The organism is Nocardia sp. NPDC051787 (assembly GCF_040681325.1).
In the GTDB taxonomy this organism is placed as follows: domain Bacteria; phylum Actinomycetota; class Actinomycetes; order Mycobacteriales; family Mycobacteriaceae; genus Nocardia.
In genome coordinates this window covers 1-44,340 of the sequence record NZ_JBFAYO010000046.1, presented here as the reverse complement: position 1 = coordinate 44,340, position 44,340 = coordinate 1, and the positions used below count along the sequence as shown (strand labels likewise).

Here is a 44,340-nt window from a genome sequence, read left to right as displayed (position 1 = left end):
GACGCGTCAACGTCCTGCACGCCATACTCCGCAACCGCCAGCCCTACCACGCCACCGGCTCCACCACCGCTGCTTGACAAACGCATTAGAGAGCCACCTCCTCGGCGAATCGGCGGACCGCGGCCTGGTACTGCTGCTCGGACCCGGCCAGATAGGTGTCGACGAACTGCCGCCACGCTTCCGGCGTCTTGGCGGACTCGACGTAGTGCTTCTGGAACTTCTCGTCCCGGCCGTAGCTGTCCGCGGCGAGGGTGAAATGCGCGCCGCCCGGAGCCTCCACCACGCCGTCGACCATCATGCGATTGAGCAGCAGCGCCTGTGGCGGAACGGTTTTCACCAGTTCGTCGGTCTCCACCACCCGTTCCACCGAGACGTAGCGCCGCTGCGCGGCCAGGCAGAAGAGGTCGTCGAAATACGGGTCGACGCCGGTGTAGGCGGCGTTGCCGTGCGGGTCGCCGAGGTTCAGGTGCACCAGCGCCGCGTCGAGGCGCAGCGCCGGCATGGCGATCAGCGTCTCCGGCCCGCCGTCCACGGGGTAAGGCGATTCGACCGTCTTCAGCTCGCCTTCCCAGAAGTTCGGGACGTCCGATCCGAGACCGGCTCGGATCGGCAGGAACGGCAGCCGCGCCGCGGCCGCCTCCAGGCCGCACTTGAGCATGCCCTCGTCCATCTCGCGGGCGACCAGCGCGCCGGAGGTCCGCGCCGCGGCGAACCACGGGTCGTAGAACGGCGGCGAATCCAGCGACACGAAGCCGTAGTACGCCTTGCGTACCTTGCCCGCCGAGCACAGCAGCCCGAGGTCGGGGCCGCCGTAGCTGACCACGGTCAGATCCGTCAGCTCCGACCGCAGGATGGCTCGCACCAGCGCCATCGGCTTGCGCCGGGAACCCCAGCCGCCGATGCCGATGGTCATCCCGCTGCGCAGTTCGCCGACGACCTCGTCGAGCGACATCCGCTTGTCTCGCATTGCTTTTCGCTCCCTATCCGATGGGCGGCCCGCCACCCGCACCGCTGTGTTACTGTCCGGCCTTGCGCGCCGCGAGATCGTCGTCGAACCGGGCGCGGATCTCGTCGGCGACGCCGGCGAGGTTGAGTTCGAAGGTGAAGCCCTGCTCGTACCGGTAGCTTCGGTGTACGTCCTGCACGTCGATGCCGTTCAAGGCCCGCTTCGCCGCCCGGATCACCCGGCCGTCCTTGGCCGCGATGTTCTTGGCCAATTCCAAGGCCGCCGCGTCGAGTTCGGCGCGCGGTACCACCTGGTAAACCGAGCCGTGGTGGTGCAACTGCTGCGCGGTGACGGTGCTCGCGGTGTAGAACAGCGCGCGCATCAGGTGCTGGGGCACCAGGCGCGCCAAGTGGGTCGCCGCGCCGAGCGCGCCGCGGTCCACTTCCGGCAGGCCGAACGTGGCGTCGTCGGAGGCGATCACGATGTCCGCGTTGCCCACCAATCCGACGCCCCCGCCCAGGCAGAAGCCCTGCACCACCGCGATGACCGGCACCTGGCACTCGTAGACCGCGGCGAAGGCCTCGAAGCAGCCGTGGTTGGCGTCGATCAGCGCCTGGTGTCCGGCCTTGCTCTGGATCTGCTTGATGTCCACGCCCGCGTTGAAACCGCGGTTCTCCGCTCGCAGGACCACCACCCTGGTATCCGGATCGCGGCCCGCCGCGCGCACTTCGTCGGCGATGGCGAACCAGCCCTCGGTCGGGATGGCGTTGACCGGCGGGTAGTCGACCGTGACCACGGTGATGCCGGCGGATTCGGAGTGGCGGTTGATCCCCATCGCAAGTCCCATCGTGTGTGAACGCATTGGCAAAGCAAGCAGTTGCTTGGTAGGTTAGCACGGTGGCACTCGAAATCGATCTCGCCGGACGCGTCGTTCTGGTGACGGGCGGTGTTCGCGGCGTCGGCGCGGGCGTGAGCAAGGCGTTCCTGGCCGCGGGCGCGACCGTTGTCGCGTGTGCGCGGCGGCCCGCCGACGTTCCCGTCGAGGTCGTCGGACGCGCGATCGACTACCTGCCGTGTGATGTCCGGGACGCGGACGCCGTTGGTGCGCTGATCGAGACGATCACCGAGCGCCACGGTCGCCTCGACCATCTGGTCAACAACGCGGGCGGCGCGCCCTTCGCGCTGGCGGCCGAGGCGGGCAAGAACTTCCACGCCAAGATCGTCGAACTGAACCTGCTCGCGCCGCTGGTGGTGGCGCAGGCCGCCAACGCGGTGATGCAGCGCCAGCCCGAGGGCGGCTCGATCGTGAACGTCTCCAGCGTGAGCGGGCACCGTCCGTCGCCGGGTACCGCGGCCTACGGCGCGGCCAAGGCGGGCATGGACAGCCTCACCGCCTCGCTCGCCGTCGAATGGGCGCCGAAGGTGCGGGTCAACTCGCTGGTGGTCGGGCCGGTCCACACCGAATTGAGCCACCTGCACTACGGCGACCAGGACGGCGTAGACGCGGTCGGCCGGACCATCCCCTTGGGTCGCCTGGCCCGCCCCGAAGACATCGGCCGCTGTGCGGTCTTCCTCGCCTCGCCGCTGGCCGGTTACGTCAGCGGCGCGACCCTGCTGGTGCACGGCGGAGGCGAGCGACCCGCCTTCCTCGCCGCCTCCACCGCGGAGCAACAGTCCTGAACATCCGGACCCGAACCCCGACCCCCACGAAGAGGACACCCATGGACACCGACCAGATCTGCGCCGGACGCGTCGTCATCGTCACCGGAGCGGGCCGGGGCATCGGCCGGGCGCACGCCCTCGCCTTCGCCGCGGCGGGCGCCCGCGTGGTGGTCAACGACCTCGGTTCCGCGCTGGACGGCGCGGCCACCGCGGAGACGCCGGCGCAGCAGGTGGTCGCGGAGATCGAGGCGCTCGGCGGTGCGGCCGTGGCCAACGGTGACGACGTCGCGGACTGGGCAGGCGCCCGCAGGCTCGTTCGCCAGGCTGTCGACACCTTCGGCAAGCTGGACGTGCTGGTCAACAACGCCGGTTTCGTGCGCGACCGGATGCTGGTCAACCTCAGCGAGGAAGAGTGGGACGCGGTGATCCGCGTGCATCTCAAGGGCCACTTCGCCACCATGCGGCAGGCGATCGAGTACTGGCGGGCGGAGACGAAAGCGGGCCGTCCGGTCGATGGCCGCATCATCAACACCAGCTCCGGCGCGGGTCTGCAAGGCAGTGTGGGGCAAGGCAACTATGGCGCGGCCAAGGCCGCTATCGCGGGCCTGACGCTGACCGCCGCCGCCGAGTTCGCCCGCTACGGCGTCACGGTGAACGCGATCGCCCCGGCCGCACGCACCCGGATGACCGAGACGGTGTTCGCGGAGACGATGGCCAAGCCGGACAACGGCTTCGACGCCATGGCCCCAGAGAATGTGTCTCCGCTGGTCGTGTGGTTGGGCAGCACGCAGTCGGCGGCCGTGACCGGGCGGATGTTCGAGGTCGAGGGCGGGAAGGTGGCGCTGGCCGATGGGTGGCGGCACGGCGTCGCCGTCGACCGCGGCGCCCGATGGAATCCGGCCGAACTCGGACCCGTCGTGGCCGATCTGATCGCCAAGGCGGCGCCGCCGGAGCCGGTCTACGGCGCCTGACCGGCACAGCCCCTTCCGGGGGCGCAGTTGCGGCTGGGTTTACTATGGGCACCCATCCGTTGGAAAGTCCCGTGTGAGAGTGGCGACCGGGGCAGAGAACTGCGCTTCCACTGATGAGGGAAGGTTCGGCGCGCATGGCCGTAGGTCGCACATTCCGTGTGCTGGCGGTAGCCGGAGCCATCTTGGGCTCAGCGCTGCTCAGCGGCCCGGTGGACGCCCACGCCCAGCCTTCCTGCCCGTCTTGCGTCGCTGACCCCGCTCCGCCGTCCCACGGCGAGGGTGATACCTGGTATCCGCTGACGGTGCCAGGGGAACGATCCGAGATCAGCGCGGTGCCCATGAATCCGGCGGTCGGCTCCGGTTCCGCCGCCGGGTCTGCCGGGCTGGGAGTGGCGCTCGGGACCGGTTCGGCTGGTGTCGGTGTTGTGCTCGGTTCCGGGTCAGCGGGTCTTGCGCTTGCTCGCGGTTCCGGTTCGGCTGGTCTCGGTGTCGCGCTGGGTACCGGCTCCGCGGCCCTCGGCTCGGCCGTCTTGGGCACCGGCTCGGCCGCGCTCGGCTCGGCGAGCCCGCTATTGCTGTTGTTGATTCCACTCCCGCAGACTCCTGCCGCGCCCGCACCTGGGCTTCCCCTGGTGACGATTCCTCCGATGTCCTCTCCTGCGCCGCCGGGGATTTCGCCGATCCCCGGCGCCGAGCCGGGGCTTGCGCACCTGGCCGCACCTGCGCCCGAGCCGCAGCCCGCCCAGGTCCCGCCGCCACTGGTACAGCCGCCGATGTCCACTTCTGATATCCGCCCGACCGGCTCCGTGGACGCGCTGCCGGCGCCCGAGCTGCTGTTGGTGATCGGTGCGCTGATCGCGCTCGGCCTCGCGGGCGTGGGGTCCGGCGTCGCCGCGGTCGCGCTGGACCATCTCGCTCCCGGTGGCGTGCACGCGGGCTGGCTGTCCGACGGTGTGGTCACCGCGGGCTGGATCGCGTTCGCGGCGGCCACGTCGGTGGTGGCGTCGGCGGCCTGGCCGGTGGTATCGCGACGGAACCTGCGCCAGTTCGCGACGGTGATCTACGGTGCCGGCGTGGTCGCGGTCGCCGTCACGCTGGTCTGGTCGTTCACCTTCGGCTGGATGGTCGTCGCCGCGGGCTGCGTGTTCGTCGTCGTCACCGGTTTGCGCAGTCTGGACTGGACCGCGCTCGGTCGCGGCATCGCGATCTACACCGGGGCGACCGCACCAGCGACTCGAGCGACGTGGTCAGCTCGGCGATCGCGTCGGCTGGCAACACCGCGATCGCGCCCGTCCACGTTGGTCGCGGTGCTGGCGGCGGGACAGATCCAGCGCGCGGTGCGCCACACGCCTCGGGTGCCGCCCGGCAATGCGACCTGGGCGTGGCCCGCGTGGGAGGTCGCGAGTCTGCTGGTCGCGCTCGGCGCGGTGTGGCTCGTGGTGGAACTGTGGGTGCGGGCGCGCGTCCGCGAGACCCGCGTGCTGCACCGGACCCTGGTCGGGCGTTTCCCCGAGGTGGTCGCGCACGAACCACCCGGGATTTCCACGCAGCTCGAGGCTTCCGATCGGGTAGCGCAGATCATGGACGCGCTGTATCTGCAGTCCGGTGGCGGCGTCGTGCTCGCGGAACTCGCGTCCCCGCCGGCCTCGGTGGCGGAGCGGGCCGACCGGGTGGCGCGGTGGACGCGCAATCCGGCGGGGGAAATCGTGGTGGACGCCCGGTGGATAGCTCCGCCGGACGGCATTAGTCCGCGCGGATGGGTCCAGGCCATCGCCAGGGCCTATACGGCGGTGGCTTCCGCGCCCGCTCGAAATTGAGCGCACTCGCGCGCAGGCGATCGGTCCGATGCAATAGTGCGCGACCGGTCGGCTATTCGAACGAACCGGCACGGAGGGGAATCCGGTTCGGCGCGAACGAGGAACGTCGTACGGCATCGAAAACCGTTATCCACACCGCTGATCCGGACGACATCGCATACCGGAGCGCGGTCGTGCCCTTATTTCTTCGGGCACGACCGCGGCGCCGATTGTGTGCTGCACGTGCGCTTGCACGTGCATAACGCGACACAGTGCGACCCGGTGGGCCGCACTGTGTTGCCGTGCATGAGAACCTATTCGGTGCCGTCTGGAGGAATTTCGGGCAAGCCTTCGCTGGCCCGCAACTTCTCCGCCATGGACGTGAGCAGGTTCTGTGATTCTTCGGACAAGTCGAACGCCCTACTCGACAGCCGTCGCAGTCCGTAGCCCTGCAGCTGGGACAGCAGCTCCAGATCGTGATCGATCTTGGCGGCATAGATGTCGTTGAAGAAGTAGTCCGGCTTGACCTTGAAGAACTTCGCCAGGGCGGCCACCGTCTCATCGGACGGGTTCGTCCGTTGTCCCGACCGCAACTGCGACAGGTACGGTTTCGAGATCGGATGTCCGGAGGCCGTCAGCGCCGCCGCAACCTCCGCGTTGGTGTGCGGCTTACGCCCCGGGGGATGCACGGTTTCGAACAGCTTGTTCAGCCGCGCCGCGAAATCAGCCATTGTGAGCCGCCCAATTCCCTTCGCTGTACTAACAGTCGTTATCTCGGATACGTATCATTGATATTAGCGGCTCAGTAACTGAAAACCTACGCCTGATTCCGGATTTCCTTGAAGCTTCTAGGTCGGATCGCGGCGAAGGCACTGGGACGGTTGCGTTTGCGGGTCACCCCAACGGCTCTCGAGAACCCGGGGTACGACCCGGTTCTGGCCCGTCGTTGCGGTCTCGCGACAGGGGGTCTTGATAGCCGCAAGATAGCTGACGTCTCATCGACCGGGCGGTATGGGGGTTTGTGTGGCGTACGACACGTTTCGGCCCCTAGGGGATGAACGTTCAACCTAGGGGCCGAAATAGTTGAAACTTCACAAACGTTCGATGATAGTGCCTGTCGCGAGTGCGCCACCGGCGCACATGAGAACCATCGCCGTGCTGCGGTCGCTGCGCTCCAGTTCGTGCAAAGCCGTTGTGAGAAGACGTGATCCGGTGGAGCCGACGGGATGTCCGAGCGCGATGGCGCCGCCGTTGACATTAACCCAATCCATGTCCGGCTGATGGACCGACGCCCACGAAAGTGCGACCGACGCGAATGCCTCGTTGATCTCGAAAAGGTCGATGTCGCCGATATTCATGCCGGACCGTTCCAGTAACCGGCTGCACGCCTGTACCGGGCCGTCGAGGTGGAATTCGGGCTCGGCCCCGACCACCGCCTGCGTGATGATCCGCGCGCGCGGCCGCAAACCGGCTCGCCGTGCGGCCTTTTCGTCCATCAGCAGTACCGCGGCGGCGCCGTCGGAGATCTGCGAGGACGATCCAGCGGTGTGCACGCCGCCCTCCAGTACGGGCTTCAACTTGGCCAGGCCCTCGACGGTGGTCTCGCGCAGGCCCTGATCCCGTGTCACATCAAGCTTTTCGCCGGTCAGGTTGCCTTCCTTGTCGACCGCGGGAGCGGTGACGGTGAGCACCTCGCGCTCGAATCGCCCTTCGGCCCATGCCTGCGCCGCCAGGCGCTGTGAGCGCGCCCCGAACTGGTCCACGTCGGCGCGAGAGATGCCGCGTCGCTTGGCGATTCGCTCCGCCGCATCGAACTGATTGGGCAGGTCGATGCTCCACGACGCGGGCCTGCGCGGTCCGGCGTGCTCGCCGACGTTGGCGCCCAATGGAACCCGGCTCATCGCCTCCACGCCACAGGCCATGCCGACCTCGATCGCGTCGGCGGCGATCAACCCCGCGATCAGGTGGTTGGCCTGCTGAGCCGATCCGCACTGCGTGTCGATGGTGGTGGCGCCGACCTGCCACGGCAGGCCGGCGTGCAGCCAGGCGACCCTGGTGACGTTGTTGGACTGCTCGCCCGCCTGGGTGACACATCCGCCGATGACCTGCTCGACCTGCGCGGGGTCCAGATGGGCTCGCTCGAGCAGTCCGCGTTGGGTCAGGCCGAGCAGTTCGGCCGCGTGCAGGCCCGACAGCCAGCCGCCGCGCTTGCCGATCGGGGTGCGTGCGGCCTCGACGATCACGGGTGTGCCCATGTCCAACCTTTCCTTTGGGACAGAAAACTGAAACGCGTTCATAGCACTTGCCAGGGGCGGATCTGTCCGGTTTCTTTCCTAGTTCTCGCGCCTGTGCTTCAATGATTATAGAACGTGTTTCAGTTTGTCGAAGGAGACATCTGGTGGTAGACACTCGGAATGCCCGGCCGAAGCTCCCGGACGGGTTCGACGTCACGGACCCGGACATCTACGCCGAGCGTGTTCCGGTCGAAGAGTTCGCCGAACTGCGCCGGACCGCGCCGATCTGGTGGAATCCCCAGTCGCCCGACGTCAGCGGCTTCCACGACGACGGCTTCTGGGTGGTCAGCAAGCACGCCGACGTCAAGGAAGTCTCGCGGCGCAGCGATGTGTTCTCCAGTTACGAGAACACCGCCATCCCGCGGTTCAACGACGACATCGCCCGCGAGCAGATCGAGCTGCAACGCATCGTCCTGCTGAACATGGACGCGCCCGAGCACACCAAACTGCGCAAGATCATCGCGCGTGGGTTCACGCCGCGCGCCATCAACGGTCTGCGCGCCGAGCTGTCGGCCCGCGCCGAGTCGATCGTGAAGGCGGCAGCCGAGGCGGGCTCCGGCGATTTCGTCACCCAGGTCGCGTGCGAACTGCCGCTGCAGGCCATCGCCGAGCTGATCGGCGTTCCGCAGGAGGACCGGATGAAGGTCTTCACCTGGTCCAACGACATGACCGGCTACGACGACCCGGAGAGCACCGCCGACCCGGTCGCGGCCTCCGCCGAGATCCTGGGTTACGCCTACCAGATGGCGGCCTCCCGCAAGCAGTGCCCGGCCGACGACATCGTGACCACGCTGATCGAGGCCGACATCGACGGTGACAAGCTCACCGAGGAGGAGTTCGGCTTCTTCGTGATCATGCTCGCGGTGGCGGGCAACGAGACCACCCGCAACGCCATCTCGCACGGCATGATGGCGTTCCTGGAGAACCCGGACCAGTGGGAGCTGTTCAAGAAGGAACGGCCCGCCACGGCCGCCGACGAGATCATCCGCTGGGCAACCCCGGTCACCTCGTTCCAGCGGACCGCGCTGGAGGACACCGAACTGGGCGGCGTGCGGATCAAGAAGGGCCAGCGCGTGGTCATGCTGTACCGCTCGGCCAACTTCGACGAGGACGTCTTCGATCGCCCGGAGAAGTTCGACATCATGCGCAAGGACAACCCGCACCTGGCCTTCGGCGGCACCGGCGCGCACTTCTGCATCGGGGCGAACCTGGCCCGGCTGGAGATCGACCTGATCTTCAACGCCATCGCCGATCACCTGCCCGACATCACCAAGGTCGCCGGCGCGAAGCGGCTGCGCTCGGGCTGGCTCAATGGGATCAAGGAACTCCCGGTCGACTACAAGACTTGCCCGGTCGCGCACTGAGATCGACAAGGGGCCCTCGCGCCGGGTGGTGCGAGGGCCCCTATCGTCTGGAACGCGTTCAGTCGACCGGTCGCGCGGTCGCCATGGCGCGGTCGACCTCCCAGAACGCGCGCAGGGCCGCGATCTTCCCGTCGTCGTTCACCCGGTAGGTGAAGACGCCGTCGGCATCGATCCGGTGACCGCCGATCGTGCTGCGGATGGTGCCGGTGAAGGCGGCTTCATTGCCGCAAGCGAACGAGTCGCCGAACAGGAACTCGATCAGGTCGGTCTTGGCGATCGCCTTGTCCCAGAATGCGGCGATGGCCTCCTTGCCGCGGTGTCCCTTGCCGTCGGGGTCGAACCCGGACGGGCCGATCGGGTCTTCCACGATGCCGTCCTCGGCGAACAGGGCGACCCATGCCTGCTTGTCCCGCGCTCGAACCGCGGCCTGCGAGGCGAGGCCCGCAGCCCTCGCTGGGTGCTCGTCGGTCATGGCGTGTCCTTTCCTCGCTGCGCGGCCACGATGGGTTCGGCGATGTTCTGCTGTGCGAACTTGCGCAGTGAATCCTGCTTGGCGGCGAGTTCGCCGTCGAAGCCGATGCCGTCGGCCAGCCAGGGCACCACGATCGCGTCGGTGACGCCCGCGTCGGCGAGGTCCTGATATCCGGACCGGCCGAAGCGGTCGACGCACACCGCTTGGATCTCGAACGGTTCGCCGGTCCTGCCGAACTCGGCGCGCAGCACGCCGAGCCTTCCGATCGTGCGCCGCAGCTCGTCGTAGGTCATCATGGCCGAGGTCCAGCCGTCGCCCACCCGTGCGGCGCGCCGCAGCGCCGCGTCGGTGTGCCCGCCGATATAGAAGGGCACCGGCTCGCTCGGCGCGGGGCTCATCTGCAACGGATCGAAGTCGAAGAACTCGCCGTGGTACTCGACCATCCCTCCGCCCAGTACCAGCTTGATGACTTCGATCATCTCGTCCACCCGGGCGCCGCGGCGCGCGAACGGCACCCCGCACCACTCGAATTCCTCCGGCGCCCAACCGATCCCGACGCCGAAGCCGAAGCGGTTGCCGGACAGGTTGGCCACCGAGCCGACCTGCCTGGCCAGCAGCAGCGGGTTGCGTGAACCCAGCTTCAGCACGTTCGTGTAGAAGCGGATGCGGCTGGTGACGGCCGCAATGGCCGTCGCGCCGATGAGCGGGTCGACCCACGGTGTGTCCGGTCCCCAGAATCTGCTGCCATCGGGCGTGTACGGGTATTTCGCCGCCGCCGACTTCATGTAGAACAGCGAGTCCGGCAGCGCGATCGACGAGAAGCCGCATTCCTCAGCTGTTTTCGCAAGGCCGGGCAGCTGGTCCAGTGGACTCAGCGCGATGCCGAGGGTGAACTTCATGGCAGTCACCGGGGCTCCGATCCGACCACCCACATCGAGAAGTACTGCGACCCGCCGCCGTACGCATGGCCGAGCGCCTTGCGCGCACCCTCGACCTGATAGTCCCCGGCCCGCCCCATGACCTGCTTGGCCGCCTCGGCGAACCGGATGAGGCCGGACGCACCGATCGGGTTGGAGGACAGCACGCCGCCGGACGGGTTGACCGGCAGGGTACCGCCGATTTCGGTCTCACCTTTGTCGGTGAGCTTCCAGCCGTCGCCCGGGGGCACGAAGCCGAGGTTTTCCAGCCACATCGGCTCGAACCAGGAGAACGGCACGTAGATCTCGGCCACGTCGATCTCCTCGAGCGGGTTGGTGATCCCTGCCGCCTCCCACAGCGCCGCGGCCGCGTCCCGTCCGGCCTGGGGATTGACCTGGTCTCGTCCGGCATAGGTGGTCGGCTCGGTGCGCATCGCGGTGGCATGTACCCAGCCGACCTTCCGGCCGGTGGCCTCGACGGCGGCGGCAGCGTCGGCATCGCCGAGCACGATCGCGCACGCGCCGTCGGAGGAGGGGCAGGTCTCGTCGAAGCGGATCGGGTCCCAGAGCATCTGCGAGGCGAGCACCGATTCCAGCGTGATGTCTGGCTGCTTCAGATGGGCGAGCGGGTTCTTGGCGCCGTTGCGGCGATCTTTCACCGCGACCATCGCGCCGACGTGGCCCGGCGCGTTGGAGCGCCGGATGTAGGAGCGCACGTGCGGTGCGAAGTACCCGCCCGCGCCCGCGCCCACGGGCATGGTGAACGGCACCGGAATCGACAACGCCCACATGGCATTCGACTCCGACTGCTTCTCCCATGCCACCGCGAGCACGCGCTTGTGCACGCCCGCCTGCACCAGGTTGGCCGCGACGATGCCGGTGGACCCGCCGACCGACCCGGCGGTGTGCACGCGCAGCAGCGGTTTCCCGGTGGCGCCCAAGGCGTCGGCCATATACAGCTCGGGCATCATGACGCCCTCGAACAGGTCTGGTGCCTTGCCGACCACGACCGCGTCGATATCGGCGATGGTCAGCCCGGCGTCGGTGAGGGCGCGGTCGATGGCCTCGCGGCACATGCCCGCCATCGACACATCGGTGCGTTTCGTCACGTGATGTGTTTGTCCGGTGCCGAGCACCGCGGCGGGAAATGTCATCGGGTCGCCTCCCGTTCCAAGACGGTCACAAGATTCTGCTGAAGGGCGGGCCCGCTGGTGGCGTGGGCAAGGGCGCGATTCGCCGAGCCCGCCATGATCGCCTCGGCCGCGAAGCCGATGCGCTCGAGGCCCGCGGCGAACATCGGGTTGGCCGCGAGCGCGCCGCCGGACGGGTTGATCACGGTGCCGTTCCGCAGGCCGATGGCCTCGGTGAGGATCAACTGCTGATGACTGAACGGCGCGTGCAGTTCCGCGATGTCGAAACCGCTGGTGTCGCCGCAGGTGACGGCCTGGGCGGCGGCCGACGTCGACGGGGAGACGGCGAGGTCGCGTGCACCGAGGACCGGGGTGTCCACCCGGTGCGCCATGCCGGTGATCCAGGCGGGACGCTCGCACAGTTCGCGGGCGCGATCACCGACCGCGAGCACGATCGCGGCGGCCCCGTCGGTGATCGGCGCGACATCGTGTGCGCGCAGCGGATCGGCGACGTACGGGTTGTCCAGCAGGCTGTCGACGTCACCGGATTCGCCCGCGGCCACAGCCGCCATGTCGCGCTCGGTCCAGCGGCCGGCATCGAGCCCGGCGCGCGCCTGCAACCCGGCGATGGACAGCGCGTCCGGCCACAGTGGCGCGACCAGGTACGGGTCCAGCTGCATGGTGAGCACCTGGCGCAGCGTGCCCGCGGAGGACTTGCCGAAGCCGTACACCAGCGCGGTGTTCGCCTGCCCCGAGCGCAGTTTCACCCACGCCTCGTACAGCGCCCAGGCGGCGTCCATCTCCACGTGCGATTCGTTGATCGGCGGCACCGCGCCGATCGCGTCGACCGCCGAGATGAACGAAAACGCGCGGCCGGCAAGGTAATCGGAGGAGCCAGAGCACCAGAAATCGATATCGGACTTGGTGATGCCGAGTCGGTCGTAGAGCTGCTGGAAGCAGGGCACCAGCATTTCGACGCCGTTGGTGGTGCCGAAGGTCTCCGGCACGTGCGGTGCGTGGGCGAAACCCACGACCGCGATGTCGGTGGCGTTGTCAGTCAACGTGCGCCTCTCTCAGAGGTGATGGGAGTAGGTCTCGTAGTCGGCGTCCGGCTCGCCGGTGGGACGGAAGTGATCCACGTTCTCCAGGCCGTAGCCCCACTCCTCGCGTGGCTTCCACACCGCCTCGACCCGCATGCCCATGCGCACTTCGCTGGCGTCGCATCCGAGCACGAGGTGCAGCACCGGGATGTCCGCGCCGTCCAGCAGCACGTACGCCGCGACGTACGGGGGCTTGATCCGCTGCCCGAGGAACGGCACGTTGACGATGCAGAAGGTGGTCACCGTCCCGCGGTCGGGCAGCTCGATGAAGTCGTTGGTCGGCCTGCCGTCGGTCGGGTTCGCGCCGCGCGGCGGGAAGTACACCTTGCCCGCGGCGTCGGTGCGCGCGCCGATCAGCTTGCCCTCGGCGAGTCCGCGCAGGTATACGGTCTCCTGCGGGGAGGCGGTGTGCTTGTAGGACAGGTCGACCGGAGTGGTGATCACGGTGACCGGCTCGGCCGCTGGGGCGGATTCGGCAGGTGCGCCGGACTGCTCGCCGGGCTCGAAGCACACGATGTCGCGAATGCTGCCCTCGGTCTGTGCCGCCCACCGGGCGGTCACCCGCAGGCCGGTGTGCATGTCCTCCGGTGCGGCGACGTCGACCGCGTGCAGCAACGCGGTGTCCGCGCCGTCGAGCCGGATCAACGCCCAGGCGAACGGGCGGTCGAAAGGCTGGCCGGGCAGCGGGTCGCGTACCCAGGTCCACGATTCGACGGTGCCGGTATCGGCGACCTCGACGAATGCGGTCAGCGGTTCGGCGGTAATCGGGTCGTATTCCGGCGGCGGCACTATCACCCGGCCGTCGGAGCCGCGCACGCCGACGATCTTGCGGTCGCGCAGGTTGGTCAAAAACGTCCCGATGGTGGTTCCGACGGAGCGGGTGTAATCGAAACGCACCCGCAGGGGCGCGCTGAGTACGTCGGGCGCTGGGTCCGATTGGCGGCGCTCCCGGGGCCCTGCGTGGTTACGCTCCGCTGCCGTCTCCGGGCCCGTCGCTCGCGCCGCAGTGTCCAATCCCGTGCCGCTCCCATCAGCGATTGCCGTGGATGCAGTATTCCCCTGAGTCACGATATCGAGTAGAACAGGTTCTAACTCTGGTGGCAAGCGGCGGTGTGAGTGGTGGGCCGGGAGGGCCCGCTGGCGCCGCCGATGGAAACGCAGTCGATCGGAAAGGGGTCCGGCGTGAAGTTCGGATTGCAACTCGGGTACTGGATGGCCCAGCCGCCCGCGAACGCGGGGGAACTGGTGGTGGCGGCCGAGGAAGCCGGGTTCGACGCCGTGTTCGCCGCCGAGTCCTGGGGGTCGGACGCCTTCGGCCCGCTCACCTGGTGGGGCTCCTCGACGCGACGGGTGCGCCTCGGGACCTCGGTGGTGCAGATGTCGGCACGCGCGCCCGCCGCTACCGCCATGCACGCCCTCACGCTGGATCACCTCAGTGGCGGCCGCGCGATTCTCGGCCTCGGCGTTTCCGGGCCCCAGGTGGTGGAGGGCTGGTACGGCCAGCCGTTCGCCAAGCCGTTGCAGCGCACCAGGGAATACGTCGACATCGTGCGCAAGGTGCTGGCCCGCGAGGCGCCGGTCACCAACGACGGCCCGCACTACCCGCTGCCCTACACCGGGCCGGGTTCGCTCGGGCTCGGCAAGCCGCTCAAGCCGATCGTGCATCCGCTACGTGCGGATTTGCCGATCTGGCTGGGCGCGGAGGGGCCGAAGAACGTGGCGCTCACCGCCGAGATCGCCGACGGCTGGCTGGCGATCTACTACGCGCCCCGGCTGTCCGGGATGTACAACGAGTGGCTCGACGAGGGCTTCGCCCGGGCGGGTGCGCGGCGCAGTAGGGACGATTTCGAGATTGCCGCGAGTTGTCAGGTGGTGATCACCGACGATCCGGCCGGCGAGCTGGAGCGGATGCGCTGGATCATGGCGCTCTACATCGGCGGTATGGGCGCGCCGGAGCTGAACTTCCACGCCCAGGTGTACCGGCGGATGGGCTATGGCCGCGAGGTCGACGAGATCGGACAGCTGTTCCAGGCGGGCAAGAAGGCCGAGGCCGCGGCGGCGGTGCCGGACGAGCTGATTCTGGACACCGCGATCATCGGCGACGCGGAGCATGTCCGTGAACAACTGAAGGTGTGGGAAGCCGCCGGCGTCACCATGATGCTGGTGTCGGTTCCCGATATCGCGCAATTGCGTCGGTTGGCACCTCTTGTCGAATAGTAGAACACGTTCTAAATTCAATGGGGTGACTGCCTCACCCGCCCCGTCGGCTCCGCCTCCTCACCGTCCCCCCATGCAAGAGTCGGTGAAAATTATCGGTCTGTGGAACATCGCCGAAGCCGAACCTGATCGGATCGCGATGGTCGATCCGTCGGGCCGGGAGGTGACGTATCGCGAATTGGCAACGCTCGCCAATCGTTACGCCACCGGCCTGCGGGCGCTCGGCCTCGACACCGGTGACGTGCTGGTCAGCATGGTGCACAACTGTGTGGAGGCGATCGCCGCCTACTTCGCGGCTTACCAGTCCGGGTTGTACATCGTCGCGGTGAACTGGCACCTCACCGGCCCGGAGGTGGCCTACATCCTGGGCGACAGCGAGGCGAAGGCGTTCATCGCCAGCGAGCGTTTCGCCGCCGCCGCGAAGGCCGCGGCCGACGAGGCGGGATTGCCCGCGACGGCCCGGTTCGCGGTGGGCGAGATCGACGGTTTCAAGTCGGTGGCCTGGCTCGGCGCCGCGGACACCGGGCGTCCGTCCGATCGCAGCACGGGCGCGCCGATGCTCTACACGTCGGGAACCACGGGACGGCCCAAGGGAGTCCGGCGCCCGCTCACCGGCGCCGACCCGGATGTCGTTCCCCCGCACACCACCGCGTTCTTCGGTCTCTTCGACCTCGCCCCATACGACGATCACGTGCATATCTGCGGCTCGCCGCTGTATCACACGGCGGTGCTGAACTTCGCAACCATCTCGATCCAGCTCGGCCACAAGCTCGTTCTGATGGACCGCTGGGACGCGGAGGAAATGCTGCGGCTGATCGACAAGTACCGGGTTACGCACAGCCACATGGTGCCCACTCAGTTCCACCGCCTGCTCGCGCTGCCGGAGGAGGTGCGCGCCAAGTACGACGTCTCCTCGCTTCGCAGCATGGTGCACGGCGCCGCTCCCTGCCCGCAGGAGACCAAGCGGCAGATGCTCGAGTGGTGGGGACCGACGGTCACCGAGTACTACGCGGCCACCGAGGGTGGCGGGACGGTGATCAACGGCGCCGAATGGTTGCGCAAGCCGGGGTCGGTGGGCAAGGCGTGGCCGTGGTCGGTGATCAAGGTGCTCAGCGAAGAAGACGGCTCCGAGGTCCCGGTCGGCGAACCCGGCCTGGTCTACATGCGCATGGGCGCTTCGAGTTTCGAGTACCACCACGACAAGGCCAAGACCGAGGACTCGCGCGTCGGCGATCTGTTCACCGTCGGCGACATCGGCCATCTCGACGAGGACGGCTACCTCTACCTGCACGACCGGCGCTCGGACCTGATCCTGTCCGGCGGCGTGAACATCTATCCCGCCGAGGTCGAGAACGTCCTGATCACCCACCCGAAGGTCGCCGACGTGGCGGTTTTCGGTATCCCGCACCCGGATTGGGGTCAGGAAGTCAAGGCGGTCGTGCAGCCCGCCGAGGGGGCCGAGGGCGACGACGAGCTCACCGCCGAGCTGCTCGCCTTCGCCGCAACGCAATTGGCGAAGTACAAAACACCCAAGTCGATCGACTACCTCCCCGAACTCCCGCGCGACCCGAACGGCAAGCTCTACAAGCGTAAGCTCCGCGACCGCTACATCTCGGCCTAGGGCCTGTCCGATGGGTCCGCAGGACATGCTGTGTGACTCCTGAGCTGTGGTGCCATGGGGAACACGCTCGCACACGAAGCCAGTGCCTTCATCAATTTCCGGGACTACAAGTGGCGGGATTCAAGGGCGCACGGCTTCAGTTGGGTAGACGTCAAGCATCTGCGACTCCCCCCGGAGTCCGTCGGTGATAGGGAACTGCTCGCGGCACTCATCGGACATGAACAGTTCCGGGACGATTATGCTGGCGGTGGAGTACTGCCAGAGGGACTCAGGCACGGCCCGTATTGGCTGAGGCTGGTCACTCCCGATGTCTACGAAGCCATCAGCCGGGAGAAGAGCGCGGAGATCCTCCGGGACTGGATGGACCTGTTCGAGGAGATGCCTGCCGAGCTGGAGGCAGATCTGCATCGGGAGGTGTTCAACCGCTTGACCGCAGCTGACCACATCTACTATTTGAGCGGGCTGGGGGACGAGGCCATCCACGACTGGGGACGTGTGCACGAGTACTTCCACGAGTTCGTGCTCATCGACCGCTCTGCTGGACGGATCACACTCCTCGTCGCGGCCGACGACTGAGTCGATCGGCAGATAGCCACGCGAGGATGCTGAGAGGTCACGAACGGAGCCACAGCCGAAGCGCGGCCAAAGTCACCGTGCCGTGGAAAACGTAGGCTCTCTTGTCATGCTGGCCCGAGGTTTTCGGGCTAGTCTGCCGACTCGGACCGCCGAGGCGCGCGAACAGGCTGTCGGCACTATCGGCGAGGCAAACGGCACTGTATCCACTACGCGACGCAGTTCGAAGTGGTGACGTGCTGAAACGCCAACCGCGCCCCGGCCCCTGAACAAGGCCGGAGCGTTCGCGTCCCTGGCACCGGTCGATGACGCCGCCCTTGGCGATTACCGCGAAGGACGCATCCGGGTTAGGCCAGTTCGCGGAGTTCCGGGGCGAGGCCGAAGAGTGGGAAGAGCTTCTCCGTGTCGAGGAAGAAGTTCAGACCGGCGATGGTGTCGCCGTCGAGTTCCAGCACCGTGATCGACCACGGCACCCACACGCCCGGCTCGGCGCCCGGCTTGTAGTGGCCGAACGCGGGCAGGCCGTTGGCGCCCTCCAACCGGACCAGTCGCGAGTCGCGGCAGGCGCTTCCGGTACTCAGCATGAACGCGGCCACGTTCTCCGGGCCGGAGATCCACAGCTCGATCGGCGGCATCGACAGCGCCACATCCTCTTTCAGCAGGGAGGTGAGCGTGTCCATGTCGTAGGCCTCGAACGCCTTGACGAAGTTGTCCACCAGTCTGCGCTGGTCCTCATCGGTCTCGTCGTAGGTGTCGGTGGTCGTCGGCTGGACCTTGGACATGGTGGCCCGCGCCCGCTGCAGGGCGCTGTTCACCGACGCGGGTGACATGGTGAGCGCGTCTGCGGTCTCGCTGGCGGAGAACCGCAGTACCTCGCGCATGATCAGGATGGCGCGCTGGGTGGCGGGCAGGTGCTGGCAGGCGGCGACGAAGGCCAGGCGCAGGGTGTCCTTGGCGCTGGCGTGCTCGGCCGGATCGGCGCCGAAGGCGAGCGCGTTGGGGATCGGCTCGATCCAGACGTAATCCGGCTGGGGCGCGGGGAGGGGCGAATCCGGCCGCGACGGGCCGGACAGATCCATGGGCCGAGCTCTGCGCTGCGGGCCGTCGAGCATGTCGAGGCAGACGTTCGTGGTGATCTTGTACAGCCAGGATCGGAGGCTGGCCCGACCCTCGAACGAGGCGTAGGACTTCCACGCGCGGGTGAAGGTCTCCTGCACCGCGTCCTCCGCTTCGAAGGAGGAGCCGAGCATGCGGTAGGCGTACGCGCACAGCTCTCTGCGATGGGTCTCGAACGAGGCGAGCACGTCGGGAGCGAGGCCCGCGGAGGAGCCGGGCGAGTCGTTCATGGGTGCCACCCTGCCACAGGCCACCGACACAGAACAGGCCTCGAGCTCCGAGAGCCAGCACCGATCAAGATCATTAAACCTGTTCGGTTAGTGGGACGTGTCACCTTTGCCGTGGCGATGAGTTTTCCTGGGATGGCCCGTCATATCCAGTGACACGAACGGATGTGCTCGAAAGGACGAGGCCCATGAGCAGCAAGATGATCTTCATCAATCTCCCCGTCGACGACCTGAACCGGTCGAAGACCTTCTACGAGGCGCTGGGCTGGAAGGTCAACCAGGAGTTCACCGACGACAACGCCGCCTGCATCGTGGTCGACGACAACATCTGCCTGATGCTGCTCACCAAGGATTTCTTCACCACCTTCAGCAAGCGGCCGCTGGCCGACACGAAGGCGGCGATCAATGCCGCGTACGCGCTGTCGCTGGGCAGCGCCGCGGAGGTCGACAACCTCACCGCCGTCGCGCTCGGCGCGGGCGCGACCGAAGAGGTGAACGAGGACAAGCGCGCGCAGGAGGCGCAGGTCGGCATGCACGGCCGCACGTTCATCGACCCCGACGGCCACCAGTGGGAGCCGTTCTGGATGGACTACCCGGGCAGCAACTGAGTCCGGCGAGGGGTCGCCCCCGTTGCGCGTGCGCACTGGTCGGTGCGCATGCGCAAGGGGGACGTTGTGCTTTCGCTAGGTTTCAGTTGCCGGTGAAAGTGGGCTTGCGCTTCTCCGCGAACGCCTTCGGGCCTTCTTTGGCGTCGGCCGAGCGGAACACCGCCATGCCGAGTTCGGCGTCGATCTGGAACGCGTCCTCCTCCGGCATGGCCTCGGTCTCCCGGATGGTGCGCAGGATGGCCTGCACCGCGAGGGGGCCGTTGGCCGCGATCTGTCCGGCGAGTTCGAGCGCCTTGTCCAGCGCCGTTCCGTCCGGCACCACGTGCCCGATCAGACCGATCTCCTTGGCTTCGGCCGCCGTGACGTGGCGACCGGTGAGCAGGATGTCCGCGGCGACGGTGTAGGGGATCTGGCGGACCAGCCGCACCGCCGAGCCGCCCAGCGGGAACAGACCCCAACGCGCTTCGGATACACCGAATTTCGCGCTCTCCCCGGCCACGCGGATGTCGGTGCCCTGCAGGATCTCGGTGCCGCCCGCGATGGCCGGGCCCTCGACCGCCGCGATCAACGGCTTGGTGAGCCTGCGGCCCTTCAGTAGTGCCTCGAGTTTGGCCGGATTCCAGCCGCCGCCCTGGATGGTGTCTCCGGGGTGCGCGGAGGTCATGCCCTTGAGATCGGCGCCAGCGCAGAACGCGCCCCCCGCACCGGTCAGGATCGCCACCCGGATATCCGGATCGTTGTCCACCTGGTCCCAGGCGTCACGCATGATCGCCATCATCTCGCCGGACAGCGCGTTGCGCGCCTCGGGCCGGTTCATGGTGACGATGAGGACATGGTCGCGCTTCTCGACGAGGCAGTGCGGCATTGCTGATTCTCCTGACTTCGAGCCTTGTCAGAAACAGTAACACGTTCTATTTTTAAGACTGTGAGCTACAACATAGCGGACCTTGTCGAACACGCCATCGACCTGATGCCCGACCGCGTCGCGCTGGCCGACGACGGCCGCGAGGTCACCTACGCCCAGTTGGAGGAGCGGGCCAATAAACTCGCTCACTATCTGCAAGAACGGGGAGTCCGACCGGGCGACAAGGTGGGCATCTACTCACGGAACACGATCGAGGCCGTCGAGGCCATGGTCGCGATCTTCAAGGCGCGCGCCGTGATGATCAACGTGAACTTCCGATATGTCGAGAACGAGTTGCAATATATCTTCGACAATTCGGATATGGTCGCTCTGATCCACGAGCGTCGCTACAGCGACAAGGTCGCCGCGGTTCGTCCGAACACTCCCGAGCTGCGCACCGTCGTCGTCGTGGACGACGATACGACCGGGACGATCCCTACCGCAGCGGATTCGGCGGAATACGAGGCGGTGCTCGCGCGGTCCTCGGGTGAGCGCGACTTCGGCGAGCGCTCCCCGGACGACCTGTACATGCTCTACACCGGCGGTACCACCGGCATGCCCAAAGGCGTGATGTGGCGCCAGGAGGACGTGTGGCGCGTGCTCGGCGCGGGGATCAACTTCGTCACCGGCGAGTACGTCCAGGATGAATGGGAATTGGCCAAGGTCGGCGCGGGCAGTCCGCCCATGGTGCGGTGGCCGATTCCGCCGATGATCCACGGCGGCGCGCAGTGGGCGACGTTCCACAGCCTGTTCGGCGGGGGCAAGGCTGTGATGATCCCGGAGTTCTCCGGGCACGGGGTGTGGCGGGCGATCGACCAGCACAAGATCAACCTCATCTTCATCACCGGCGACGCGATGGCACGGCCGATGCTGGACGCCCTGATCGAGGGCAACCCGGAAACCGGTCAGCCCTATGACCTTTCCAGCCTGTACGTGATGGCCAGCAGCGCGGCGCTGTTCTCGCCCGCGATCAAGGACCAGTTCCTCGAGCTGTTGCCCAACCGGATGATCTCCGATTCGATCGGCTCCTCGGAGACCGGTTTCGGCGGTATCTCCATCGTGGCCAAGGGCGCGACGCATACCGGAGGCCCGCGGGTGAAGATCGACGCATCCACCGAGGTGCTCGACGAGGAGGGCAATCCGGTAGAGCCCGGCTCCGGGAAGGTCGGCATCCTGGCGCGGCGCGGGCACATCCCGCTCGGCTACTACAAAGATGAAGCGAAGACCGCGGCGACCTTCAAGGAGTTCAACGGGATCCGCTACGCCATCCCCGGCGACTTCGCCCGAGTCGAGGAAGACGGCACGGTCACGATGCTCGGCCGTGGTTCGGTCAGCATCAACAGCGGCGGCGAGAAGATCTACCCCGAGGAGGTCGAGGGTGCGCTCAAGACGCATCCGGAGATCTTCGACGCGCTCGTGGTCGGCATCGAGGACGAGCGCTGGGGCCAGCGGGTGGTCGCGGTCGTGCAATGTCGCGGCGCGAACCGGCCGACGCTCGAAGAACTGCGCCCGATGCTCACCCAAGAGATCGCCCCGTACAAACTGCCCCGCAGTCTCTGGTTCGTCGACGAGATCAAGCGCTCCCCGGCGGGCAAGCCGGACTACCGCTGGGCCAAGGAGCAAACCCAGGCCCGTCCCGCGGACGATAACGCCGAGGCCGGCACCAAATAGGAATGCGCGACCGGGCGGGCCGCACTTCGCGGCCCGCCCGGTCGGTCTGTCGCTCTGCGAGTTCAGCGGTTGGCGAGTTCGGCCAGTCGGAACGCGAGGCGGCGGCGGAAGGCGGGGATGCGGGTGAGGGTGGCGAGGGTCAGGTTGCGCATGGTACGGGCAGGGCGGGCGCGCAAGGTCGCCATTTTGGTCATCCGGTCGGTGAACGAGACGACGCCGAGTGCGACGGGGCGGCGGGTGGCTTCGTAGTCGTCCAACAGGGTGTCCGGCTCGCCCGCGAGTACCCGGGCCAGCAGCGGGCCGAGAGCGGCGGCGTCCTGGATGCCGGTGTTCATTCCTTGGCCGCCCGCTGGGCTGTGCACGTGGGTCGGCGTCGCCCGCCAGGAGGATACGGCCACTGCGGTAGTGGTCGGCCACCCGATGGTGCACGCGGAAACGCGAGCTCCACAGCACCTCGCGAACTTTCACCTCGCCGCCGGGACCGCGGGTGTCCAGGATGGACTGGATGTCCTCGGTGGTCGAGTGTTCGGGCGCCGTTTCCAGGGTGGCGACCACGCGGTAGCGGTTCGGTTCGTCCGCGTCCGGCAACGGCGCGACCACGGTGACACCCTCGGGTGAAAGGTGCAGGGCTACTTCGTCGCGTGCGACGGGCCAGTCCATCCGCACGTCGGCGAGCACGAGGGATTCCGGGTACGTCGCGCCGGTGAAGCCGATGCCCGCCTGCTCGCGGACCACGCTGTGCATGCCGTCTGCCCCGATGACGTAGTCGGCGCTGATGCTGCCCGCAACTCCTGCGGCGTCGGTGTATTCGACCGTCACGCCATCGGTTTCGCCGATCACCTTGCTGACCTGGTACGGCCGGTGCACGTCGCCGCCCGCCTTGCCCAGCCGGTTCAGCAGCACCGCTTCGGTGGTGTCCTGCGGGGTCATCAAGGTGTACGGGTAGAGCGTCGGAAGACCGCCGAACAGGATCGTGGCGAGGGTGCGCTTGCCGTCGCGAACCGTGAAGCACAGCACGACGGTACCCGTCGCCACCAGTTCGTCGGCGATGGCGAGCTGCTCGAGCACTTCCAGTGTCCTGGCGTGCACGACGGCGGCGCGCGAGGTGTTCGCGCCTTCGGCGAGCCGGTCCAGCAGCACGAAATCCACCCCGGCGTCGGCCAGCGTGATGGCGGCGGTAAGCCCGGCCGGTCCGGCGTCGACGATCACGACGGAGGTGGTCGCAGGCAGCGGGTTCGGGGTGGTGTTCATCGGAACTCCTTAGGTCAACGCTTGTAGGCCAACGATTGTTGACATAAACGTAGTGGCCCGAATCCAGGAAGTCAACAGTTGTTGGCCTACGCTTGTTGGCATGACCGTCGACACCGACCGCGCCGCCGTCCGTCGCTCGGACGCGACGCGCGCCGCGATCCTTGCGGCCGCCCGCGCCCGCTTCGCCGCTGAGGGTTTCCGCAAAGCGACCATCCGCGCCATCGCCGCCGACGCGGCCATCGACCCGTCCATGGTCATGCGGTATTTCGGCAGCAAAGACGGCCTGTTCGCGGCCGCGGTCGACATCGACCTCGATCTGCCGGATCTCAGCTCCGCCGAGCCGGACGCCCTGGGCGAATTGCTGGTTCGCCGATTCTTCGCGATCTGGAGAAACAGCCGAACCAGGAGGTCCTGCTGACCTTGCTCCGCTCGTCCATCACCGACGACGCGGTCGGCGAACGCTTCCGCGCGATCTTCGCCCAGCAGGTGCTGCCCGCCGTCCTACGCTTCGGCGATCCCGCCGACGCGCCGCGCCGGGGCGGTCTCATCGTCACGCAGATGCTCGGTCTCGCGCTGTGCCGCTATGTGCTGCGCCTACCGCCGGTCGTCGCGCTGACCCGCGAGCAGATCATCGCGGATGTCGCGCAAACCCTCCAGCGCTACTTGACATCGGCTCCGGCCGACTGAAATCCGAACGGTGTTGAGCAGGTCCGGGCGGCATCATTGAGTGATGGTTGATCTGAACGTTCGTTTTCGGAGGAGCCGGTTGCCCCGCGCGCACGTCGAGCTGGAAGCCCAGAGCATGTTCGATGAGGCAGCCGATCACGTTTTGCAAGTCAGTGAGGAGTTGAACCTGAGGCTGGCCTGATGAATCCTGCCGAGTCAGGGAGTGGGTGCGATCAGCTCGACGGTTGGGAAGTAACCGCGGTATCGCGCGACGTCGCGGGTCAGTAATCGGTAGCCCGCCATCGCGGCATGTGCTCCGATGTAGAAGTCGGGCATCGGGGAGCGCTTCTCACCGCTGTTGCGCCGATAGCGCTGAAACGCCTTGCCGGCAAGGAAGCCCGCCCGAAACGGCAGCGCTTCGCGCTCGAACTCGTCGGAGGGCAGCAGATAATCCAGTTCTTCGACTGCGTCGTACCCGACCGAGACCTCGGCGTAAATGATCGGATTGATGACGACCCGACCCGAATCCAGTGCTTCGGTGATTCGCTGCGCCGACCATTCCGCCCAGCGCTTGTCATTGGTCATCACGTCGAGCAAGACGCAGGAGTCGATCAGAACGGCAGGTCCACCGATTGGCGTCAGGCTACTCGCCACGAAGCAGGTCCATGATTTGGTCGGTGCTCATGCCGTCGATGTCCCTGCTGTCCGCCGTACCGCGCAGTCGCCGGACGAGACGTTGGCCTCGGGTCGAGGCGCCTTCGGCTCGCACGATCCGCAACGCGCCATCGACTTCGATGATCTCCACGTCGTCGCCCTCGTGGAGATTGTGCTTGGCGCGAAGGTGGGCAGGAATCGTCACCTGGCCCTTGCTGTTCAGCAGCACCACAACCTCCTTAGTGCGCGGTGTTCGTAATAACTGTAATACGTAATACGCGTCGCGCGCAGCAAGAGATTCGGCGGGCTGGACACAGTAGTCGGCCCGCTATGGCGGCGGGCCGACTCGGTGATGTCCCGGTCAGGCCGGGGTGCCCGCCAGCAGCGCGCCGAGCGCGCGCAGGTGGTCGGTGCCCGTGCCGAGGGTGAACTCGTGGTGTTTGGCGGCGGTGAAGTAGTTGTGCACGATGTGGTCGCGGTCGATGCCGACGCCGCCGTGCACGTGGACGACAGTGTGCGCGACGCGGTGGCCCGCGTCGGCGGCCCAGAACTTGGCGGTGTGCACCGCCTCCGCCGCGGGCAGGTCCTCCGACAGCAGCCACGCGGCCTGGGTCGTCGCCAGGCGCAGGCCTTGGACGTCGATGTACGCGTCGGCGAGCCGCTGGGCGACGGCTTGGAAACTGCCGACCGCCTTGCCGAACTGCTCTCGCTCCCTGGCGTATTCGGCGACCAGCTCGAGCGCTCGTTCCAGGGTTCCCAGCTGCAGGGCGCTCAGTCCCAGCCAGGCGCGGGTGAGAATCCAGTCGAGGATCTCCGAGCCGCCCGCGACGGTACCGACCAATTCACCCGGGGTATCGGTGAGTTCGACCGCGAATTCCGGGCTGCGATCGACGACCTGCTGCGCCGTCACCGTCGCGGCCGCCGGATCGACCAGGAAGATCGCGGGAGTGCCGGATACCGTGGTGACGGGTACCAGGATTCGCTCGGCGCGGTTCGCGTAAGGCACGGTGGTTTTGGCGCCGGTCAGCCGCCACCCTGCGCCGGTCTCGACCGCGGTGGTGGTCGGCGCGGTGGGTTCCCAGTTGCGCTCCTCGGCCAGAGCCACGGTGAGGATGATCCGACCCGCGCCGGCCTGGGCGGCCAGATCCTGTTGCGCCGCATCGCCGAAGCGGGCCAGCGCGCCAGCGCCGAGGACGACCGACCACAGATATGGCACGGCCGCGACATGCTTGCCCAGCTCGCGCAGGATGGCGGTCTGCTCGAGCGAGCCCAGGTCACTGCCGCCGACCGACTCGGGCAGGGCCGCCGCGAGCACGCCGGTCTCGGCGAGCGAACTCCACAGCGGCTGGTCGAATCGCTCGTCCGCGGTATCGAGTTCGCGCAACCGGTCGGCGGTGACCAGCTTGCCGCACACCTCGCCGGTGAGCCGGGCGAGATCCAGTTGGGCTTCGGTGGGAGTGAAATCCATGGTGGTCTACTCGCTTTCGATCAGCGCGCCGCGGCAGGCTGCTTGAGGGCGGTCATGGCGATGATGTCGCGCTGCACCTCGTTGGTGCCGCCGCCGAAGGTCAGGATGAGCGCGGCGCGGTGCATCCGCTCCAGTCGTCCGCGCAGTTCGGCGCCGGGCGAGTCCTGGCGCAGGTACGCCTGCGGACCGAGCACCTCCATGAGCAGCCGGTAGGCCTCGGTGGCCAGCTCGGTGCCGTACACCTTGCAAGCCGAGGCATCCCACGGCCGCGGCGCCGCGTCACCGCCCGCGTCGGCCCGGCTGGCGATCTCCCAGTTCAGCAGCTTGAGGTAGTCGACCTTGGCGTGCACCTTGGCCAGGTTGAGCTGCACCCACTCCCGGTCGATCACCCGGGAGCCGTCGCCGGCCTTGGTATTGCTCGCCCACTCGACGGTCTGGCGCAGAGCAAGCGCCAGTGGCCCGGCGGAAGTGAGCGCCACGCGTTCGTGGTTGAGCTGGTTGGTGATCAGCGCCCAGCCACCGTTCTCCTGACCGACCAGAGCGCTCGTGGGTACCCGGACGTCCTGGTAGTACGTCGCGCTGGTGTCCGGGCCCGCCATGGTGTGCACCGGCGTCCACGAGAAGCCCTCGGCGGTGGTCGGCACGATGAGCATGCTGATGCCCTTGTGCTTCTTGGCCGCGGGGTCGGTGCGCACGGCCAGCCAGATGTAGTCGGCGTAGGCGATCAGACTGGTCCACATCTTCTGGCCGTTGATCACGTACTCGTCGCCGTCGCGGACCGCGGTGGTACGCAGACTGGCCAGGTCGGTGCCCGCGCCCGGCTCGGAGTAGCCGATGGAGAAGTGCAGTTCCCCGGCCGCGATCTTGGGCAGGAAGAACTTCTTCTGCTCCTCGCTGCCGTAGTGCATGATCGTCGGCGCGACCGAGTTGATGGTCAGGAACGGCACCGGCGCGCCCGCGATCGCGGCCTCGTCGGTGAAGATGAGCTGGTCCATGGTCGGGCGGTCCTGGCCGCCGTACTCTTTGGGCCAGCCCAGCGCCAGCCACCCGTCGTGGCCCATCTGCTGGACGACCTCGCGATAGACGTTGCCCTGCCCGTACTCACCGGTCTGCGCGCTGAGCGCCGCCCTGCGCTCCGGGGTGATGAGCCGCGCGAAGTAGTCGCGCAGCTCCGCGCGCAGCTGCTCCTGGTGCGGCGTGTACGCAATGCGCATGGCAATACCTCTTGGGGGATGGTCAGCCGACGGAGCTTGCGGAGTCGGCGGGGTGGGTAGGACCGAGCGAACCTTCGTTGGATCGGGTTCTCCCGATCATTGCATATGTACTGAAACATGTTCCAGTATTGATACGGAATCCCCCGATGGCGCCCCGTCGAGGCCGATTGGCTTGTTAGGCTTCGGCCGGAGCGGTGGTAAAGGAGTCGCTATGAAGATCACGGTCGATCTGGACCAATGCGAAGCGAATGGAATCTGCGTCGGAATCGCCCCCGACGTGTTCGAACTCGATGACGAGGACGTGCTGCACATCGCGAATGCCGAGGTGCCCGCCGATCGGCTCGCCGATGTCGAGGACGCCGTCGCGCAGTGCCCCAAGGCCGCGCTGCGGCTGCGGTGAACGACCCTTGCCGTAAGTTGGAACACGTTCTAGAGTCGGCCGCGTGAGCAATGATCTGAGCCTTGCGGGCCGAGTGGCGATCGTGACCGGCGGCGGCGCCGGACTTGGGCGGGCCGAAGCGCTCGCGCTGGCCGGGGCGGGCGCCTCGGTGGTGGTCAACGATCTCATGGAGTCGGACGCGGTCGCGGACACGCTCGCCGAGATCCGCGGCCTCGGCGCCAAAGCGGAGTTCGTCGCGGGCAGCATCGCCGAGCGGGCCACCGCCGACGCGCTGATCCGTACCGCCGAGGAATCCTTCGGGTCGGTCGACATCGTCGTCAACAACGCGGGTATCACCCGCGACCGCATGCTGTTCAACATGTCCGACGAGGACTTCGACGCGGTGGTCGCGGTGCATCTGCGCGGCCATTTCCTGTTGTCCCGCAACGCCGCCGCCTACTGGCGCGGCAAATCCAAGCAGGCGGGCGCCCCGGTCTACGGCAGGCTGGTCAACACCTCCTCGGAGGCGGGCTTGCTCGGCCCGGAGGGGCAGGCCAACTACGGCGCCGCGAAGGCGGGCATCACCGCCCTGACCCTGTCGGCCGCGCGGGCGCTGTCACGCTATGGCGTGCGCGCCAACGCGATCGCGCCGCGGGCGCGAACCGCCATGACCGAGGCGGTGTTCAGTCCCGCGCCGGAGGGGGATGTCGATCCGCTGTCGCCCGATCATGTGGCCCGGCTGGTCGCCTACCTCGCCTCGCCCGCCGCGGATGCGGTCAATGGGCAGTTGTTCGTCGTCTACGGGGGGATGGTGGCGCTCATGGCGGCGCCGGTCGTCGAACGCCGGTTCGACGCGACCGGTGGGCAGTGGTCGGACCGGGACCTGGCCGACACGCTGGGGGACTACTTCGCCGATCGCCCGTCCGGGCGGACCTTCTCGGCATCGGCGCTGATCGAGCTGGGATAACCGGCGGCGGCTTGCCGCGAGTGCGCTACTGATCAACTGTCCAGCTGTTGATCGGGCGATCGGCGCTTGGTAGACATAGGGACGGGTTATGTCACACCTCACAAAGGTGGGATCATTCCCGGATGAAACCGGTGTCAAATTAATATGCCGATCTTTCGAGAAAATGCACTTCAAAAGTGTGAAAAATGCTTCCGGCAACACGGTGAACATGTTCTAATCGTTCCGGCGGTGCGGCCACGGTGGAGATTCGCGCCGTGCTTCGTGTACGTCGGTTGAGCAAGGAGGATCGCGGATGAACGAGGTCCTTGCCGTGCCGTTGCGGGCCGTCGGTGGATTCTTCGAACTCACCGCGGATGTCGCACGTTCCAGTGTGCGCCGGCCCTTTCAATGGCGTGAGTTCATCGACCAGTCCTGGTTCATCGCGCGAGTATCAATCGTGCCGACATTGCTGGTGGCCATTCCGTTCACCGTTCTGGTGAGCTTCACGCTGAACATCTTGTTGCGCGAGATCGGTGCGGCCGACCTCAGCGGCGCCGGCGCGGCATTCGGCGCCGTCACGCAGGTCGGCCCGATCGTGACCGTGCTCATCGTCGCGGGGGCGGGCGCCACGGCGATCTGCGCCGACCTGGGCGCGCGCACCATTCGCGAGGAAATCGACGCGATGCGGGTATTGGGCATCAATCCGGTGCACCGCCTGGTGGTGCCGCGCGTGCTCGCGTCGATGTTCGTGGCGCTCATGCTCAACAGCCTGGTGTGCACGATCGGCATCGTCGGCGGGTTTCTGTTCTCGGTATATCTGCAGGATGTGAACCCTGGGGCGTTCGTCAATGGGATCACGCTGCTCACCCATCTGCCCGAACTGATCATTTCCGAGGTGAAAGCCGGTTTGTTCGGGCTGATCGCGGGGCTGGTCGCCTGTTATCTGGGGCTGAATGTCAAAGGTGGACCCAAGAGTGTCGGTGATGCGGTGAATCAGACCGTAGTCTTCGCTTTCATGGCCCTGTTCGTCGTGAACGTGGTGGTCACCGCCGTCGGTATCAAGTTCACGGCGCGGTGACGCGATGGCCTTCGTAATCGAATCCCGCTTTCCCCGGACCGTTCGGCGGGTACGCCGGATATCGGACTCGCTCGATTCGGTGGGCAGGCATGCCGTGTTCTACGCACAGGCGCTCGGCTCCATTCCGCGTGCGCTGGTGCACTATCGCACCGAGACGATCCGGCTGATCGCCGAGATCAGCATGGGCACCGGCGCTTTGGCGGTCATCGGCGGCACGGTGGTGATCGTCGGATTCCTCACGCTGTTCGCGGGCGGCACCATCGCGGTGCAGGGCTACAGCTCACTGGGCAATATCGGCGTCGAGGCGCTCACCGGCTTCTTCGCGGCGTTCATCAACGTCCGCATCGCCGCGCCGGTGATCTCCGGCATCGGCCTGGCCGCCACCATCGGGGCCGGTTCCACCGCGCAGCTGGGCGCGATGCGGGTGGCCGAGGAGATCGACGCGCTGGAGTCGATGGCGATCCGGCCTGTGCCGTACCTGGTCGGCACCCGCGTGCTGGCCGGGATGATCGCGATCGTCCCGCTCTACGCGCTCGCGGTGATCGCCTCGTTCCTGGCCAGCCGGTTCGCCACAGTGGTGATCTATGGACAGTCGGCGGGCGTCTACGACCATTACTTCTCGACCTTTCTCATCCCCAGCGACATCCTCTGGTCGTTCGCCCAGGCGATCTTCATGGCGTTGGCGGTCATGTTGATTCACACCTACTACGGCTACAACGCCGCGGGCGGACCGGTCGGCGTCGGTGTCGCGGTAGGCAACGCGGTGCGGGCCTCGCTGGTCGCGGTGGTCACGGTGACCCTGCTGATCTCGCTGGCCATCTACGGCACCTCCGGCAACTTCCATCTCTCCGGATAAGCGACATGGCGGAATCGAAACAAACGGAAAGCAGCCTGGTGCGGGCATTGCGCGGCGGACTCGGCCTGAAACTGGCCGGGGCGGCGATGGTGCTCGCGCTGGTCGCCGTGGTGGCCGTCGCGCTGATCATGTTCGTCGGCGGATTCACTCCCACGGCCACCGTGACGGTGGACGCGCCGCGCAGCGGCCTGGTCCTGGACCCGGACGCCAAGGTGAAGGTGCGCGGTGTGGAGATCGGCCGCGTCGAGTCGGTCGACCACACGGCCGACGGCGCCAGGTTGAAACTGGCCCTCGATCCGGAGTTGCTGAAGCTGGTGCCGTCCAACGCGGACGTCGACATCAGGTCCACCACCGTGTTCGGCGCGAAGTACGTCAATTTCTTGGTCCCCCAGCAGCCTTCGTCCACCTCGCTGCGGCCGGGCGCGACCGTGACGGCGCAGCGGGTGACCGTCGAGTTCAACACGCTGTTCCAGCATCTGGCCGACGTGCTCGCCAAGATCGAGCCGCAGAAGCTGAACGCGACACTGTCCGCGCTGGGCACAGCGTTGCAAGGCCGGGGGCAGAAGCTGGGCGACCTGCTCGCGCAGAGCGACGCCTACCTGCGCGACATCAATCCGTCTCTGCCCACGCTGCAACAGGACCTGGCGAAAACCAGCGACGTCACCAACCTGTACGCGGACACGGTGAACGATCTGCTGCGCACGGTGGACAACGCGATCGTCACCGGCAACACCCTGGTCGAGGAGCAGAACAGTCTCGACAACGTGCTGGTGAACCTCATCGGGCTGGCCGACACCACCGGTTCGGTCCTGCGCGACAACGAGAGCCAGCTCGTCACGGCGCTCGATCTGCTGCGCCCGACCACCGGACTGCTCGACGAGTACGCGCCCGCGCTGTACTGCCTGATCGGCGGACTCGGCAAGGCGCTGCCGATGGGCGAGGCGGTCTTCGGCGGCCTGCAAGAAGGTGTCGCGCTGAACACCGGCTTCATGTACGGCGTCAAGCCCTACACCTACCCGGAGGACCTGCCCAAGGTGAACGCGACCGGCGGCCCGCGCTGCGAAGGGCTGCTGGACCGGGTGCCGGGCAGCCACGCGAACTATGTCGTCACCGATACCTCGGAAGGTCTCGTGTACGCACCGTCGACGACGCTGACGGTGAACCCGCCGAAGATCTTCCAGCTCCTGTTCGCCGGAATGCCGGGGGTGCCGCGTCCGTGAAAAACAACGCGACGACCGCCAAATTGGCCATCTTCACCCTGGTGATGACGCTGGTTTTCGCCGGACTCGCGGTCGTGTTCAGCCAGATGCGCTTCGCGCGGGAGCACGGCTACCACGCCGTGTTCACCAGCTCCTCCGGCATGCTGCCCGGCGCGAAGGTGCGCATCGCCGGTGTGCCGGTCGGGTCGGTGACCTCGGTGAAGGTCGGCAAGGACTATCTGGCGCACGTGGAGTTCGACGTCGACCACAAGTATCGGCTGCTCACCAGCACCCGCGCGGCGATCAAGTACGAGAACCTGGTCGGTGACCGCTATCTCGAGCTGTCGGAGGGACCCGGTTCGAATCGGGTGCTGCAGCCGGGCGGCACCATCGACAAGGAACAGACCGCGCCGGCACTGGATCTGGACATGCTGCTCGGCGGGTTCCGGCCGCTGCTGCGCGGCTTGGACCCCGGGCAGGTGAACGACCTGACCAACGCGCTGTTGCAAATCTTCCAGGGCCAAGGCGGCACGCTGGTGGCGCTGCTCAACAGCGGCGGCTCGTTCGCCAAGACGCTGGCGGATCGGGACGCGCTGATCGGCAGCGTGATCGACAACCTGAACACCGTGTTGCGGACCATCGATGAGCGCGGCGACCAATTCGCCACGACCATCGCCGAATTGCAACGGTTGATCAGCGGATTGGCCGCCGACCGTGACCAGATCGGCGACGCCATCCCGCGCATCGCGGGCGCCACCGGAGACCTCACCGACCTGCTCGCCCAAGCCCGCCCCGACCTACAGGGCACCATCGAGCAGACCGGACGACTGGCCACCAACCTCGACGCCGGGTCCGACACCGTGCAGTGGGTGCTGGAACGGCTGCCGTCGACCTATCGCCAGCTGATCCGGATCGGTTCGTACGGCTCCTTCCTCCAGCTCTACGTCTGTCAGACGAACTTCCTGGTGGACGGCCCGAACGGACAGACGATGAAGATCAACATGCCAGCGGCGCAGACGACCGGAAGGTGTGCGGACGAGCGATGAACGACCAGCGATCACCCGCCATCACCATCGGCATCGTCGGCCTCGTGCTCGCGGTGGCGGTGGCGCTGTCGGCATTGCAATTCGACCGGCTTCCGTTCATCCGCTCCGGCGCCACGTTCACCGCCTACTTCGCCGACGCGGGCGGCCTGGTGCCCGGGGACCCGGTCCAGGTCGCGGGCGTACGGTCCGGACGGGTCGAAGACGTCAGCCTGGACGGCGCGAAGGTGCTCGTCCGGTTCACCCTGGCGGAGTCGATCGTGCTGGGTGAGAAGACCTCGGCGGCGATCAAGACCAATACGGTGCTCGGGCGCAAGTCGCTGGAGGTGACACCGTCCGGCCCGGGCGCGTTGCGCCGCGACGACACCATTCCGCTGGACCGCACCACCTCGCCGTATTCGCTCAACGAGGCGCTCGGCGATCTGGCGGGCACGGTGCACGGCTTGGACATGGACCAGGTCGATCAGACCCTCGACGCGCTCTCGGCGACGTTCGCCGACACACCCGCTCCACTGCGCTCGGCACTCGACGGCGTCACCGCGCTCTCGCGCAGCATCAACGCGCGCGACCAGGCGTTGTCGGATCTGCTGCGGCGTGCGCAGAACGTGACGAAGATCCTCGCCGACCGGGGCAACCAGATCAACGCGCTGCTGCTGGACGGCAACGAGTTGCTCGGCGAGCTGGACCGGCGGCGCACGGCGCTGGGCCAGTTGATCGTGTACGTCAACGGACTCGCCCAGCAGCTGTCCGGCCTGGTCGCCGACAACGAGGCACAGCTGAAACCGGCACTGGACAAGCTGAATTCGGTGCTGGCGCTGTTGCAGCGGAACAAGCAGAACATCGCCGACGCGCTGGAGGGGCTCGGCCCGTTCGCCGCCGCGCTCGGCGAGCAGGTCGGCAGCGGCCCGTATTTCCAGGCGTATGTGATCAACGCAGCGAGCAAGACGCTCCAGCCGCTGGTGGACGCGCTGGTGTGGCCGCAGCACCTGCCGAACGATCTGCAGAGCTACCTCACGCCGTTCCCGTCGATCGAACCCGCGATACAGGAGCCGCCGCGATGAGCCCGTCCATCCGCTACCCGTCTGGAGCCGTCGAAAGATCGGCCCCGACGACGAGGGAGTCGCGTCCGGGGGGATGTGCATGCTGAGCGTCGTACGGAAACCGCCCCGCTGGGCGCTGGTGGTGGCCGGTGTGCTGGCCGCCGTGCTGGTGGTCGCCGTCGCGTGGAACGGCATAGCACGCATCGGAACTACCAAGGTCACCGCCTATTTCCCGTCCACATCGGGCTTGTACGCGGGCGACGACGTGCGGGTGCTCGGCGTGCAGGTGGGCCGGATCGATGCGATCGAGCCCGGCGCCGACCGGGTGAAGGTGACGATGACGCTCGACCGCGGTGTCGACGTCCCCGCCGACCCACGGGCGGTGATCATCTCGCCCTCGCTGGTCTCCGCGCGGTTCATCCAGCTCGCGCCCGCATACACCGGCGGCCCGAAGCTGGCCGACGGCGGCGTGATCCCCATCGAGCACACCGCGGTGCCGGTCGAGTGGGACGACATCAAGGCGGAGTTGTCCAAGCTTGCCACCGCGCTCGGCCCGGTCGGCGACGACAAGCAGGGCTCGTTCGGCCGCTTCGTCGACACCGCCGCCGACAACCTCGACGGCAACGGCCAGCGGTTCCGCGACACACTGCGGGAGCTGTCGGCGACCTTGAGCACGCTGTCGGACGGTCGCACCGACCTGTTCGGCACCGTGCGCAACCTGCAGAAGTTCGTCGAGGTGCTCGCGGCGAGCAACGAGCAGATCGTGCAGTTCGGCGGACGGCTCGCGTCGGTGTCCTCGGTGCTGGCCGGCGTCTCGGCGGATCTCGGCGCCGGGCTGGACAACCTCGACGCCGCGGTGGCCGACGTGCGCCGGTTCCTGGACAACAGCGGCGCCGAACTCACCGAGGGCGTGCAGCGGCTGGCCGACGCCACCCAGGTGCTCGCCGACAAGCGGCCGGAGCTGGAGCGGGTGCTGCATTCCGGTCCGACCGCGCTGGTGAACTTCTACCAGATCTATAAACCGGCTCAGGGCACCCTGACCGGCGCCATCGCCCTGAACAACCCCGCCGACCCGCTCGGTTTCCTGTGCGGCTCGGTCCGCGCGCTGGAGACCAACGACTCCGATCGCAGCGCCGACCTGTGCGCCCAGTACCTGGCGCCGGTGATCAAGAGCTTGAGCATGAACTACGTGCCGATCATGTCGAACGCGGCCAGCGGCGTGACCGCGTTCCCAGAGCAGCTGGTGTACACCGACCCCAGCCTGGCCGATCGGGTGGCGAGCCAGACCCCGGCGCGGCCGCAACCCGCGCCGGTGAGCGTGCCGGATGGCATTGCGGGGCTGGCCATTCCGGGTATTCCAGGAGGAGTGCGATGATGCCGACGCGCCGAATGCGCCGCACCGCCGTCGTCGCGGTGGGGCTGGCGGTGGCGCTCGGCCTCTCTGGTTGTCAATGGGACGGGCTGAACTCGTTGCCGATGCCCGGCACCGAGGGCACCGGGCCGGGCTCCTACCAGGTGCGCATCCAGATGCCGAATGTCACCACGCTGACCAGGAATTCGCCGGTGCGGGTGCACGATGTGACGGTCGGCACGGTCTCGAAGATCGAGGTCGAGGACTGGCACGCGCTGGTCACCGTCACGCTGAATCCCGACGTGCGGCTCCCGGCGAACGCGGTCGCCAAGATCGGGCAGACCAGTCTGCTCGGATCCAATCATCTCGAGCTGTCCGCGCCCACCGGCCAGACTCCGGAAGGCCAGCTGAAGGCGGGCGATGTCATCCCGCTGGCGCGGGCCGGGACCTACCCGACCACCGAGCAGGTGCTGTCCTCGCTGTCGGTGGTGCTCAACGGCGGCGGCGTCGCGCAGCTGGAAACCATTACCCGGGAACTGAATTCCGCGCTCACCGGGCGGGAGGACGCGATCCGGGACCTGCTGCCGCAGCTGAACGAGCTGACCACGAACCTGGACCGCCAGACCGGTGACATCGTCGCCGCGATGAGCGGCCTGGACCGCTTCGGCGGACAGCTGGCCCAGCAGCGCGACCTGGTGGCGGCCGCCATCGAACAGATCCATCCGGCGTTGACCGTGCTGGCCGACCGCCGGGCGAACATCACCAGGGCGCTCACCGCGCTCGGCGAATTGAGCGACGTCACGCAGCGGATCATCGACGCCAGCGGCAACGACCTGAAGGCCAACCTGCACAGCCTCGTCCCGGTGCTGCGGTCACTTTCCGACACGGGCAGCAACCTCACCGAGGCGCTGAAGATCCTGGCCACCTTCCCGTTCCCGATGAAGAACCTCGACCACGCCATCAAGGGTGACTACCTGAATCTGTTCATGACGGTGGATATGACCGGGCGGCGGCTGGATTCGAACTTCCTCACCGGCACCCCGCTGGGCGGGCGCTTCGGCGGGGTGGAAGGGGCGCTGGGCAGCTTCGCACCGGGCACCGCCGCGCAGAACGGTGACCCGGCCACCGGGCCGCTCCAGGCGCCGCCGCCGGCGAACCAGCCCGCTCCGACCATCCCCGGTCTGCCGCCGATACCGGGCCTGCCCGCAATCCCAGGGTTGACCGTGCCCTTGCCGGGCGACACCGCACCGCAAGGGGGTCCGGGACAGTGAAACTCACTCCGTTCGTCCGTACCCAGCTGATCATCTTCTCCGTGCTCACGGTGATCGGCTTGATGGTCATGGGCGGGACATACGTGAAGTTGCCCGCGATGTTCGGCATCGGACGCTACGAGGTCACGGTGCAGCTGACCGCCACGGGTGGCCTCTACCCCACGGCCAACGTCGCCTATCGCGGCACGAATGTCGGTGTGGTGAAGGAAGTCCGGCTGACGCCCGTAGGCGTGGACGCGAAACTGTCCATCGGCAGTGACTACAAGATTCCGGCTGACGTCGACGCGTGGGTGCGCAGCGTGTCCGCGGTCGGCGAGCAGTACGTCGACCTGGTGCCGCCCGAGCGCCGCACGGGCGGAAACCTGCGCGACGGCAGTGTGATCCCGGTGGAGCGCACCAAGCTGCCGCAGGACGTCGGTGCACTGCTCGATCAGGCCGACCGGTTGCTGTCCAGCGTCGCGGACACCCGGCTGCGGCAGGTCATCGACGAGGCGTTCCTCGCGTTCAACGGCGCGGGCCCGGACCTACAGCGGTTCATCGATTCCGCGGCCCTGCTGGTGCAGGAAGCGCAGGCCAACGCCGAACCGACGAAACAGCTCATCGATCAGATCGGGCCGCTGCTGGATACCCAGATCCGCTCGGATGCCGCGATCCGTTCCTGGACCGCCGATCTGGCGACGGTGACCGATCAACTGCGCGGCCACGACCCCGCGCTGCGCGGCGTGCTGAACAAGGGACCGGCCGCGATGCAGCGGGTCAGCGCGCTGTTCAACGATCTGCGTCCGACACTGCCGCTGCTGCTGGCGAACCTGGTCAGCGTCGGCCAAGTGGGCGTCACGTATCACGCCGGACTGGAGCAAGTGCTGGTGATCTACCCGCCACTGGTCGCCGCGCTGCTCACCGCGGTCCGCGGCCCGCTCGAATACGGCGCCTTGGTCGACTTCATGTCGTTGGTCAACGACCCGCCCGCGTGCACCACCGGCTTCCTGCCGCCGGACCAGCGCCGTTCGCCGAGCGAGCTGGACACCCCGGACACGCCGCCCGGCCTGTACTGCAAGGTCCCGCAGGATGCGCCCGAAGCGGTGCGCGGTATCCGCAACACCCCGTGCGCCGAGGTGCCCGGTGTGCGCGCCCCCACGCCGGAGCTGTGCCGGAGCGGGTACGTTCCGCTGGGCAACAACCCGCCGTTCGGGCCGCCGCAGCCGGTCGCCCCCGCGGCCGCGCCCACGGACGAACCCGCTGTTGTCGCACCTGCGAGCTACGGCGGCGGTACTCCGGCCGCTGCGCGGGCATACGACCCGGACACCGGTGTGTACATCGGCACCGACGGGCGCACATACCGACAGGGCGATATCGGACCGGGCGGTTCGGGCACGGTACCGTCGAGCTGGCAGGCGATGCTCGAGGAGCAGCAACGATGAGTGAGAGCAACGGAGAAGGTCACCGCACGCGGCGGCGCGCGGTGCGCTCGGCCGGACCCCCGGTCGAGGAGAACGCGACCGCGACGACCGCAGACGCGAAGCCATCGCCCACCGCGGCCCGCGGCGCCGGAGCATCCGGATCGACACGGGATAGCGGGCCGAGTTCCCTGGTCGCCGAGACCACGTCCGCGACCTCAGTGGCGAAGCAAGCCGCCTCGCAGGACACGCCCGAGTCGGTCGCGCCGACCGCCGAGGTCGCCAAGGCGAAAACGGATGCCGAACCGAGTGCGGCCGTGGCGGGCAAGGCGGGGATTGCTGCCGTGAAGGTGGCTGCCGAGCCGGACCCGGCCGACCAAGCAGCGGTCGCCGGGGGAGATGGTGCCGACGCCGACAAGACATCGCTTGCCAAGAAGGCGGAGAACACCGTCGAAGCCGACCGGACCTCGGTCGCCGCTGCGGGAACCGAGGCCGATGAGGACACCGCCGAGGACTCGCCGACCGAGAAGGAGGCCGCACAGACGCGGAATCGCGGCATCGCACGGATTCTGGCGTTGGCCGCCTCAGTGCTGTTGGTGCTCGCACTCCTGTGCGGTGCGACCCTCTCTGTGTTCGCGATGCGCTCGGCACATGAGCGCGACGAACGCCGCGCCGAGTACCTGCATACCGCCAGGCAGGCGATCGTCAACCTCACCACCATCCGCGCCGACTCGGCCAAGCAGGACATCGACCGGATCCTGTCACTGGCCTCCGGCGAGTTCAAAACCGAGTTCGACGGCCGGGTGGACCCGTTTACCAGCATCGTGCAGCAGGCCAAGGTGGTCTCCAGCGGCGAGATCGTCGAGGCCGCGCTGGAGAGCGACGACGACAGCTCGGCGCGTGTGCTGGTCGCCGCCAAGCAGACGCTCACCAACGCGGGCCAGGCCGAGCCGCAGACCAGGTATTACCGGTTCCGGGTCACGGTCACCCGCGGCGACTCCGGTCTGACCGTCTCCGACGTGGAGTTCGTGGCATGAGCATGAACGGAATTCGAGGCAAGATCCTGCTCGTGGTGCTGGGCGTCGTGGTCGCCGCGGCCGCGGTCATCGGCGGTGTCAACGGCTACCGCTACTGGGACGACCGGCAGGCCGAGCAGGCGCGCAAGGACGTGGTCGCCACGGCCGGCCGCACCGTCGAGGCAATGTTCACCTACAGCCCGCAGACCGTGGACACCGACCTGCGGAAGTCGGCCGACAACCTCACCGGCGACTTCCGCGAGGACTACCTGACGCTGATCGACAAGCAGATCGCGCCGGGCGCCAAGGAAAAGCAGCTCACCGTCACCGCGACCACACAGGCGGGCGGCGTCGTCTCCGCCGACCGCTCGCACGCGGTGGTCCTGCTGTTCCTCAACCAGGTCATGACGAGCAAGGACACGCCGCAGGGCACCACCACCGGCAGCCGAGTGCGTGTCACCTTGGCGAAAACCGATTCGCGCTGGTTGGTCGAGGCCGTCACTCCGGTGTGAGCCGCCCGAGAACTAGACCCATGCGTGTAGGCGGCCGACAATCTTGGGCCGCCTATCAGCTCAAATCTTGACGTTGGCCCACTTCGCGAACCGGGTCAGGGCGTCGGTTCCGCGGCGGGCGTGGGCGAGCACGCGGACGGTCTCGTGGACCTGGGGGTGGTTGCGCGTCAGCCCCGGTGCGATCCGGCGTGCCTGGTCGAGACTGGTGAGGGCACGATGCTTGTCCCCGTGTAGCAACCACGCGCGAGACACGTCGATCCAGTGATGCCCGGCGCGGGACGGCGTGACCGATTCCGGTAGCCGAATCTGCTCGGCGCGGGCGACCGCGGTGGTGCCATCGGACAACTCGACCGGCACAGCGACGGAGTGGATCGCGACATTCGGCAGATGGAACCCGGTCCCGTACTCCTGATACTGGTCGGAGCTGATCGCCTCACCGATTCGGTGTGCCTCTCGAAGATGCGCGTCGGCGGTGTCGGCGTCGAGCGCCCGAGCCGAGAGTATCGCCCCCCGCAGGTGCAACGCGCCCCGCACCGCGAGGACTTCCGGTGTGGTGGGCAGCTGCTCGCTGGCGGCGTACGCGCGCTCGACGATCCGCAGCCCCCCGGCGTACGCGCCGGAGTACAGCAGGATCAGCGCGCGATGGTATTCCGCCGCAATCGGCCACGCCGGGGCACCGCTGCGTTCCGCGGCCCACACGCAGCGCTCGGCGGCCAACCCGGCGAGGTCGAGGTAGCCGTACCGGTAGGCGATCGACGACGCACTGTTGTACGCGTACGCGAGCGTCGAATAGATGGCCTCGAGATGATGCCCGGACGATTCGTCGCTCGCGAGCACGTGCAAACCGTGGATCACGTCCGGCAGTTCGGTGATGTGGTCGCCGTACCGGCCCCGGCGCCTGCTCTGCTGAACCCGATGCAGTGCCGCGGTCAGTTCTTCCAAGCTGGTCGGCGCGCTCAGTGGTTCGTCGTTGAACGCCAGAATCTTTCGGCGCAACTCGCGGATGGTGGCATGTGCCCCAGCATCGTCGCGCGCCGGGGTGTAGGGCTGCCCGGTCAGGTCCTCGATGTTCACCCCGAGGGCACCGGCCACCGCCGCGATGAACGCGGGCGAGGCGGGCCGGGCGCCTCGCTCGACCTTGCGCAGCAGCGACATCGACACGTTCGCCTTCTGCGCAAGCTGTAGTTGGGTGAGCCGGGCGAGCTTGCGCGCCCTGGCGGTACGTTCTCCGATCCCGGCATCGTCCATGCCTCCCACGGTGACACACGATGTGCCGCATCGCATGGGTTCACCCAGGACAAGGTATCCGCAGGCCCCGAGGCCGGGTTGACCCCCGAATCCCCGGCGTCGGGTGCTCACCAACCACACCAACGCGCAAGGGGGTATCGGAATGCCCGAAGAACTCGCAGTCGTATTGATCGTCGCAGCCGCCGTCGTCGGGATGCTGCTACTGCTGTTCTGCGTGCTGCCCTGGCTGATCGACCTCGGCAGCCAGCTTGCCGAACTCGAGCACCCTGACGAACTGCCGCAGCGCGTAGGGCCGCACGCCGCGCCGCGCAGACCGTACCTGGTGGATGAAGCCCACTGGGTGACACAGGAACACATCGACTGCGATGCCCGTACCTGCGGTGCCAAGGGCGCGGCTATCGACGTCCTCATCGAAGCCGGGCGCATGCGCCCCGGAAGGAACCTCCGGTGAACGCCGGTGCGAACCATGACGATGACGGACTCCGGATCCGCGAATCCCTCACCGACGGCTCCGTGCAGTTCATCGGACCGGACGGCTTCCCCCGCACTCCCGACGAGCACGCCGAAATCCTCGAGGACGAGGCTATCGACCGCGCCTTTGCACTACTCGACCCGCGAGCCGATGGCGCTGAGTGAGCCACGGGCGAAGGTGCTTGCCGCGCTGGCCGATCGCGCGCTCGCCGTTCGACGGCTCGGCCTGCTCGTCGGCTTGTCGCAGGACGCCACACAGGCCGCCTTGCGGTCGCTGTCCTACTTGGGCTGGGTGCGCTACTTCCCCGGCACCCGGACATGGCGCATCACCAAGTCCGGTCGCCGCGTGATCTCGGACCCGCGCTACCGCGATTTCCTGCCCTGACTCCGGGCGGAGCTGCGTGCATTCGGGGGTGCCTGATCACCAGCGCTACTTGGTGGCGGTAGGGGTCTGAGCAGTGCCAGGCGAGTCCGGATCGCGAGGAAGCCGCACGGTGAACGTCGTTCCTTCGCCGGGCGCGCTGCGCACGCCGACCTCGCCGCCGTGCGCGGTGACCAGCGCCTGCACGATGGACAGGCCGAGTCCGGTGCCCCCGCTGGTGCGGGTGCGGGAGGTGTCGGTGCGGTAGAAGCGTTCGAAGACGCGTTCGGCTTGCTCCGGCGGCAGGCCAGGGCCGGTGTCGGCGACCTCGAGCAGGACGTGATCGGCGGCGGGTGTCAGCCGGACCGTCACCGCGGCGTCGGGCGCGGTGTGCGTGACTGCGTTGTTCAGCAGGTTGCCCAGGACCTGGCGCAACCGCGCCTCGTCGCCGAGTACCTCCAGCGTCCCTTCGCCCGGTTCGACTTTCAGCTCGATGGTGCGCACGGGTCCGTCGGTGTGCCCGGCGGCGACCACCGCGCGCGCGTTGTGCACCGCGTCGCTGGCGATGGCGAGCAAGTCCACCTGCCCCAGCTCCAGCGGGCGTTGGGCGTCCAGCCGCGCGAGCATGAGCAGGTCTTCGACCAGCACGCCCATCCGCTGGGATTCACGCTCGATGCGATCCATGAGCATGCCCGGATCCTCGGTGGCGCCTTGGCGGTACAACTCGGCGAACCCGCGGATGGTGGTCAGCGGGGTGCGCAGTTCGTGACTGGCGTCGGCGACGAATCGGCGCATCCGTTCCTCGGAGCGCCGGGCCGCCTCCTCGGACGCCTCGGTCGCGGTGAACGCGCGCTGGATCTGCGCCAGCATGCTGTTCAGCGACCGGGACAACCGGTCGACCTCGGTGTTGGTGCCCCGCACCGGCACGCGACGGTGCAGGTCGCCGCCTGCGATCGCCGCGGCGATGCTCTCCACCCGGCGCAACGGCCGCAGACTGCGCCGCACCATGAAGTACGCGATCACCGCGAGCGCGGCCAGGACGATCGCCCCGACGATCAGTTGCAGCATGATCAGCCGGTGCACCGTGTCGGTGTTCTGCGTGAGCGGCAGCGCCACCGTGGTCGTGCCCTCCGGGGTGCGCACCGTCAGCGCACGCCACTCGATCGGTCCCTTCACCGAGCCAACGGTGTACGGACCTGATCGCGGTGTCTGCGGCAGATCAGGTTCGCCATCTACACCGAAAGCCTGGATCACGAACATGCGTCCATCGGTTCTCAGCGAGCGCACGTAGAACTGGCTCGGGGTGTGGCGCGGATCGGGTAGCAGCACCGGTGGCGGTACCGGTGGCAGCACCGATGGCGGCAGGGGTCGCCGCGACCACTCCATCGCGCCCTCGCGCAACTGCTGGTCGGTCCGGTCGGTCAGCTGCTGTTCCAAGCCGGAGGTGACCACCATGCCGGAGATGAGCAGCCCGAGACCGGCGGTGAGCACCAGCAGGACCATCAGCGTCACGCGCAGGGGGATCGCGGACAGCAGTTCGGAAGCTTTCGCACGCGCCGTCGCGATCTTGCTCGGGCTCACGTTCCGCTCTTGCGATGAGGCGCGCGCATCACGTAGCCGACGCCGCGCAGCGTATGGATCAGCCGTGTATCGCCCGTGTCGACCTTTTTGCGCAGGTAGGAGACGTACGTCTCCACCACGCCGACTTCGCCGCCGAAGTCGTAACGCCACACGTGATCGAGAATGCGTGGCTTACTCAGCACCGTTCCCGCATTGACCATGAAATACCGCAGCAGTGTGAACTCGGTGGGGGACAGCGCCACTGGTTCGCCCGCTTTCCATACCTCGTGGGTGTCGTCGTCGAGTTCGATGTCCTCGAAGCGGATGCGCGAACTCTCCCGCTGCGGCGCGGCGTGACCCGCGCGGCGCAGGATGACGCGCAACCTCGCCACGACCTCCTCCAGGCTGAACGGTTTGGTGACGTAGTCGTCGGCACCCAGGGTGAGCCCGGCGACCTTGTCCTGCACCTCGTCCCGTGCGGTCAGGAACAGCACGGGTGCGTCGACGCCATCGGCCCGCAGCCTGCGCAGCAGGCCGAAGCCGTCCATACCCGGCATCATCACGTCCACGATGAGCGCTTGGGGGCGGAAGGTGCGCGCCTTGTCCAGCGCCTGGGCGCCATCGGCCGCGGTGTCCACTTCGAAGCCCTGGTAACGCAGGCTCACCGAGAGGAGTTCGACGATCATCGGCTCGTCGTCGACCACCAGCACCCTGGCCTCGGGTTGCTCCACCGGCGCACCACTCATGGCTTCATGGTCCAGCACCGGGCTGCGAAGTTCCTGGATCGAAGCTGGGTGATTGCTGTGAACCGCCGGTCGGCGGAACGCCTGCTCAGCGCGGCTCGCGGGGTTCCGGGTACACGTCGTCGTCGGTCAGCAGCGCGCTGCCCGCGACCTGGTCTTGCGCCAGCGCGTCCAGGAAGGCGCGGGCCCAGCGGTCCACGTCGTGGGCCAGCACCTGGCGGCGCAGCGCGCGCATCCGCCTGCGCTTGACGTCCCGGTCGTCGCCAAGCGCGGCGACGATGGCGTCCTTCACGTCGTCCAGGTCGTGCGGGTTGCACAGATACGCTTGCCGCAGTTCGGCGGCGGCGCCGGTGAATTCGCTCAACACCAGGGCGCCGTTGAGTCCGCTGTGGGAGGCGACGTACTCCTTGGCGACCAGGTTCATGCCGTCGCGCAGCGGCGTCACCAGCATCACGTCCGCGGCCACGAAGAACGCGATCAGCTCGTCGCGCGGAATCGGCCGGTGCAGGTAGTGCACCACCGGATAGCCCACCCTGGCGAACTCGCCGTTGATCCGGCCGACCTGACGCTCGATATCGCCGCGCATCTGGATGTAGCTCTCGACGCGCTCGCGGCTTGGCGTGGCAAGTTGGATCATGACCGTGTCGGCCGGATCGATCCGGCCGTCGATGAGCAGCTCCTCCAGCGCGTTGAGCCGGATGTCGATGCCCTTGGTGTAGTCCAAGCGATCCACGCCGAGCAGGATGTTCTTCGGGTTGCCCAGCTCGGCCCGGATCTTCGCGGCGCGTTCGCGCACCGACCTGCGCCGGGATTGCTCGTCCAGGTCGGCCGAGGCGATCGAGATCGGGAACGCGCCGACGCGTACCGTACGGAATCCGACCTGGACGACGCCGAGCTTGGATCGCACGCCGACCGAGCCGCGCGAGGTGGGGGGGGGGGGGGGCGGGCGGGGCCGGGCGCGGGAGGGGAGGGGGCCGCCGGGGCGGGGGCGGCGGCGCGCCCGAGAGCTGCGGCGACGGCGCGGGCG

46 protein-coding genes and 2 pseudogenes are annotated in these 44,340 nt (G+C 67.7%); 27 read left to right on the top strand and 21 right to left on the bottom strand.

Features of this window, described 5'->3' with window-relative positions; translation table 11 throughout:
* Positions 1-85: 85 nt before the first annotated feature.
* Entirely contained in the window at positions 86-967 is an 882-nt protein-coding gene (locus AB0M45_RS31670) for a CoA-transferase (RefSeq protein WP_364336728.1), read from the bottom strand.
* Positions 968-1,016: 49 nt separating this feature from the next.
* Positions 1,017-1,781: an enoyl-CoA hydratase family protein gene (locus AB0M45_RS31665; protein WP_364336726.1), complete on the bottom strand. Its 765-nt coding sequence runs from the start codon at positions 1,779-1,781 to the stop codon at positions 1,017-1,019.
* Between the two features lie 62 nt (positions 1,782-1,843).
* Between AB0M45_RS31665 and AB0M45_RS31660 the strand changes: the two genes are divergently transcribed.
* The 3 genes from AB0M45_RS31660 to AB0M45_RS31650 all read left to right on the top strand — a co-directional run bounded on the left by AB0M45_RS31660 (position 1,844) and on the right by AB0M45_RS31650 (position 5,396).
* On the top strand, positions 1,844-2,626 hold the full coding sequence (locus AB0M45_RS31660; RefSeq protein ID WP_364336724.1) for an SDR family oxidoreductase: 783 nt from the start codon (positions 1,844-1,846) through the stop codon (positions 2,624-2,626).
* A gap of 41 nt (positions 2,627-2,667) precedes the next feature.
* Positions 2,668-3,579, top strand: a complete 912-nt coding sequence (locus tag AB0M45_RS31655; protein WP_364336722.1) for an SDR family oxidoreductase — start codon at positions 2,668-2,670, stop codon at positions 3,577-3,579.
* 134 nt (positions 3,580-3,713) lie between these two features.
* Positions 3,714-5,396, top strand: coding sequence for a hypothetical protein (locus AB0M45_RS31650; RefSeq protein ID WP_364336720.1), 1,683 nt, complete (start codon positions 3,714-3,716; stop codon positions 5,394-5,396).
* Between the two features lie 293 nt (positions 5,397-5,689).
* Here AB0M45_RS31650 and AB0M45_RS31645 read toward each other — a convergent pair whose 3' ends face one another.
* Positions 5,690-6,106 (bottom strand): helix-turn-helix domain-containing protein, encoded by a 417-nt coding sequence (locus AB0M45_RS31645; protein ID WP_011207048.1) that lies wholly within the window; start codon positions 6,104-6,106, stop codon positions 5,690-5,692.
* Between the two features lie 360 nt (positions 6,107-6,466).
* The gene (locus AB0M45_RS31640; RefSeq protein ID WP_364336717.1) at positions 6,467-7,630 is read right to left on the bottom strand and encodes a steroid 3-ketoacyl-CoA thiolase; all 1,164 of its coding nucleotides are present in this window, start codon (positions 7,628-7,630) and stop codon (positions 6,467-6,469) included.
* Positions 7,631-7,731: 101 nt separating this feature from the next.
* Here AB0M45_RS31640 and AB0M45_RS31635 point away from each other — a divergent pair, with 101 nt between their 5' ends.
* Positions 7,732-9,033 carry a cytochrome P450 gene (locus AB0M45_RS31635; protein ID WP_364336715.1) on the top strand — a complete coding sequence of 434 codons (1,302 nt, stop codon included), beginning with the start codon at positions 7,732-7,734 and terminating at the stop codon, positions 9,031-9,033.
* Between the two features lie 58 nt (positions 9,034-9,091).
* Here the strand turns inward: AB0M45_RS31635 and AB0M45_RS31630 are convergent, their stop codons facing one another.
* The 5 genes from AB0M45_RS31630 to AB0M45_RS31610 are packed head-to-tail and all read right to left on the bottom strand — an operon-like array spanning position 9,092 to position 13,555.
* Positions 9,092-9,505 (bottom strand): nuclear transport factor 2 family protein, encoded by a 414-nt coding sequence (locus AB0M45_RS31630; RefSeq protein WP_364336713.1) that lies wholly within the window; start codon positions 9,503-9,505, stop codon positions 9,092-9,094.
* Positions 9,502-10,404, bottom strand: a complete 903-nt coding sequence (locus AB0M45_RS31625; RefSeq protein WP_364336736.1) for a TIGR03619 family F420-dependent LLM class oxidoreductase — start codon at positions 10,402-10,404, stop codon at positions 9,502-9,504. The genes AB0M45_RS31630 and AB0M45_RS31625 overlap by 4 nt, the downstream gene beginning before the upstream one ends.
* A 5-nt stretch (positions 10,405-10,409) precedes the next feature.
* The gene (locus AB0M45_RS31620; RefSeq protein WP_364336711.1) at positions 10,410-11,576 is read right to left on the bottom strand and encodes a thiolase domain-containing protein; all 1,167 of its coding nucleotides are present in this window, start codon (positions 11,574-11,576) and stop codon (positions 10,410-10,412) included.
* Positions 11,573-12,613 carry a thiolase domain-containing protein gene (locus AB0M45_RS31615; protein WP_364336709.1) on the bottom strand — a complete coding sequence of 347 codons (1,041 nt, stop codon included), beginning with the start codon at positions 12,611-12,613 and terminating at the stop codon, positions 11,573-11,575. The genes AB0M45_RS31620 and AB0M45_RS31615 overlap by 4 nt, the downstream gene beginning before the upstream one ends.
* A gap of 12 nt (positions 12,614-12,625) precedes the next feature.
* The gene (locus AB0M45_RS31610) at positions 12,626-13,555 is read right to left on the bottom strand and encodes an OB-fold domain-containing protein (RefSeq protein ID WP_364336734.1); all 930 of its coding nucleotides are present in this window, start codon (positions 13,553-13,555) and stop codon (positions 12,626-12,628) included.
* Between the two features lie 279 nt (positions 13,556-13,834).
* Here AB0M45_RS31610 and AB0M45_RS31605 point away from each other — a divergent pair, with 279 nt between their 5' ends.
* From AB0M45_RS31605 to AB0M45_RS31595, 3 genes are all read left to right on the top strand, one after another.
* A complete protein-coding gene (locus AB0M45_RS31605) occupies positions 13,835-14,869 on the top strand; it encodes an LLM class F420-dependent oxidoreductase (protein WP_364336707.1) in 1,035 nt (344 codons plus the stop codon).
* A 73-nt stretch (positions 14,870-14,942) separates the two neighbouring features.
* Positions 14,943-16,490: an acyl-CoA synthetase gene (locus AB0M45_RS31600; protein ID WP_364336705.1), complete on the top strand. Its 1,548-nt coding sequence runs from the start codon at positions 14,943-14,945 to the stop codon at positions 16,488-16,490.
* A 54-nt stretch (positions 16,491-16,544) separates the two neighbouring features.
* Positions 16,545-17,066, top strand: coding sequence for a hypothetical protein (locus AB0M45_RS31595; RefSeq protein ID WP_364336703.1), 522 nt, complete (start codon positions 16,545-16,547; stop codon positions 17,064-17,066).
* Between the two features lie 344 nt (positions 17,067-17,410).
* On the opposite strand, the gene AB0M45_RS31590 is transcribed toward AB0M45_RS31595, so the two are convergent.
* Positions 17,411-18,409 (bottom strand): sigma-70 family RNA polymerase sigma factor, encoded by a 999-nt coding sequence (locus AB0M45_RS31590; RefSeq protein WP_364336701.1) that lies wholly within the window; start codon positions 18,407-18,409, stop codon positions 17,411-17,413.
* Between the two features lie 185 nt (positions 18,410-18,594).
* On the opposite strand from AB0M45_RS31590, the gene AB0M45_RS31585 reads away from it, so the two are divergent.
* A complete protein-coding gene (locus tag AB0M45_RS31585) occupies positions 18,595-19,014 on the top strand; it encodes a VOC family protein (RefSeq protein ID WP_364336699.1) in 420 nt (139 codons plus the stop codon).
* Between the two features lie 82 nt (positions 19,015-19,096).
* On the opposite strand, the gene AB0M45_RS31580 is transcribed toward AB0M45_RS31585, so the two are convergent.
* On the bottom strand, positions 19,097-19,879 hold the full coding sequence (locus tag AB0M45_RS31580) for a crotonase/enoyl-CoA hydratase family protein (RefSeq protein ID WP_364336697.1): 783 nt from the start codon (positions 19,877-19,879) through the stop codon (positions 19,097-19,099).
* A gap of 60 nt (positions 19,880-19,939) precedes the next feature.
* On the opposite strand from AB0M45_RS31580, the gene AB0M45_RS31575 reads away from it, so the two are divergent.
* Positions 19,940-21,589 carry an acyl-CoA synthetase gene (locus tag AB0M45_RS31575; protein ID WP_364336732.1) on the top strand — a complete coding sequence of 550 codons (1,650 nt, stop codon included), beginning with the start codon at positions 19,940-19,942 and terminating at the stop codon, positions 21,587-21,589.
* 62 nt (positions 21,590-21,651) lie between these two features.
* Here AB0M45_RS31575 and AB0M45_RS31570 read toward each other — a convergent pair whose 3' ends face one another.
* Positions 21,652-21,987, bottom strand: a complete 336-nt coding sequence (locus AB0M45_RS31570; protein WP_364336695.1) for an FAD-dependent monooxygenase — start codon at positions 21,985-21,987, stop codon at positions 21,652-21,654.
* Positions 21,988-22,015: 28 nt separating this feature from the next.
* Positions 22,016-22,840, bottom strand: a pseudogene (locus AB0M45_RS31565) (FAD-dependent monooxygenase); the annotation flags it as partial.
* A gap of 100 nt (positions 22,841-22,940) precedes the next feature.
* Here AB0M45_RS31565 and AB0M45_RS31560 point away from each other — a divergent pair.
* Genes AB0M45_RS31560 through AB0M45_RS31550 form a run of 3 tightly spaced genes read left to right on the top strand, consistent with a single transcriptional unit; the run spans position 22,941 to position 23,708 of the window.
* On the top strand, positions 22,941-23,258 hold the full coding sequence (locus AB0M45_RS31560) for a TetR family transcriptional regulator (protein WP_364336693.1): 318 nt from the start codon (positions 22,941-22,943) through the stop codon (positions 23,256-23,258).
* Positions 23,259-23,260: 2 nt separating this feature from the next.
* On the top strand, positions 23,261-23,527 hold the full coding sequence (locus AB0M45_RS31555) for a hypothetical protein (protein WP_364336691.1): 267 nt from the start codon (positions 23,261-23,263) through the stop codon (positions 23,525-23,527).
* 43 nt (positions 23,528-23,570) lie between these two features.
* A complete protein-coding gene (locus AB0M45_RS31550; protein WP_364336689.1) occupies positions 23,571-23,708 on the top strand; it encodes a hypothetical protein in 138 nt (45 codons plus the stop codon).
* Positions 23,709-23,722: 14 nt separating this feature from the next.
* Here AB0M45_RS31550 and AB0M45_RS31545 read toward each other — a convergent pair whose 3' ends face one another.
* The 4 genes from AB0M45_RS31545 to AB0M45_RS31530 all read right to left on the bottom strand — a co-directional run bounded on the left by AB0M45_RS31545 (position 23,723) and on the right by AB0M45_RS31530 (position 26,842).
* Positions 23,723-24,160, bottom strand: coding sequence for a type II toxin-antitoxin system VapC family toxin (locus AB0M45_RS31545; RefSeq protein ID WP_364336687.1), 438 nt, complete (start codon positions 24,158-24,160; stop codon positions 23,723-23,725).
* Positions 24,150-24,389: an AbrB/MazE/SpoVT family DNA-binding domain-containing protein gene (locus AB0M45_RS31540; protein WP_195131066.1), complete on the bottom strand. Its 240-nt coding sequence runs from the start codon at positions 24,387-24,389 to the stop codon at positions 24,150-24,152. The genes AB0M45_RS31545 and AB0M45_RS31540 overlap by 11 nt, the downstream gene beginning before the upstream one ends.
* Positions 24,390-24,521: 132 nt before the next feature.
* The gene (locus AB0M45_RS31535; protein ID WP_364336685.1) at positions 24,522-25,628 is read right to left on the bottom strand and encodes an acyl-CoA dehydrogenase family protein; all 1,107 of its coding nucleotides are present in this window, start codon (positions 25,626-25,628) and stop codon (positions 24,522-24,524) included.
* 20 nt (positions 25,629-25,648) lie between these two features.
* Positions 25,649-26,842, bottom strand: a complete 1,194-nt coding sequence (locus tag AB0M45_RS31530; protein ID WP_364336683.1) for an acyl-CoA dehydrogenase family protein — start codon at positions 26,840-26,842, stop codon at positions 25,649-25,651.
* A 211-nt stretch (positions 26,843-27,053) separates the two neighbouring features.
* On the opposite strand from AB0M45_RS31530, the gene AB0M45_RS31525 reads away from it, so the two are divergent.
* From AB0M45_RS31525 to AB0M45_RS31470, 12 genes are all read left to right on the top strand, one after another.
* On the top strand, positions 27,054-27,242 hold the full coding sequence (locus AB0M45_RS31525; protein ID WP_364336681.1) for a ferredoxin: 189 nt from the start codon (positions 27,054-27,056) through the stop codon (positions 27,240-27,242).
* A 43-nt stretch (positions 27,243-27,285) separates the two neighbouring features.
* Positions 27,286-28,188 (top strand): 3-oxoacyl-ACP reductase, encoded by a 903-nt coding sequence (locus AB0M45_RS31520; RefSeq protein WP_364336679.1) that lies wholly within the window; start codon positions 27,286-27,288, stop codon positions 28,186-28,188.
* Between the two features lie 292 nt (positions 28,189-28,480).
* The gene (locus AB0M45_RS31515; protein WP_040773462.1) at positions 28,481-29,245 is read left to right on the top strand and encodes an ABC transporter permease; all 765 of its coding nucleotides are present in this window, start codon (positions 28,481-28,483) and stop codon (positions 29,243-29,245) included.
* A 4-nt stretch (positions 29,246-29,249) separates the two neighbouring features.
* Positions 29,250-30,101: an ABC transporter permease gene (locus AB0M45_RS31510; protein ID WP_364336676.1), complete on the top strand. Its 852-nt coding sequence runs from the start codon at positions 29,250-29,252 to the stop codon at positions 30,099-30,101.
* Between the two features lie 5 nt (positions 30,102-30,106).
* Positions 30,107-31,321 (top strand): MCE family protein, encoded by a 1,215-nt coding sequence (locus AB0M45_RS31505; RefSeq protein ID WP_364336674.1) that lies wholly within the window; start codon positions 30,107-30,109, stop codon positions 31,319-31,321.
* Complete coding sequence (locus AB0M45_RS31500; protein ID WP_364336672.1) at positions 31,318-32,346, top strand: MCE family protein; 1,029 nt, start codon at positions 31,318-31,320, stop codon at positions 32,344-32,346. The genes AB0M45_RS31505 and AB0M45_RS31500 overlap by 4 nt, the downstream gene beginning before the upstream one ends.
* Entirely contained in the window at positions 32,343-33,404 is a 1,062-nt protein-coding gene (locus AB0M45_RS31495; protein ID WP_364336670.1) for an MCE family protein, read from the top strand. Before AB0M45_RS31500 ends, AB0M45_RS31495 begins: the two co-directional genes overlap by 4 nt.
* 73 nt (positions 33,405-33,477) lie before the next feature.
* Positions 33,478-34,758, top strand: a complete 1,281-nt coding sequence (locus AB0M45_RS31490) for an MCE family protein (protein WP_364336668.1) — start codon at positions 33,478-33,480, stop codon at positions 34,756-34,758.
* Positions 34,758-36,005, top strand: a complete 1,248-nt coding sequence (locus AB0M45_RS31485; protein WP_364336666.1) for an MCE family protein — start codon at positions 34,758-34,760, stop codon at positions 36,003-36,005. The genes AB0M45_RS31490 and AB0M45_RS31485 overlap by 1 nt, the downstream gene beginning before the upstream one ends.
* Positions 36,002-37,426 (top strand): MlaD family protein, encoded by a 1,425-nt coding sequence (locus AB0M45_RS31480; RefSeq protein WP_364336664.1) that lies wholly within the window; start codon positions 36,002-36,004, stop codon positions 37,424-37,426. The genes AB0M45_RS31485 and AB0M45_RS31480 overlap by 4 nt, the downstream gene beginning before the upstream one ends.
* Positions 37,423-38,439, top strand: a complete 1,017-nt coding sequence (locus AB0M45_RS31475; RefSeq protein WP_364336662.1) for a hypothetical protein — start codon at positions 37,423-37,425, stop codon at positions 38,437-38,439. The genes AB0M45_RS31480 and AB0M45_RS31475 overlap by 4 nt, the downstream gene beginning before the upstream one ends.
* Positions 38,436-38,930, top strand: a complete 495-nt coding sequence (locus tag AB0M45_RS31470) for a h domain protein (RefSeq protein ID WP_364336661.1) — start codon at positions 38,436-38,438, stop codon at positions 38,928-38,930. The genes AB0M45_RS31475 and AB0M45_RS31470 overlap by 4 nt, the downstream gene beginning before the upstream one ends.
* Positions 38,931-38,990: 60 nt before the next feature.
* On the opposite strand, the gene AB0M45_RS31465 is transcribed toward AB0M45_RS31470, so the two are convergent.
* Positions 38,991-40,178, bottom strand: a complete 1,188-nt coding sequence (locus AB0M45_RS31465; protein WP_364336659.1) for a helix-turn-helix transcriptional regulator — start codon at positions 40,176-40,178, stop codon at positions 38,991-38,993.
* 142 nt (positions 40,179-40,320) lie between these two features.
* On the opposite strand from AB0M45_RS31465, the gene AB0M45_RS31460 reads away from it, so the two are divergent.
* From AB0M45_RS31460 to AB0M45_RS31450, 3 genes are read left to right on the top strand one after another with little or no spacing between them, the layout of a single operon-like run.
* Positions 40,321-40,629: a hypothetical protein gene (locus tag AB0M45_RS31460; protein WP_364336657.1), complete on the top strand. Its 309-nt coding sequence runs from the start codon at positions 40,321-40,323 to the stop codon at positions 40,627-40,629.
* Positions 40,626-40,814 (top strand): hypothetical protein, encoded by a 189-nt coding sequence (locus AB0M45_RS31455; RefSeq protein ID WP_364336655.1) that lies wholly within the window; start codon positions 40,626-40,628, stop codon positions 40,812-40,814. The genes AB0M45_RS31460 and AB0M45_RS31455 overlap by 4 nt, the downstream gene beginning before the upstream one ends.
* Positions 40,801-41,034, top strand: a complete 234-nt coding sequence (locus AB0M45_RS31450) for a hypothetical protein (protein WP_364336653.1) — start codon at positions 40,801-40,803, stop codon at positions 41,032-41,034. Before AB0M45_RS31455 ends, AB0M45_RS31450 begins: the two co-directional genes overlap by 14 nt.
* A gap of 45 nt (positions 41,035-41,079) precedes the next feature.
* Here the strand turns inward: AB0M45_RS31450 and AB0M45_RS31445 are convergent, their stop codons facing one another.
* The 3 genes and pseudogenes from AB0M45_RS31445 to AB0M45_RS31435 all read right to left on the bottom strand — a co-directional run.
* Positions 41,080-42,513 carry a HAMP domain-containing sensor histidine kinase gene (locus AB0M45_RS31445; protein WP_364336730.1) on the bottom strand — a complete coding sequence of 478 codons (1,434 nt, stop codon included), beginning with the start codon at positions 42,511-42,513 and terminating at the stop codon, positions 41,080-41,082.
* 74 nt (positions 42,514-42,587) lie between these two features.
* Positions 42,588-43,316: a response regulator transcription factor gene (locus AB0M45_RS31440; protein WP_364336651.1), complete on the bottom strand. Its 729-nt coding sequence runs from the start codon at positions 43,314-43,316 to the stop codon at positions 42,588-42,590.
* Positions 43,317-43,401: 85 nt separating this feature from the next.
* Positions 43,402-44,241: pseudogene (locus AB0M45_RS31435) on the bottom strand (trehalose-6-phosphate synthase); the annotation flags it as partial.
* Positions 44,242-44,340: the final 99 nt, after the last annotated feature.

Coding starts and splice junctions, on each gene's coding strand:
- AB0M45_RS31670 (WP_364336728.1), bottom strand. CDS start 967: ATGCGAGACAAGCGGATGTCGCTCGACGAGGTCGTCGGCGAACTGCGC.
- AB0M45_RS31665 (WP_364336726.1), bottom strand. CDS start 1,781: ATGGGGATCAACCGCCACTCCGAATCCGCCGGCATCACCGTGGTCACG.
- AB0M45_RS31655 (WP_364336722.1), top strand. CDS start 2,668: ATGGACACCGACCAGATCTGCGCCGGACGCGTCGTCATCGTCACCGGA.
- AB0M45_RS31650 (WP_364336720.1), top strand. CDS start 3,714: ATGGCCGTAGGTCGCACATTCCGTGTGCTGGCGGTAGCCGGAGCCATC.
- AB0M45_RS31645 (WP_011207048.1), bottom strand. CDS start 6,106: ATGGCTGATTTCGCGGCGCGGCTGAACAAGCTGTTCGAAACCGTGCAT.
- AB0M45_RS31640 (WP_364336717.1), bottom strand. CDS start 7,630: ATGGGCACACCCGTGATCGTCGAGGCCGCACGCACCCCGATCGGCAAG.
- AB0M45_RS31635 (WP_364336715.1), top strand. CDS start 7,732: ATGATTATAGAACGTGTTTCAGTTTGTCGAAGGAGACATCTGGTGGTA.
- AB0M45_RS31630 (WP_364336713.1), bottom strand. CDS start 9,505: ATGACCGACGAGCACCCAGCGAGGGCTGCGGGCCTCGCCTCGCAGGCC.
- AB0M45_RS31625 (WP_364336736.1), bottom strand. CDS start 10,404: ATGAAGTTCACCCTCGGCATCGCGCTGAGTCCACTGGACCAGCTGCCC.
- AB0M45_RS31620 (WP_364336711.1), bottom strand. CDS start 11,576: ATGACATTTCCCGCCGCGGTGCTCGGCACCGGACAAACACATCACGTG.
- AB0M45_RS31600 (WP_364336705.1), top strand. CDS start 14,943: ATGCAAGAGTCGGTGAAAATTATCGGTCTGTGGAACATCGCCGAAGCC.
- AB0M45_RS31595 (WP_364336703.1), top strand. CDS start 16,545: ATGGGGAACACGCTCGCACACGAAGCCAGTGCCTTCATCAATTTCCGG.
- AB0M45_RS31590 (WP_364336701.1), bottom strand. CDS start 18,409: ATGAACGACTCGCCCGGCTCCTCCGCGGGCCTCGCTCCCGACGTGCTC.
- AB0M45_RS31585 (WP_364336699.1), top strand. CDS start 18,595: ATGAGCAGCAAGATGATCTTCATCAATCTCCCCGTCGACGACCTGAAC.
- AB0M45_RS31580 (WP_364336697.1), bottom strand. CDS start 19,879: ATGCCGCACTGCCTCGTCGAGAAGCGCGACCATGTCCTCATCGTCACC.
- AB0M45_RS31560 (WP_364336693.1), top strand. CDS start 22,941: ATGACCGTCGACACCGACCGCGCCGCCGTCCGTCGCTCGGACGCGACG.
- AB0M45_RS31550 (WP_364336689.1), top strand. CDS start 23,571: ATGGTTGATCTGAACGTTCGTTTTCGGAGGAGCCGGTTGCCCCGCGCG.
- AB0M45_RS31535 (WP_364336685.1), bottom strand. CDS start 25,628: ATGGATTTCACTCCCACCGAAGCCCAACTGGATCTCGCCCGGCTCACC.
- AB0M45_RS31530 (WP_364336683.1), bottom strand. CDS start 26,842: ATGCGCATTGCGTACACGCCGCACCAGGAGCAGCTGCGCGCGGAGCTG.
- AB0M45_RS31525 (WP_364336681.1), top strand. CDS start 27,054: ATGAAGATCACGGTCGATCTGGACCAATGCGAAGCGAATGGAATCTGC.
- AB0M45_RS31515 (WP_040773462.1), top strand. CDS start 28,481: ATGAACGAGGTCCTTGCCGTGCCGTTGCGGGCCGTCGGTGGATTCTTC.
- AB0M45_RS31510 (WP_364336676.1), top strand. CDS start 29,250: ATGGCCTTCGTAATCGAATCCCGCTTTCCCCGGACCGTTCGGCGGGTA.
- AB0M45_RS31505 (WP_364336674.1), top strand. CDS start 30,107: ATGGCGGAATCGAAACAAACGGAAAGCAGCCTGGTGCGGGCATTGCGC.
- AB0M45_RS31495 (WP_364336670.1), top strand. CDS start 32,343: ATGAACGACCAGCGATCACCCGCCATCACCATCGGCATCGTCGGCCTC.
- AB0M45_RS31490 (WP_364336668.1), top strand. CDS start 33,478: ATGTGCATGCTGAGCGTCGTACGGAAACCGCCCCGCTGGGCGCTGGTG.
- AB0M45_RS31485 (WP_364336666.1), top strand. CDS start 34,758: ATGCCGACGCGCCGAATGCGCCGCACCGCCGTCGTCGCGGTGGGGCTG.
- AB0M45_RS31475 (WP_364336662.1), top strand. CDS start 37,423: ATGAGTGAGAGCAACGGAGAAGGTCACCGCACGCGGCGGCGCGCGGTG.
- AB0M45_RS31470 (WP_364336661.1), top strand. CDS start 38,436: ATGAGCATGAACGGAATTCGAGGCAAGATCCTGCTCGTGGTGCTGGGC.
- AB0M45_RS31465 (WP_364336659.1), bottom strand. CDS start 40,178: ATGGACGATGCCGGGATCGGAGAACGTACCGCCAGGGCGCGCAAGCTC.
- AB0M45_RS31460 (WP_364336657.1), top strand. CDS start 40,321: ATGCCCGAAGAACTCGCAGTCGTATTGATCGTCGCAGCCGCCGTCGTC.
- AB0M45_RS31450 (WP_364336653.1), top strand. CDS start 40,801: ATGGCGCTGAGTGAGCCACGGGCGAAGGTGCTTGCCGCGCTGGCCGAT.
- AB0M45_RS31445 (WP_364336730.1), bottom strand. CDS start 42,513: ATGGTCCTGCTGGTGCTCACCGCCGGTCTCGGGCTGCTCATCTCCGGC.
- AB0M45_RS31440 (WP_364336651.1), bottom strand. CDS start 43,316: ATGAGTGGTGCGCCGGTGGAGCAACCCGAGGCCAGGGTGCTGGTGGTC.